Origin of the sequence: Streptomyces sp. NPDC048484 (assembly GCF_040651415.1) — a bacterium.
Lineage (GTDB): Bacteria > Actinomycetota > Actinomycetes > Streptomycetales > Streptomycetaceae > Streptomyces.
On record NZ_JBEZJY010000021.1, the window covers coordinates 57,672 to 114,432 of the forward strand.

At 70.8% G+C, this 56,761-nt stretch carries 51 protein-coding genes and 1 pseudogene (1 of these 52 running past the window's edge); 30 read left to right on the plus strand and 22 right to left on the minus strand.

Annotated features, from left to right (window positions below; genetic code table 11):
- Nucleotides 1-206 precede the first annotated feature (206 nt).
- Nucleotides 207-389, plus strand: a complete 183-nt coding sequence (locus AB0D14_RS21935; protein WP_362781446.1) for a hypothetical protein — start codon at nt 207-209, stop codon at nt 387-389.
- A gap of 149 nt (nt 390-538) precedes the next feature.
- Here AB0D14_RS21935 and AB0D14_RS21940 read toward each other — a convergent pair whose 3' ends face one another.
- On the minus strand, nt 539-970 hold the full coding sequence (locus AB0D14_RS21940; RefSeq protein WP_362781448.1) for a LysR family transcriptional regulator: 432 nt from the start codon (nt 968-970) through the stop codon (nt 539-541).
- A gap of 143 nt (nt 971-1,113) precedes the next feature.
- On the opposite strand from AB0D14_RS21940, the gene AB0D14_RS21945 reads away from it, so the two are divergent.
- The 9 genes from AB0D14_RS21945 to AB0D14_RS21985 all read left to right on the plus strand — a co-directional run bounded on the left by AB0D14_RS21945 (nt 1,114) and on the right by AB0D14_RS21985 (nt 10,160).
- On the plus strand, nt 1,114-1,191 hold the full coding sequence (locus AB0D14_RS21945; RefSeq protein ID WP_362781617.1) for a putative leader peptide: 78 nt from the start codon (nt 1,114-1,116) through the stop codon (nt 1,189-1,191).
- Between the two features lie 189 nt (nt 1,192-1,380).
- On the plus strand, nt 1,381-2,517 hold the full coding sequence (gene sfnG / locus AB0D14_RS21950; protein ID WP_362781450.1) for a dimethylsulfone monooxygenase SfnG: 1,137 nt from the start codon (nt 1,381-1,383) through the stop codon (nt 2,515-2,517).
- Nucleotides 2,518-2,563: 46 nt separating this feature from the next.
- Nucleotides 2,564-3,781, plus strand: a complete 1,218-nt coding sequence (locus AB0D14_RS21955; protein WP_362781451.1) for an acyl-CoA dehydrogenase family protein — start codon at nt 2,564-2,566, stop codon at nt 3,779-3,781.
- A gap of 56 nt (nt 3,782-3,837) precedes the next feature.
- The gene (gene ssuE, locus AB0D14_RS21960) at nt 3,838-4,392 is read left to right on the plus strand and encodes an NADPH-dependent FMN reductase (protein WP_362781453.1); all 555 of its coding nucleotides are present in this window, start codon (nt 3,838-3,840) and stop codon (nt 4,390-4,392) included.
- A 2-nt stretch (nt 4,393-4,394) separates the two neighbouring features.
- Nucleotides 4,395-5,615, plus strand: coding sequence for an SfnB family sulfur acquisition oxidoreductase (locus tag AB0D14_RS21965; protein ID WP_362781455.1), 1,221 nt, complete (start codon nt 4,395-4,397; stop codon nt 5,613-5,615).
- A gap of 73 nt (nt 5,616-5,688) precedes the next feature.
- Nucleotides 5,689-6,831: an LLM class flavin-dependent oxidoreductase gene (locus tag AB0D14_RS21970; protein ID WP_362781456.1), complete on the plus strand. Its 1,143-nt coding sequence runs from the start codon at nt 5,689-5,691 to the stop codon at nt 6,829-6,831.
- Nucleotides 6,832-6,973: 142 nt separating this feature from the next.
- A complete protein-coding gene (locus AB0D14_RS21975) occupies nt 6,974-7,678 on the plus strand; it encodes a nucleotidyltransferase domain-containing protein (RefSeq protein ID WP_362781458.1) in 705 nt (234 codons plus the stop codon).
- A gap of 56 nt (nt 7,679-7,734) precedes the next feature.
- A complete protein-coding gene (locus AB0D14_RS21980; protein WP_362781460.1) occupies nt 7,735-9,057 on the plus strand; it encodes an aldehyde dehydrogenase family protein in 1,323 nt (440 codons plus the stop codon).
- Nucleotides 9,058-9,275: 218 nt separating this feature from the next.
- Complete coding sequence (locus AB0D14_RS21985; RefSeq protein ID WP_362781461.1) at nt 9,276-10,160, plus strand: glycoside hydrolase family 19 protein; 885 nt, start codon at nt 9,276-9,278, stop codon at nt 10,158-10,160.
- 90 nt (nt 10,161-10,250) lie between these two features.
- Here AB0D14_RS21985 and AB0D14_RS21990 read toward each other — a convergent pair whose 3' ends face one another.
- Nucleotides 10,251-11,906: a catalase gene (locus tag AB0D14_RS21990; RefSeq protein ID WP_362781463.1), complete on the minus strand. Its 1,656-nt coding sequence runs from the start codon at nt 11,904-11,906 to the stop codon at nt 10,251-10,253.
- A 288-nt stretch (nt 11,907-12,194) separates the two neighbouring features.
- Here AB0D14_RS21990 and AB0D14_RS21995 point away from each other — a divergent pair, with 288 nt between their 5' ends.
- From AB0D14_RS21995 to AB0D14_RS22005, 3 genes are all read left to right on the plus strand, one after another.
- A complete protein-coding gene (locus AB0D14_RS21995) occupies nt 12,195-13,499 on the plus strand; it encodes an ATP-grasp domain-containing protein (RefSeq protein WP_362781465.1) in 1,305 nt (434 codons plus the stop codon).
- Between the two features lie 38 nt (nt 13,500-13,537).
- Complete coding sequence (locus tag AB0D14_RS22000; RefSeq protein ID WP_362781466.1) at nt 13,538-15,625, plus strand: CocE/NonD family hydrolase; 2,088 nt, start codon at nt 13,538-13,540, stop codon at nt 15,623-15,625.
- A gap of 323 nt (nt 15,626-15,948) precedes the next feature.
- Complete coding sequence (locus tag AB0D14_RS22005) at nt 15,949-16,341, plus strand: DUF3662 domain-containing protein (RefSeq protein WP_362781468.1); 393 nt, start codon at nt 15,949-15,951, stop codon at nt 16,339-16,341.
- Nucleotides 16,342-16,401: 60 nt separating this feature from the next.
- Here AB0D14_RS22005 and AB0D14_RS22010 read toward each other — a convergent pair whose 3' ends face one another.
- A complete protein-coding gene (locus AB0D14_RS22010; protein ID WP_362781470.1) occupies nt 16,402-17,112 on the minus strand; it encodes a hypothetical protein in 711 nt (236 codons plus the stop codon).
- A gap of 154 nt (nt 17,113-17,266) precedes the next feature.
- Nucleotides 17,267-17,743 (minus strand): DUF5709 domain-containing protein, encoded by a 477-nt coding sequence (locus AB0D14_RS22015; protein WP_362781472.1) that lies wholly within the window; start codon nt 17,741-17,743, stop codon nt 17,267-17,269.
- A gap of 279 nt (nt 17,744-18,022) precedes the next feature.
- Between AB0D14_RS22015 and AB0D14_RS22020 the strand changes: the two genes are divergently transcribed.
- Nucleotides 18,023-19,387: a phospholipase gene (locus tag AB0D14_RS22020; protein ID WP_362781474.1), complete on the plus strand. Its 1,365-nt coding sequence runs from the start codon at nt 18,023-18,025 to the stop codon at nt 19,385-19,387.
- Nucleotides 19,388-19,476: 89 nt separating this feature from the next.
- Here the strand turns inward: AB0D14_RS22020 and AB0D14_RS22025 are convergent, their stop codons facing one another.
- A complete protein-coding gene (locus AB0D14_RS22025; protein ID WP_362781476.1) occupies nt 19,477-20,388 on the minus strand; it encodes a LysR family transcriptional regulator in 912 nt (303 codons plus the stop codon).
- A 113-nt stretch (nt 20,389-20,501) separates the two neighbouring features.
- Between AB0D14_RS22025 and mgrA the strand changes: the two genes are divergently transcribed.
- From mgrA to AB0D14_RS22050, 5 genes are all read left to right on the plus strand, one after another.
- On the plus strand, nt 20,502-21,506 hold the full coding sequence (gene mgrA / locus AB0D14_RS22030) for an L-glyceraldehyde 3-phosphate reductase (protein WP_362781477.1): 1,005 nt from the start codon (nt 20,502-20,504) through the stop codon (nt 21,504-21,506).
- Nucleotides 21,507-21,825: 319 nt separating this feature from the next.
- Entirely contained in the window at nt 21,826-22,236 is a 411-nt protein-coding gene (locus AB0D14_RS22035) for a hypothetical protein (protein WP_362781478.1), read from the plus strand.
- An 88-nt stretch (nt 22,237-22,324) separates the two neighbouring features.
- A complete protein-coding gene (locus AB0D14_RS22040) occupies nt 22,325-24,670 on the plus strand; it encodes an FHA domain-containing protein (RefSeq protein ID WP_362781479.1) in 2,346 nt (781 codons plus the stop codon).
- A gap of 18 nt (nt 24,671-24,688) precedes the next feature.
- The gene (locus tag AB0D14_RS22045; protein WP_362781480.1) at nt 24,689-25,456 is read left to right on the plus strand and encodes a hypothetical protein; all 768 of its coding nucleotides are present in this window, start codon (nt 24,689-24,691) and stop codon (nt 25,454-25,456) included.
- Nucleotides 25,456-26,457, plus strand: coding sequence for a serine/threonine-protein kinase (locus tag AB0D14_RS22050; RefSeq protein WP_362781481.1), 1,002 nt, complete (start codon nt 25,456-25,458; stop codon nt 26,455-26,457). Before AB0D14_RS22045 ends, AB0D14_RS22050 begins: the two co-directional genes overlap by 1 nt.
- Nucleotides 26,458-26,475: 18 nt before the next feature.
- Here AB0D14_RS22050 and AB0D14_RS22055 read toward each other — a convergent pair whose 3' ends face one another.
- Both AB0D14_RS22055 and AB0D14_RS22060 read right to left on the minus strand, forming a co-directional pair.
- On the minus strand, nt 26,476-27,129 hold the full coding sequence (locus AB0D14_RS22055; RefSeq protein ID WP_362781482.1) for a class I SAM-dependent methyltransferase: 654 nt from the start codon (nt 27,127-27,129) through the stop codon (nt 26,476-26,478).
- A gap of 44 nt (nt 27,130-27,173) precedes the next feature.
- Complete coding sequence (locus AB0D14_RS22060) at nt 27,174-28,451, minus strand: streptophobe family protein (protein WP_362781483.1); 1,278 nt, start codon at nt 28,449-28,451, stop codon at nt 27,174-27,176.
- Between the two features lie 172 nt (nt 28,452-28,623).
- On the opposite strand from AB0D14_RS22060, the gene AB0D14_RS22065 reads away from it, so the two are divergent.
- Entirely contained in the window at nt 28,624-29,808 is a 1,185-nt protein-coding gene (locus tag AB0D14_RS22065; RefSeq protein WP_362781484.1) for a DUF6777 domain-containing protein, read from the plus strand.
- A 33-nt stretch (nt 29,809-29,841) separates the two neighbouring features.
- Here AB0D14_RS22065 and AB0D14_RS22070 read toward each other — a convergent pair whose 3' ends face one another.
- The 4 genes from AB0D14_RS22070 to AB0D14_RS22085 all read right to left on the minus strand — a co-directional run bounded on the left by AB0D14_RS22070 (nt 29,842) and on the right by AB0D14_RS22085 (nt 34,998).
- Nucleotides 29,842-31,308 carry an esterase gene (locus AB0D14_RS22070; RefSeq protein WP_362781485.1) on the minus strand — a complete coding sequence of 489 codons (1,467 nt, stop codon included), beginning with the start codon at nt 31,306-31,308 and terminating at the stop codon, nt 29,842-29,844.
- Between the two features lie 194 nt (nt 31,309-31,502).
- Nucleotides 31,503-32,723 carry an epoxide hydrolase gene (locus AB0D14_RS22075; protein ID WP_362781486.1) on the minus strand — a complete coding sequence of 407 codons (1,221 nt, stop codon included), beginning with the start codon at nt 32,721-32,723 and terminating at the stop codon, nt 31,503-31,505.
- A 157-nt stretch (nt 32,724-32,880) separates the two neighbouring features.
- Nucleotides 32,881-34,023, minus strand: coding sequence for an NAD(P)/FAD-dependent oxidoreductase (locus tag AB0D14_RS22080; RefSeq protein WP_362781487.1), 1,143 nt, complete (start codon nt 34,021-34,023; stop codon nt 32,881-32,883).
- Nucleotides 34,024-34,296: 273 nt separating this feature from the next.
- The gene (locus tag AB0D14_RS22085) at nt 34,297-34,998 is read right to left on the minus strand and encodes a TetR/AcrR family transcriptional regulator (RefSeq protein ID WP_362781488.1); all 702 of its coding nucleotides are present in this window, start codon (nt 34,996-34,998) and stop codon (nt 34,297-34,299) included.
- 170 nt (nt 34,999-35,168) lie between these two features.
- On the opposite strand from AB0D14_RS22085, the gene AB0D14_RS22090 reads away from it, so the two are divergent.
- A complete protein-coding gene (locus tag AB0D14_RS22090; RefSeq protein ID WP_362781489.1) occupies nt 35,169-35,651 on the plus strand; it encodes a VOC family protein in 483 nt (160 codons plus the stop codon).
- 115 nt (nt 35,652-35,766) lie between these two features.
- Here AB0D14_RS22090 and AB0D14_RS22095 read toward each other — a convergent pair.
- Nucleotides 35,767-35,952, minus strand: a pseudogene (locus tag AB0D14_RS22095) (ABC transporter ATP-binding protein); the annotation flags it as partial.
- Nucleotides 35,953-36,204: 252 nt separating this feature from the next.
- Between AB0D14_RS22095 and AB0D14_RS22100 the strand changes: the two are divergent.
- From AB0D14_RS22100 to AB0D14_RS22125, 6 genes are read left to right on the plus strand one after another with little or no spacing between them, the layout of a single operon-like run.
- Nucleotides 36,205-37,788, plus strand: coding sequence for an ABC transporter substrate-binding protein (locus tag AB0D14_RS22100; RefSeq protein ID WP_362781490.1), 1,584 nt, complete (start codon nt 36,205-36,207; stop codon nt 37,786-37,788).
- Between the two features lie 2 nt (nt 37,789-37,790).
- The gene (locus tag AB0D14_RS22105) at nt 37,791-38,747 is read left to right on the plus strand and encodes an ABC transporter permease (RefSeq protein ID WP_362781491.1); all 957 of its coding nucleotides are present in this window, start codon (nt 37,791-37,793) and stop codon (nt 38,745-38,747) included.
- Nucleotides 38,744-39,655, plus strand: a complete 912-nt coding sequence (locus AB0D14_RS22110) for an ABC transporter permease (RefSeq protein ID WP_362781492.1) — start codon at nt 38,744-38,746, stop codon at nt 39,653-39,655. Before AB0D14_RS22105 ends, AB0D14_RS22110 begins: the two co-directional genes overlap by 4 nt.
- On the plus strand, nt 39,655-41,538 hold the full coding sequence (locus tag AB0D14_RS22115; protein ID WP_362781493.1) for an ABC transporter ATP-binding protein: 1,884 nt from the start codon (nt 39,655-39,657) through the stop codon (nt 41,536-41,538). The genes AB0D14_RS22110 and AB0D14_RS22115 overlap by 1 nt, the downstream gene beginning before the upstream one ends.
- The gene (locus AB0D14_RS22120; protein ID WP_362781494.1) at nt 41,535-43,556 is read left to right on the plus strand and encodes a CocE/NonD family hydrolase; all 2,022 of its coding nucleotides are present in this window, start codon (nt 41,535-41,537) and stop codon (nt 43,554-43,556) included. The genes AB0D14_RS22115 and AB0D14_RS22120 overlap by 4 nt, the downstream gene beginning before the upstream one ends.
- On the plus strand, nt 43,553-44,257 hold the full coding sequence (locus AB0D14_RS22125) for a TetR family transcriptional regulator C-terminal domain-containing protein (RefSeq protein WP_362781495.1): 705 nt from the start codon (nt 43,553-43,555) through the stop codon (nt 44,255-44,257). Before AB0D14_RS22120 ends, AB0D14_RS22125 begins: the two co-directional genes overlap by 4 nt.
- Before the next feature lie 35 nt (nt 44,258-44,292).
- Here the strand turns inward: AB0D14_RS22125 and AB0D14_RS22130 are convergent, their stop codons facing one another.
- Nucleotides 44,293-45,063, minus strand: coding sequence for an IclR family transcriptional regulator (locus tag AB0D14_RS22130; protein WP_362781496.1), 771 nt, complete (start codon nt 45,061-45,063; stop codon nt 44,293-44,295).
- Nucleotides 45,064-45,075: 12 nt separating this feature from the next.
- Nucleotides 45,076-46,176, minus strand: coding sequence for an Lrp/AsnC family transcriptional regulator (locus tag AB0D14_RS22135; protein WP_362781497.1), 1,101 nt, complete (start codon nt 46,174-46,176; stop codon nt 45,076-45,078).
- Nucleotides 46,177-46,362: 186 nt separating this feature from the next.
- On the opposite strand from AB0D14_RS22135, the gene AB0D14_RS22140 reads away from it, so the two are divergent.
- Entirely contained in the window at nt 46,363-47,664 is a 1,302-nt protein-coding gene (locus AB0D14_RS22140) for an amidohydrolase family protein (protein WP_362781498.1), read from the plus strand.
- A complete protein-coding gene (locus AB0D14_RS22145) occupies nt 47,664-49,238 on the plus strand; it encodes an AbgT family transporter (protein WP_362781499.1) in 1,575 nt (524 codons plus the stop codon). Before AB0D14_RS22140 ends, AB0D14_RS22145 begins: the two co-directional genes overlap by 1 nt.
- A 100-nt stretch (nt 49,239-49,338) precedes the next feature.
- Here AB0D14_RS22145 and AB0D14_RS22150 read toward each other — a convergent pair whose 3' ends face one another.
- From AB0D14_RS22150 to AB0D14_RS22180, 7 genes are all read right to left on the minus strand, one after another.
- Nucleotides 49,339-50,163, minus strand: coding sequence for an alpha/beta hydrolase (locus AB0D14_RS22150; RefSeq protein ID WP_362781500.1), 825 nt, complete (start codon nt 50,161-50,163; stop codon nt 49,339-49,341).
- Complete coding sequence (locus AB0D14_RS22155; protein WP_362781618.1) at nt 50,160-51,203, minus strand: LLM class flavin-dependent oxidoreductase; 1,044 nt, start codon at nt 51,201-51,203, stop codon at nt 50,160-50,162. Before AB0D14_RS22155 ends, AB0D14_RS22150 begins: the two co-directional genes overlap by 4 nt.
- Nucleotides 51,204-51,370: 167 nt before the next feature.
- Nucleotides 51,371-52,432 (minus strand): 4-hydroxy-2-oxovalerate aldolase, encoded by a 1,062-nt coding sequence (dmpG, locus tag AB0D14_RS22160; RefSeq protein ID WP_362781501.1) that lies wholly within the window; start codon nt 52,430-52,432, stop codon nt 51,371-51,373.
- The gene (locus AB0D14_RS22165) at nt 52,429-53,394 is read right to left on the minus strand and encodes an acetaldehyde dehydrogenase (acetylating) (RefSeq protein ID WP_362781503.1); all 966 of its coding nucleotides are present in this window, start codon (nt 53,392-53,394) and stop codon (nt 52,429-52,431) included. The genes dmpG and AB0D14_RS22165 overlap by 4 nt, the downstream gene beginning before the upstream one ends.
- Entirely contained in the window at nt 53,391-54,218 is an 828-nt protein-coding gene (locus AB0D14_RS22170; protein WP_362781504.1) for a fumarylacetoacetate hydrolase family protein, read from the minus strand. The genes AB0D14_RS22165 and AB0D14_RS22170 overlap by 4 nt, the downstream gene beginning before the upstream one ends.
- A complete protein-coding gene (fdxA, locus tag AB0D14_RS22175; RefSeq protein ID WP_362781505.1) occupies nt 54,215-54,550 on the minus strand; it encodes a ferredoxin in 336 nt (111 codons plus the stop codon). Before fdxA ends, AB0D14_RS22170 begins: the two co-directional genes overlap by 4 nt.
- A gap of 1 nt (nt 54,551) precedes the next feature.
- Nucleotides 54,552-55,574 carry an NAD(P)/FAD-dependent oxidoreductase gene (locus AB0D14_RS22180; protein ID WP_362781507.1) on the minus strand — a complete coding sequence of 341 codons (1,023 nt, stop codon included), beginning with the start codon at nt 55,572-55,574 and terminating at the stop codon, nt 54,552-54,554.
- Nucleotides 55,575-55,714: 140 nt separating this feature from the next.
- Between AB0D14_RS22180 and AB0D14_RS22185 the strand changes: the two genes are divergently transcribed.
- Nucleotides 55,715-56,713 carry an ABC transporter substrate-binding protein gene (locus AB0D14_RS22185; protein ID WP_362781509.1) on the plus strand — a complete coding sequence of 333 codons (999 nt, stop codon included), beginning with the start codon at nt 55,715-55,717 and terminating at the stop codon, nt 56,711-56,713.
- Here the strand turns inward: AB0D14_RS22185 and AB0D14_RS22190 are convergent.
- Nucleotides 56,649-56,761, minus strand: the 3' end of a protein-coding gene (locus AB0D14_RS22190) for an acyl dehydratase (RefSeq protein ID WP_362781510.1). The gene runs 343 nt beyond the window's last position; only the last 113 of its 456 coding nucleotides appear in the window; its start codon lies off the right edge, out of view; the stop codon is at nt 56,649-56,651. The genes AB0D14_RS22185 and AB0D14_RS22190 overlap by 65 nt on opposite strands.

Genomic DNA, 56,761 nt, shown 5'->3' on the forward strand with positions numbered 1-56,761 from the left:
TCCTTCGGTCCTGTTCGGCGTTCTCCTCTTGATTCCTCTTGATTCCTCGCCCGGAGTGGCTCTCGGTGGACGCGCCGCGTGGGCCACATGGGTCGTCCGGGACCAGACCGCAGCGACGGAAGCACGGGACACCCGTACATGCGCCCGCCGATCGGGGGCAGACGGATTTCTGGGGAGCCGTTGGTCGACACGGAAGGTCAGCCGTCATGGGCGCGAAGGTGCTGGAGCAGTTTCCCGCGGGAGCCCCGCGTGGATCGTGGCCCGCGGAGGAGTACGCGGCACAACGCCGCGCCGAGGGTGAGCCGGCGGCGGTCGTGATGGACCTGGAGTCCGATGCCTTCCTCGTGGTGGTACCGGCGCGAGAGGACGACAGGTCCTCCGAGCGCTGAGCCGACGGCGAAGAGCCCGTACCGGACGAGTGCTGCGCCGAAGTTGAGCGCCGTGCCGGGGTTGAGTGCCGTGACGGACGAGTGCCGTGCCGGACACAGCGCACGATCTGGCACCGCCGGCCAGGCCGGGCGGAGCGGGCCGGGGCGCGTCAGGGCGCCACGGTCATCGTCCCCCCGAGTGCCGCCGCCCGGCCGAGTGCCGCCGCCCGGCGCACGAACGCCTCGTACAGATCGTGCGCGGCCCGCGGCACCGAGTCCGCCCTGCGTCGCTGGAGCATCAGCAGCACCCGGATCGAGTTGTCGGCCAGCGGGCGGCAGGTGATCGCACCCTGCGGCGTCAGCGGATCGTCGATCACACTGAAGTCGGGCAGTACCGTGGCGCCCAGCCCCTCCGCGACCATCAGCTTGCCCATCTCCGCTCCCGAGCGCTTGCGCTCCAGGAGATCGACCCCGAGTGCACGCTCCAGATTGCGTACGGTCTCGCTCAACGCGGGCTGGGAGAGGTGGAGTTCCTCGGCGGCCCGGCGCAGTGAGCCGAGCCGGGTGACCGCCGTGATGTATTCCAGCTGTTCTATTCGCACCCCATCAGAATGCTGGGCCCGCGCTGCCCGGTTCAAGGGATGCCCTGTCACGCCTTCGTGAAATTCGCCGGTCCGGGATGCGAGACCGATCGGATATTCCTTGACGGTCAGGACAGTCGGCCGCCACAATCGAGAACATGATGATGCGACTGGACCTCACGCGGCGACGCCATGTCGACCTCGCGCGTGTCTCCAGTGCCGCCTGTTGCGCCATGGCCTGATCCGCCGCACCCGCAGCTTCTGCCTGATTCGCTGCGCCCCGTCGGATCCGCTGTGCCCCACCACCTTTCTTCCGCGGCTGTCGACAGCCGTGAGACGCATTCGGCTGCCCGAATGCGGAAATTCATCGGCCCTCGCTGAATCGACCCCCTGAATTCGGTCTGCCCGAATTCCCGCAACAGGAGTTCCGCATGCCTGCAGAGAGCCTTTCCGTAGACCCCCTCCGCTTCGCCTACTGGGTGCCCAATGTCAGCGGCGGCCTGGTCACCAGCACGATCGAACAGCGCACCGACTGGGGTTACGACTACAACCGCGAACTCGCCGTCCTCGCCGAGAACAACGGCTTCGACTACGCCCTCAGCCAGGTCCGTTACATGGCCGGCTACGGCGCCGAGTACCAGCACGAGTCGACCAGCTTCAGCCTCGCCCTGCTGCTTGCCACCGAGCGTCTGAAGGTCATCGCCGCGGTCCACCCCGGCCTGTGGCACCCGGGCGTCCTCGCCAAGTTCGGCGCCACCGCCGACCACCTGTCGAACGGCCGCTTCGCCGTCAACGTCGTCAGCGGCTGGTTCAAGGGCGAGTTCACCGCGCTCGGCGAACCCTGGCTCGAACACGACGAGCGCTACCGCCGCTCCGAGGAGTTCATCCGTGCCCTGCGGCAGATCTGGACCGAGGACCACACCGAACTGGCCGGTGACTTCTACCGGTTGCGTGACTTCTCCCTGAAGCCCAAGCCCCTCAATTCACCCGACCGCCCGCACCCGGAGATCTTCCAGGGCGGCAACTCCACCGCCGCCCGCGCCATGGCCGGCCGGGTCTCCGACTGGTACTTCTCCAACGGCAAGGACTTCGACGGGGTCATCGAACAGATCGCGGACGTACGGGCGTCGGCGGCCGAAGCCGGCCGCAGCGCACCGAAGTTCGGGCTCAACGGGTTCCTGATCGCCCGCGACACCGAGGCCGAGGCCCGCGAGACCCTCCGCGAGATCGTGGCGCACGCCAACCGCGAGGCCGTCGAGGGATTCGGCGCCGCGGTGAAGCAGGCCGGACAGTCCACCGGCGACGGCAAGGGCATGTGGCAGGACTCGTCCTTCGAGGATCTCGTCCAGTACAACGACGGCTTCCGTACGGGACTGATCGGCACCCCGGAGCAGATAGCCGAGCGGATCGTCGCCTACAAGCGCCTCGGCGTCGACCTGCTCCTCCTCGGCTTCCTGCACTACCACGAGGAGGTCGAGTACTTCGGCCGCCGCGTGCTGCCCCTCGTACGCGAGCTGGAAGCCCAACTCCCGGACACCGAAACCCGATCCGTGGCGGCCCACGCCTGAGTCCCCTTCCTTCCGCACCCCACTGCGAGAGAGGTTCACATTCACCATGAGCACCGCCACGCCCGCCGACTGGCAGACCCGCCCCGCCCCGGCCACCGCCCAGGACTGGATCAGCCGCGCCACCGAGGTGGCCGCCGTCCTCGCCACCGACGCCGCCGCACGCGACCGGGCCGCCGCCACTCCCCATGCCGAGGTCCGGCTGCTGAAGGACTCCGGCCTCGTCACCCTGCTCGGCCCCACCGAACACGGCGGCGGAGGCCAGGACTGGTCCACCGCCTACCGTGTCGTCCGCGAGGTCGCCAAGGCCGACGGCTCCATCGGCCAGCTCCTCGGCTACCACTACCTGTGGAACTGGGCCGCCCGGTTGGTCGGCACCCGTGAACAGTGGGAGCACGTCGAGGCCGAGGCCGCCCGTGGCCAGTGGTTCTTCGGCGGGGCCGTCAACCCGCGTGACAAGGACGTCGTGGTCACCGAGGACGGCGACGACCTCGTCTTCACCGGGCACAAGTCGTTCTCCACCGGCAGCAGGGTCTCCGACGTCACGGTCCTGGAGGGCGTCCTCGAAGGCACCGGCCAGCATGTCTTCGCCATCGTGCCGTCCGACAGCGCCGGGCTGACGTTCCACGACGACTGGGACAACATCGGCCAGCGGCTCACCGAGAGCGGCAGCGTCACCCTCGACGGCGTCCGCACCCCATGGGCCTCCGCCGCCGGTTACGTGGACAAGGAGTTCCGGCCGAGGATCTACAACACGCTCAACGTCCCCACCATCCAGCTGGTCTTCGTCAACTTCTATCTCGGCATCGCCGCCGGAGCCCTGGAGACCGCGGCGGCGTACACGCGGGCGAAGGCACGGCCCTGGCTGCACGGCGGCCATGAGCGGGCGGTCGACGAGCCGTACGTCATCGACCTCTACGGTGACCTGATCGCGAAACTCTGGGCGGCCGAAGCCCTCGCGGACAGCGTCGCCGCCGAGGGCCAGCACCTGCACGACGATCCGGACGCGGTGACCGAGAAGTCCCGCGGCGACTTCGAGGTGCGGGTGGCCGCCGTGAAGGCGCGCGCCACCGACGTCGCCCTGGAGATCAGCAACCGCATCTTCGAGGTGACCGGGGCCCGCTCCACCGCCACCGCCGAGGGCCTCGACCGCTTCTGGCGCAACGTCCGCACCCACACCCTCCACGACCCGGTCGCCTACAAGCGGCGCGAGGTCGGTCGCTGGGTCCTCGAAGGCGATCTGCCCGAACCCACCTGGTACTCCTGACCGCTCACCTCGGGGCGCCTCCCGGGTGGAGGCGCCCCCGTCCCGAAAGAGGGCCCATGGCCACCGTCCTGTCCGTCTCCGGCAGTCCCTCCGCCTCGTCCCGCACCAACCGTCTGCTGCGCCACCTCGACAACCGGCTGGCCGCACAGGGCCACGAGGTGATCCCGCTCGACGTCCGTACGATCCCCGCCGAGGCCCTGCTCGGCGCCGACTTCCGGCATCCGGCGATCGTCGAGGCCACCGCCCTCTTCGCGCGTGCCGACGGCGTCGTCGTCGGCACCCCCGTCTACAAGGCCGCCTACTCCGGAGTCCTCAAGGCACTGCTCGACCTGCTCCCGCAGTACGCCCTCACCGGCAAGACCGTGCTGCCCCTGGCCACCGGTGGTACGACCGCACATGTGCTGGCCATCGACTACGCTCTGCGCCCGGTCCTCAGCTCCATGGGCGCCCGGCACATAGTCCAGGGCTGGTTCACCCTGGACAAGGACATCGCGGTCGGCGAGGACGGCGGACTCACCGTGGCACCCGCGGCCGTCGAGGCGCTGGCCCAGGTGCTCGACCAGTTCTCCGAGGCGCTGGACCGCAGGCCGATCCTCGCCGCGACGGGATGACCGTGTCCGCGAAACTTCCCGCCGCGGCCTTCGCCAGGGGCACCGCCAAGGTCATCGCCGACGACGCCGAGGCTCTGGCCGCAGCCGCCGCCCTGGCCGACGGGTTCCGGGCCGGGGCGGCCGGCCGGGACGCCGAACGCAGGCTCCCGCGCGAGGAGCTGGACCGGCTCTCCGACTCCGGCCTGCTTGCCGTCACCGTGCCCGCCGAGCACGGCGGCGCCGACGTACGCCAGGAGACACTCGCCGAGATCTTCCGGCTCCTCGCGTCCGCCGACGCCAGCCTCGCCCAGATCCCGCAGAGCCACTTCGTCTACGTCAACGTGATCCGCCGGCAGGGGACCGCGCGACAGCGCACGTTCTTCTTCGGCGAGGTGCTGGCCGGGCGCCGGTTCGGCAACGCCCAGTCGGAGGCCGGCACGAAACACGTCCAGGACATCCGCACCCGCCTGGAGCGGCGCCCGGACGGTTCGTACGTCCTCACCGGCGTCAAGCACTACTCCACGGGTGCCCTCTTCGCCGACTGGATCCCGGTCCTCGCCCGCACCGAGGACGGCAGCCTGCACGTCGCGTATGTGCCCCGGGACGCCGAGGGTGTCACGGTCGTCGACGACTGGGACGGCATGGGCCAGCGCACCACCGCCAGCGGTACGGTTCGGCTGGACGCCGTGCCGGTACCCGCCGACCGGGTCCTCCCGCACCACCTCACCTTCCGGGGGCCTCAACTCCACGGCGCGGTGGCCCAGTTGCTGCACGCCGCCATCGACGCCGGGATCGCGGCGGGTGCGCTCGCCGAGGCCGTGGACTTCGTACGGACGAAGAGCCGTCCGTGGTTCGAGAGCGGTGTCGACACCGCGGCCGAGGATCCGCTGCTCATCCAGCGCTTCGGAGAACTCGCGGTCCAGGTGCGGGCGACCGAGGCGCTGCTCGGCGCGGCGGCCCGCGCGGTCGACGCGGGCAGCGCCGGTCTCACGGAGGAGTCGGCGGCCGAGGCGTCCATCGCGGTGGCCGCAGCGAAGGTGCACGCCGCCGCCACCGCCGTCGAGGTGTCCAGCGCGCTCTTCGAGGTGTCCGGCACCCGGTCCGCCGCCAACTCCGCCAATCTGCACCGGCACTGGCGCGACGCGCGCACCCACACGCTGCACGACCCACCCCGCTGGAAGATCCAGCACATCGGCCGGTACGTGCTGAACGGCACCCTGCCTCCGCGCCACGGACTCCTCTGACCCCTGACCCCGGAAAGCCGCCCCCTGCGTTTCATACGCCCCATGCCCCGCGCCCCGATCGGAGAACGCCCCCGTGTCCCTCACCTTCCACTGGTTCCTGCCCACCAACGGCGACAGCCGCGATGTCGTCGGGGGCGGCCACGGCACCCCGGCCACGCTGTCCGGCCGGGACCGGCCGCCGACGGTCGCGTATCTGAGCCAGATCGCCGGCGCGGCCGAGGACCTCGGCTTCGTCGGCGCGCTGACACCCACCGGCGCATGGTGCGAGGACGCCTGGCTGACCACCGCGATGGTCAGCCAGAACACCGAGCGGCTGAAGTTCCTGGTCGCCTTCCGGCCGGGGTCCGTCTCGCCGACGCTCGCCGCGCAGATGGCGTCGACCTTCCAGCGGCAGTCCGGCGGACGGCTCCTACTCAACGTCGTCACCGGCGGCGAGAGTCATGAACAGCGCGCGTACGGCGACTTCCTCGACAAGGACGCCCGCTACCGCCGTACCGGCGAGTTCCTGCGGATCGTCCGGGAACTGTGGGAGGGCGGAACCGTCGACCTGGACGGCGAGTTCCTCAAGGTCGAGGACGCCCGGCTGGCCCGGGTGCCCGACCCGGTCCCCGAGGTGTACTTCGGCGGCTCGTCGCCCATCGCCGGAGAGATCGCCGCCAAGCACGTGGACGTCTACCTCACCTGGGGCGAGCCGCCCGCCCAGGTCTCCGAGAAGATCGCGTGGGTCCGCGGGCTCGCGGAGAAGGAAGGCCGGACCGTCAGGTTCGGCATCCGGCTGCACGTCATCACCCGCGACACCTCCGAGCAGGCCTGGGCGGAGGCGGAGCGGCTGCTGGCCGGCTTCGACCCACAGACCGTGAAGTCCGTGCAGGCCGGACTCGCCCGCAGCGAGTCCCAGGGACAGCAGCGCATGCTCGCCCTGCACGGCGGCAGCGGCGACGGGCTGGAGATCCACCCGAACCTGTGGGCCGGCATCGGCCTCGTGCGCGGCGGCGCGGGCACCGCCCTGGTCGGCAGCCACGACGAGGTCGCCGACCGCATCGCCGAGTACCACCGCCTCGGCATCGACGAGTTCGTCCTCTCCGGGTATCCGCACCTGGAGGAGGCGTACTGGTTCGGCGAGGGTGTCCTGCCCCGGCTGGCCGCGCGCGGCCTGTGGCAGCACCCGTTCGCCACCCGGCCCGCCCTCTCGGCGCAGGTGCCGTTCGCGAGCTGAGCCACCGGCTGAGCCGCCAGGGGCGCCGCCGTTCGGCCCCCTCCCGGAAAATCGCTGTACGCGGCCACACCCCGGGTGGTGACCTTGTGCGAGCCGCCCGGCTCGCACAGGGCAGCAGGGCGGCGGGGGAGCGGGGGCGGCTGTGACCACCAAGAACATCCTGTTGTCCGGCATCGTCGGCTCGACCGCGTACGGCCTGGCCCGCGAAGGCTCGGACGTGGACCGGCTCGGCGTGTTCGCCGCCCCCACCGAAGATCTGCACGGCCTGCACGGTCCGAAGGAGTCCCACGTCACGACCACGCCGGACAGCACACTGCACGAAGCGGCCAAGTGGTGCAGACTCGCCCTGGGCGGCAACCCGACCGTGACGGAACTGGTGTGGCTGCCCGACGAGTTGTACGAGGTCCGCACCCCGCTCGGCGACGAACTCATCGGCCTGCGCACGACCCTGCTCTCCGCGAAGCGGGTCCGCGACGCCTATCTCGGTTACGCCGGCCAGCAGTTCAAGCGCCTCTACGACCGCAGGCACGGCTCCTTCTCCGCGGACACCCGCAAACGGACCGCGAAGCACGCCCGGCATCTGCGACGCCTGTGCCACCAGGGTTTCGAGCTGTACGCCACCGGCCGCCTGAGTATCCGCGTCGAGGACCCGGACGACTACCACCGGTTCGGCGAACAGGTGGCAGCCGACGCCATGATCGCGCTGCCCCTGCTCAAGCACTACGAGACGGCCTTCGACGAGACCCGCAGCGCCCTGCCGGAACAGGCCGACGAGGCGCCTGCAGAGGCATGGCTGCGCAGGGTCCGCGCCCACCACTACACACAGCCGGGGCCGTCCCCGGCGTGACGCGACGAGCACGGACGGTGTTTCGACGTGTGCGGAACGCGCGATACGGTTTCACCGTGAATCAGCCCATCCCCGAGCAGCCCGCCGACGTCGTGGCCCGGCTGCGCGCCACCTTCCGCTCCGGCCGCACCAAGCCCGTCGAGTGGCGCACCGGCCAGCTGGGCCGCCTGCGCGAGATGCTCACCTCGGGCGGTGCGGAACTCGCCGCCGCCCTCCACGCCGACCTGGGCAAGAGCTCCACCGAGGCCTTCCGTACGGAGATCGACTTCGTCGTGCGGGAGATCGACCACACCCTTGAGCACCTCGAACAGTGGCTGTGCCCCGAGCCGGCCCCCGTCCCCGCGCACCTCGGCGCCGACGCGACCGGGTGGACGCGGTACGACCCGCTCGGTGTCGTCCTGGTCATCGCCCCCTGGAACTACCCGGCGCAGCTCCTGCTCGCCCCGATGCTCGGTGCGCTCGCCGCGGGCAACGCGGTGGTCGTCAAGCCCAGCGAGCTGGCCCCGGCCACCTCCGCCGAGCTGGCCCGGCTGCTGCCCCGCTACCTCGACACCGAGGCGGTCGCCGTCGTCGAGGGTGGCATCCCCGAGACGACGGCCCTGCTCGCCGAGCGCTTCGACCACATCTTCTACACCGGCAACGGCACGGTCGGCCGCATCGTGATGACCGCCGCCGCGAAGCACCTCACCCCGGTCACCCTCGAACTCGGCGGAAAGTCCCCGGCCTTCGTCGACCGGGGCGCCGACCTCACCGTCGTCGCCGACCGCCTGGCGCGCGGCAAGTTCCTCAACGCCGGGCAGACCTGTGTGGCGCCCGACTACGTCCTGACCGACCCGGAGACCGCCCGCGCCCTGGAGCCCGCGCTGACCGAGGCCGTCGAGGCGCTGTACGGGTCCGACGCGTCGACCTCCGGCGAGTACGGCCGGATCATCAACGAGCGGCACTTCGACCGGCTCAGCGGGCTGCTCGACTCCGGCCGGGTCGTCGTCGGCGGCGGCACCGACCGGGGCGCGTTGTACATCGCGCCGACCGTCCTGGCCGACGTCGATCCCGAGGCGCCCGTCATGCGCGAGGAGATCTTCGGCCCCCTCCTGCCGATCGTGACCGTCCCCGGTCTTGACGAGGCCATCGACTTCATCAACGACCGTGACAAGCCCCTCGCCCTGTACGCCTTCACCGAGTCGGACACCACCCGGGAGCGGCTCGCCGCCGAGACCTCGTCCGGCGGCCTGGGCCTCGGTCTGCCGCTCGCCCATCTCACCGTCTCCGACCTGCCGTTCGGCGGGGTGGGGGAGAGCGGCATGGGCAACTACCACGGCCGCTATTCGATCGAGACGTTCAGCCACCGCAAGGCGGTGCTGGAGAAGCCGCTGGGCTGAAGCCGGGCCGACGTGGCGATGAAGCGCCGCGGCACCGGGGCGGGTTGACTGGTCTACACCCTTGACTGGTCCAGACCAAGGTGGTGGAGTGTGGCTCCACACCCCCCACCACGGTCGCCCCGTACGCCGCGGCCGGTATCACCGGCACGTGCGTACAAGGTGTGCTCCGCGCTGCCCCGGTACGGGTCGCGGCCGTGCTCCGCCAAGGAGTTGGTCCTGTGTCGAGGCGCCGTATCTCTGCGTTCGTGGCCGCGATCGTCCTCGGAACCGCCGCGCCGGTGCTCCTGCCGGCGTCGGGCGCGTCCGCCGCGGCCTGTTCGAGCTACCCGAGCTGGGTGGCCGGCAAGTCCTATGCGACCGGCAACATCGTCCGGTACACCGACGGCAAGGCCTACATAGCCGAGCATGACAACCCGGGCTACGACCCCACCATCAGCACCTGGTACTGGGAGCCGTACGCCTGCGACGGAGCGACCAACCCCTCCGGGTTCGTCGTCAGTGAGGCGCAGTTCAACCAGATGTTCCCCGGCCGGAACTCGTTCTACAGCTACAGCGGGCTGAAGGCCGCGATGAGCGCGTACCCGGCCTTCGCGAACACCGGCAGCGACACGGTGAAGAAGCAGGAGGCCGCGGCCTTCCTCGCCAACGTCAACCACGAGACCGGCGGGCTGGTCCACATCGTCGAGCAGAACACCGCCAACTACCCGCACTACTGCGACTGGGGCCGGCCCTACGGCTGCCCGGCCGGTCAGGCCGCGTACTACGGCCGCGGGCCGATCCAGCTCAGCTGGAACTTCAACTACAAGGCCGCGGGCGACGCGCTGGGCATCGACCTCCTGAACAACCCCTGGCTCGTGCAGAACGACTCCGCCGTGGCCTGGAAGACGGGCCTCTGGTATTGGAACACCCAGTCCGGACCCGGCTCCATGACCGGCCACAACGCGATGGTCAACGGCGCGGGCTTCGGCCAGACGATCCGCTCCATCAACGGTTCGCTGGAGTGCGACGGCAAGAACCCCGCCCAGGTGCAGAGCCGGGTGGACAGCTACCAGCGGTTCGTGCAGATCCTCGGCACGACGGCGGGCAACAACTTGTACTGCTGACGCTCCGCCGGACACGGCTCCGCGGCCGGCGGTAGGCCGGCCGCGGAGCCGTGACGCCGCTGGTCCGTATCGCCACTCGTCCTCGGGCGCTCAGCGCGTGACCGTGTGCCGCGTGTTGGGGACGCAGTGGGTCATGGTCAGCCCTGTGACGTCCCGGGGTGGATTCTTGCCCAGGTTGGCGAGCCGCTCGCGCTCCTCGTCGGTCAGGTCCTGGCTTGCCAGCGGCTCCAGAGCGGCGACGTCCTGGGGTCCGATGCCGAGCCCGTCACCGACCTTCAGGCCGAGCTCGTTCTCCACCAGCAGGAAGTGCCACACCATCCGTTCCCGCACCGGCCGGTCGCACTGGGACAGCAGGTCGACGAAGTTCTTCACCAGGTCGTCCCGCTCCCACTGCTCCATCAGCAGGTAGCGCTGGCCCGCCTGGGTGTAGTCGTCGGTGCGGGGGATCCGCTTGCGGGTGAGCCGGCCGCTGATCTCCGGGCCCTGCTCGTCATGGCTGGGGCGCTGCCCCTCCTGCAGGCCACCGGTGATCGACGGCTCGTAGTTGACGATGGGGTTCCCGCCCCCACCGTCCACGTGGTACGTCATCTGGCCGTCCCGCTGGTTCGTACGGACCTCGGCGTTCTTGGCCTGGTTCACCGGGAGCTGCAGGTAGTTCGGACCGACCCGGTAGCGCTGCGTGTCGCTGTAGGAGAAGGTCCGGCCCACCAGCATCTTGTCGTCGGAGAAGTCCAGGCCGTCCACCAGGACGCCGGTGCCGAACGAGATCTGCTCGTTCTCCGCGAAGTAGCTGTCCGGCATCCGGTCGAGCACCATCCTGCCGACCGGCCTCGGCGGGAAGTCCTGCTCGGGCCAGGTCTTCGTGTCGTCCAGCGGATCGAAGTCCAGCTCGGGGTGGTCGTGGTCGTCCATGACCTGGACCAGCAGCTCCCACTCCGGGTACTCGCCGCGTTCCACCGCCTCGTAGAGGTCCTTGGTGGCGTGGCCGAGGCCCTCGGCCTGGACGTTCGCCGCGTCCTCCTCCGTCATGCTGCGTACACCCTGCTTGGGCATCCAGTGGAACTTGACCAGGACCGTGTCGCCCTCCTGGTTGACCCATTTGTACGTGTTGACGCCGAAGCCCTGCATATGGCGGTAGTCGGCCGGGATCCCCCGCGGGCTGAAGAGGTTCACCAGCATGTGCATGGACTCCGGGGTCTGCGACATGAAGTCGAAGATGCGGCGCGGCTGCTGTTCGAAGGTGACCGGATCGGGCTTGAGCGAGTGGATCACGTCCGGGAACTTGATCGCGTCCCGGATGAAGAACACGCCCAGGTTGTTGCCGACCAGGTCCCAGTTGCCGTCCTCGGTGTAGAACTTCACCGCGAAGCCGCGCGGGTCGCGCGCCGCCTCGGAGGAGTCCCGGCCGCCGATCACCGTGGAGAAGCGGACGGCCAGGTCCGTGCGCTTGCCGCGCTCGGCGAAGAGCTTGGCGCGGGTGTAGCGGCCGATCGGCTCGTCGCCCCAGGCTCCGTACGCCTCGAAGTAGCCGTACGCGGTCACCCCGCGGGCGTGGACGACGCGCTCCGGGATGCGCTCGCGGTCGAAGTGGCTGATCTTCTCGAGGAACTGGTAGTTCTCCAGCGTCGCGGGGCCGCGGGCCCCCACGGTGCGCTGGTTCTGGTTGTCGTGGACCGGGTGCCCCTGCCGGTTGGTGAGCACCTCCCGGTCGTCGGGGGCGGGGCCGCTGCTCGGTACATCCGTCACGATCGTCCACTCCTCTGGGGTCGTACGAGAATTTCTAGCAAGGTATGCCCGTATTTCAGCGCATATGCCCTTGATTGTGGAATGGTGGCCTGTACGGCCCCTCGTAGGGCCGCACAGGTCGTGGCGTCCCGGGTGTCCCGGGGGGCCGGCATCACACCCGTGAACGCTCTGACCGGCGGTGGGAGATTTACCGAGCCGCTCAGGGGTACCCCACGGTCTTCCGCAGGGATCCATGGAAGAGCTGGAAGGTGGCCTGTGCCCGAGAAGAACGTGACCGATGTTGAGAACGTGACCGATGTTGAGAATGCGACTGATGTGAAGAACGTCTTCGTGATAGGTCTGGACGACGCCAACCTGCCCACGCTGAACGCGGCGGCGGGAGCCAGGCCGCTGCACTACCACCCCTTGCTGACGACCGGGGAACTGCAGGACGGAGAGGTGTCGGTCCCGGAACTCATCGACAAGGCCCAGGCCGCACTCGACGCCTTCGACGGAAGCATCGACGCGATCGTGGGCTACTGGGACTTCCCCGTGAGCACCCTCGTGCCGATCCTCGCCGAGCGCTACGGAACCCGTAGCACCAGCCTGGAGTCGGTGGTCAAGTGCGAGCACAAGTACTGGAGCCGGCTGGAGCAGCAGAAGGTCACCGACAGGCATCCGCGGTTCGGCCGGGTCGACCTGGACACCGACGATCCGCAGCCCCCTGAGAACGTACGGTTCCCGATGTGGGTCAAGCCGGCCCTCTCGTATTCCTCCGAACTCGCCTTCGGCGTCAAGGACATGGACGAGTTCCGTGACGCCGTCCGCCAGATACGCGAGGGCATCGCCCGGGTCGGCCGTCCCTTCGAGTACATCCTCGACCGGCTTGAGCTGCCGCCCGAGATGGACGGGGTCGGTGGCCAGGTCTGCCTCGCCGAAGAGGCGATGACAGGCCTCCAGGTCGCCGTCGAGGGGTACGTCCATGAGGGCGAGGTGACCGTCTACGGCGTGCTGGACTCCATCAACTACCCCGGAACTTCGAGCTTCCAGCGCCACCAGTACCCCTCGACGCTGCCGCCGCCGGTGATCGAGCAACTGCACGACGTCACCGAGCGCACCATGCGCCAGATCGGCTTCGAGTCGGCCACCTTCAGCGTGGAGTACTTCTACGACCCGAAGACCCAGGAGATCAACCTGCTGGAGATCAACCCCCGGCACTCCCAGTCACACGCCGAACTGTTCGAGTACGTCGACGGCGTACCCAACCACCACTCCATGCTCGGCCTCGCCCTCGGTGAGGACCCGCGCATGCCGCAGCGGGCGGGCTCGTACGCGATGGCCGCGAAGTGGTACTACCGCTGGTTCACCGACGGAGTGGTGCGCAGTGTGCCCTCGCCCGACGACCTCCTCGGCATCGAGTACGAGGCCGACGGCGTGCGGGTGGACGTCACCACCGAGGAGGGGCAGGCCCTTTCCGCCCTGTCCCAACAGGACAGCTACAGCTACGAGCTGGCGCACATCTTCACCGGCGGAAACAGCGAGGAGGACCTGCGGAAGAAGTACGACCAGTGCGTGGCCGCACTGGGGCTCGCCTTCGACGACAGCCCCCGGTGACGACCGCGCGACCGCACGACCAAGGAGCAAGTCCGCCCATGCGTCACGTGAGCAACCTGCCGTACGCGACAAAGGAAGAGGAGGACGTCCGTATCCCGATGCCCGACGGCATCCAGCTGTCGGCCCGCGTCTGGCGCCCCACCTCCTCGGACAACGAGCCCGTGCCCGCGGTGCTGGAGTACATCCCCTACCGCAAACGCGACCTCACCTCGGTACGCGACTCCATGCACCACCCCTACATCGCCGGCCACGGCTATGCCTGTGTGCGCGTCGACCTGCGCGGCACCGGCGACTCGGAGGGGGTGCTGAGGGACGAGTACCTGGAACAGGAACAGGCCGACGCGGAAGCGGTCCTCGCCTGGCTGGCCGACCAGCCCTGGTGCGACGGCAGCACCGGGATGATGGGTCTCTCATGGGGAGCCTTCGCCGCTCTCCAGGTGGCCGCCCGGCAGCCGCCGAGCCTGCGCGCCATCGTCATCGCGTCCTTCACCGACGACCGGCACGCCGACGACATGCACTACATGGGCGGCGCCATGCTGTCGGACAACCTCGCCGAGGCGGGCACCATGTTCGCCTACGCCACCCTGCCGCCCGACCCCGCCGTGGTCGGCGACCGCTGGCGCGAGATGTGGCACGAACGCCTGGAGAACTCCGGGCCCTGGGCCCTTCCCTGGCTGCGCCACCAGCGCCGTGACGACTACTGGCGGCACGCCTCGGTCTCCGAGGACTACCAGGCCGTACGGTGCCCCGTCCTCGCCTCCAGTGGCTGGGCGGACGGCTACTCCAACGCCGTGACCCGGCTGCTCGGCCACCTGGACGTGCCCCGCAAGGGACTGATCGGCCCCTGGTCGCACAAGTTCCCCCACCTCGGAGAACCCGGGCCCGCCATCGGCTACCTCCAGGAAGTGGTGCGGTGGTGGGACCACTGGCTCAAGGGGGCCGACAACGGCGTCATGGACGGTCCCATGCTGCACACCTGGATGCAGGACAGCGTGCCCCCGTCCACGTCGTACGAGGAGCGCCCGGGCCGCTGGGTCGCGGAACCCACCTGGCCGTCCCCGTACGTCCATCCCGTCACCCACCCGCTGACCCGGCACCGGATCGGCACTCCGGTCGAAGCCAATGCCGATGCCGATGCCGGGGCCGGCGTCGGTGCTGGGGCCGGTGTCGAGGACGGGACGGCCGGCGAGGGCGCCGCGATGACGGTGCGTTCCCCGTTGTCCGTCGGCCAGTTCGCGGGCAAGTGGGCCTCCTACAACGCGCCTCCGGACCTGCCGTACGACCAGCGTGAAGAAGACGGCGGCTCGCTCGTCTTCGAGACCGAGCCGCTGACCGAACGGCTGGAGATCCTCGGCTCGCCGACCGTGGAACTGGACCTCTCGGCCGACCGGCCGGTCGCCATGGTCGCTGCGCGTCTGTCGGACGTGAGCCCGGACGGCGCCGCCACCCGCGTCACCTACGGCCTGCTCAACATCACGCGCAGGGAGAGCACCGAGAACCCCGAACCACTGGAGCCGGGCACGCGCTACCGCGCGACCGTCCAGCTCAACGGAGTGGGGCAGGCGTTCCCCCCGGGGCACCGGGTCCGCCTCTCCCTGTCCACGTCGTACTGGCCGCTCGCCTGGCCACCCCCCGAGCCGGCACTGCTGAGCGTGTACGAAGGCTCCAGCACTCTCACGCTCCCCGTCCGCCCGACGGACGAACCGGACGAGATCGCGGTGAACCCGTTCGAGGAGCCCGAGGGCACACCCCCGGTGAGCACGACCCGGCTGACCGCCCCCGAGGGGCGGTGGGAGGTGAAGCGCGACATGGTCGGCTACCGCGCCGAACTGGAGATCGTGAAGGACCAGGGACTCGTCCACTTCGACGAGATCGACCTCGACGTCGGCCGCCGCGCCTACGAGCGGTACACCGCCGTCGCCGACGACTTCACCTCGGTCACCGGCGAGTCGGCCTGGACCATGCGCTTCAGTCGCGACGACTGGGATGTCCGCGTGGAGACACGCACCCGGCTGAGCTGCGACGAACGGGACTTCTTCGTGGACGCCACCCTGGACGGCTACGAGGGCGAGCGCCGGGTCTTCTCCCGCACCTGGAACGAGACGGTGCCACGGGACCTCCTGTAGGGACCACAGAAGTCCCCTGTACCGCTCCCGGGCCCTGCCGTCTCATGTGGCGGCAGGGCCCGGGAGCACTCCGTTCCGGCACGCGTCGATTCCCGTTGCCCGGGAACCCGCCGCACAGAGCGGAACATGAGCGGAACACCACGACAGGCAGAACGACAGACAGAACGACAGACACCACGACATGAACGTGCGAGTGAGGAGCTGCCCGTAATGACCGTTTCCGAGGACAATCGTCGCAGGTCCGAGGCCGGCGACCAGGTGCTGCCGGAGCAACCGGAGGCCCGGGTCCGGCCGGGCGACTTCGAGGAGCGGGAGGAGCGGTCGTGAGCGCACTCACCGGCCTGGAACGAGCGCTGGAGCGGTTCGGAGGGTCACTGTTCGCACAGATCCGGCACAGGGAACCGGTCGAACTGATCGAGGCCCTGCGCAAGGAGTGCGACGACAACATCGTCGTGTGCAGCGAGAGCCGGACCGTCGTCCCCAATGCCTATGACGTCGAATTGGCCGAGTTCGCACACGAGGAACTCGAACGCAACGGCAGCCGGATCGACCAGGTTCTCACCGACAGCCTCCTTCGCCATGGGGAGAGCCGGGGCTATGAATGGGCCGGCCCGCTCGCCGTGCACGTCGCCAAGTCCCGCGACGTACCCAACGGCCGCTACCGGGTGGCGAGCCATGTCATGAAGCACGTGCGGGCCGGCGCGTTCCAGCACTGACCGGCTGACCGCCAGTACTGACCACTGCCAGTACTGACCACTGACCGAATGACGAACCGCTCACGCGAGGGGCGGAGGCCTGAGTACGGCCGCGGTGATCTCCGCGAGTGTCTGCCCTGTGCGGAAGGCCTCCGCCCGCATCGTGGCGAGAGCGCTGTCGATGCTCATACCGGAGCGGGCGGCGACGACCCCGGTGGCTTGATGGGTCGAGGACCAGTGGGCCCGTACGACGTCCCTGGGCTGCCACTTGGGGAACGCGAAGTCGTCGAAGAGTTTGGTGCGCGCCGGCAGGAGAGCCCTCACCACGGCGTCGGCGACCTGGGCGCCCACACGCATCGACGGCGCGTCGAGGCCGCCGTCGGCACGCGTGAAGAGTTCCATCGAGCCGAGCGTCTGCTCGGCGGCCCGCATGGGGAACGCGCAGACGGCGCCCACCTCGGGAAGGTCCTCGACGACGGTCGCGCCGAAGAAGGGCCAAGGGGTGACGTGCCGCCGCAGGCCGCTTCCCACGGCCGGCACGCCTTCCGAGGCGGCGGAGATACAGGGGCCTTCCGCCACGGTGAACTGGATCTCCTCAAGTCGAAGAGCCGTGTCGTTGGACGCGCACAGCAGCTGCCGGGCCGGCGTGTCGGTGAACAGGGACAATGTCACCCCGTCGGCGGCCAGGACTTCGCACACCGTTTGGCAGAGAGTGCGTGGCAGGTCGCCGGCCTTCGCGTGACGGGCAGCCTCCGAAACTGTCCGTGCCGCCGAGGATCGCGGTGCAGTCATCGAAATCTCCGCCCTGTCCCGTCAGTGCCGTCTTTCTTGGCGAGTACCCAAGTACCCGGGTGAACCGAGTACCCAGGTACCTCCTCGCAGGCGTAGGGATCGGCAGGCGCAGGGAACGGCGGGCATCGGGAAGGCACGCGTCCCGAACGGTTGCCTACGGTGCCGAGGGCGGCTCCTCCTCGGGTACGACATGGACCGCGGCCTCCTCGGCGCCCGCCGCTCCACCGTCGATGCCCAGGTCGGAGGCGACGGCTTCCTTCGTCGTGTCCGAGTGCGCGCCCTCGTCCGGCGCCACCAGGCGGCCCGCGCGCTCCGCGCCTGCCTCGGGGTCGAGCGGTTCGCCCTCGCCGTCGGGCAGGTCGCCGATGCCGTCGCCGGCCGGGGCGTCCTCGTCGGGGACCTCCTGGCCCAGCCGTTCGTCGAGGCTCTCGCCCTCATGCTGCTCGGCCGCCGTGACACCACTCTTGTTGACACCCAGCGGCTTCTCGGGCGGGGAATAGCCTTCGTCGAGCATGTCGTCGTACGTGCGTTCGTCCACCGCGTCCTGGAGGTCCAGCGGAGAGGCGTCTTCCTGCTCCTCGTTGGTCCCCGTGGGCTGGTAGGCGTCGTCCGCCATGCTGTCGTCGTTCATGTTCAGCCTCCTGACCCGGTGATCGTTTCGTGCTCCCCGTAGGAGTATCGCGGTGCCCGGCATGCGGCCCGTGAAACACCGGAGCACCCGGTGAGCGGTGCCCGCGGCGGTCGGAACCGCCGGTGGTCTCCGGCGCTCAGCTGTCACCGCCGCGACAGCGCCCGGCCGGCTCGCGCTATTGACCGGTACATACCAAGCCGATTGAGTGTCCCGCGCAGACCCCCCACTTTTTCCGGCCGTCGAACCGGCGCGCCGCGCTGCCGAAGGGACCCGACCGCCATGCGGAGATATCGCCCCCTGCTCGCCCTCACCGCCGCCGGAGCCGCACTGACCACCGTCCTGGCCGCTCCCGCCCATGCCGCGGACGTGCCGACGGCGGGCGTCTTCTACGTACAGAGCGCTGTCACCGGTCTGAACGCCGCCGACAGCGGGGGAGCGGTCGTCCAGCGCAACCCCAAGGGCAACGAGGACCGCCAGCAGTGGACGCTCCGGGCCGGCGGCACCTCGTACGTGCTGGAAAGCACCGACACGGCGGGCAGTTGCCTCGGCCGGTCGGGCGGCCAGGCGAGAACCGTGGCCTGCGCGGGCGCCGACGCCTCGTGGGAGATCACCCCGACGGGCACCGACCGGTACCGGCTCAAAGTGCCCGGCGCCGACCAGTACCTGACCGTCGGAGCGAAGACCTCCGGTGCCAACTACCCCGCGCAGTTGGTGGTGGGCGCGGCGGGCGATCCCGCGGCCTGGTACCTGACGCCGGTGACGTCCCCGACCTCCCCGATGCCGTCCGCGGACCGACGCACCCTCGACCAGGTCACGTTCCTCACCTCGCACAACGCCTACGCGAACGGTGTCGACGGCGGATTCGCACCGCCCTTCGTGAATCTCGTCCCGAACCAGAGCCGGGGCATCAACCAGCAACTCACCGACGGCGTACGCGGATTCATGCTGGACATCCACCAGACCTCGGACGGCGCGATCCTGTGCCACAACAGCTGCACCCTCGTCAGCAGGCCGGTGGCGCTGAACGTGGACATCCAGCGCATGGTCGACTTCCTCCGGCAGAACCCGAACGAGTTCATCAGCGTGTTCCTGGAGGACTACGTCGACCCGGGCGTCCTGCGCAGTGAACTGGCCAAGGTGAACGGCCTGTCCGACGTCCTCTACCGCCCGGACCAGACGGGTGTGCGCGCCAACGGCTGGCCGAAGATGGCGGACCTGACCGCCGCCAACGACCGTCTGCTCCTGTTCACCGACCACAGTCGCTCCGCCGACGAGTCGGCCGGGCTCACCCGTGACAGCTTCGGCGTCATGTACCAGCGCGAGTGGACCGTGGAGAACTACTGGTCCATGGGCTCGGGCCTCGGGAGCTCGGACTGGTCCTGCTACAGCCGCTGGTACGACGCCGGCACCAACATCCCCCTCACCGCCACGGCACCGCCCTTCCGCCCGCTCTTCGTGATGAACCACTTCCGTGACGCGGCGATCGCCTCGGCCGCCACCACCGACAACACCAAGCTCGCCGACCGGGCCCGGCGCTTCTGTCAGCCCGCAGCCCGCAAGAAGCCCAACTTCCTCGCGGTGGACCACTACGACCTCGGCAACCCGGCCTCGGCGGTGACGGCACTGAACACGTACACGTACTGACGCCGGTCACATACGTGCCGCTTCCCCCCGGGTGCCACCCGATGCGGCCGCCCCCGTAGCCCGGCGCTCCAGGAGCGGGCGGAGCCCGGTCAGGAGTGCTGGACACCGTCCGGGGGCGGTGTCAGGCTCCCTGTTTCGAGCAGGGACATGAAGGCCCTTGCCGCCGGACTGGTCGCCTCCGGCGGTGGGAGCATCGCGACGGTCTCGTACGGGGTCTCGGTGTCGGCCTTGAGCGGGAAGGCCGGAAGGTCCGGCCGTTTCTGGGCGAAGTGACGCGGTACGACGGCGATGCCGAGGCCTTCCTCGACGAGGTCGAGGAGACTGTGCACGTCGTTGACCTCCAGGGCGACCGTCCGGTGCACGCCCGCCGCCGCGAAGGCCGCGTCCGTGGTGCGGCGAGGCCCCCAGTCCGGGTGGAAGTCGACGAAGGCCTCACCGCCCAGCTCGTACGGGGTGACCGGCCCGCCGCCCGCCAGACGGTGCGAGGGATGACAGAGGACGGTCATCGGCTCACGGGTCAGTGGCAGACAGCGCAGCTGTTCCGTGTCGGCGCGGGTCGTCACCGCGAACGCCAGATCCAGACGGCCCGCCGCGACATCCTCCGCGAGCGCGCCCGAGCCGGCCTGCCGCAGCCGGATCTCCACGTCCGGATGCTGCCTTCGGAACCCGGCCAGCAGCGGGGCCACGTGTACGCCGGCGATGCACTGCTCGGTGCCCAGCGAGAGCGTGCCGCGCAGCACGCCCTGCACGGCGGCCACCGCGTCGTGGGCCGCGCGGACCTGGGCCAGGATCCGCTCCGCCTCGGTCAGCAGGGCCCGCCCGGCCTCGGTGAGCGTCACACGGCGGGTGGTGCGGACGAAGAGCGGGGCGCGCAGTTCGCGTTCCAGCGTGCGGATGGAGGCGGACAGGCCGGACTGCGACACCATCAGGCGTTCCGCTGCCCGGGTGAAGTGCTGGTCCTCGGCGACCGCGACGAAGTGCTGGAGATGGCGCAGTTCCATGATTGAGAAGCGTATCCGCTGAATCTCATCCGATTCTCCTGTTGGACCGCTGGCGGCCGGGCAGGCGAGAGTGGACACCGGTCCACTCCGTACCGACCCCTCTGGAGAACGCGTTGTACACCGCACACACCGACCGCTACGCGGACATGCCCTACCGACGCACCGGACGCAGCGGCCTGAAGCTGCCCGCCTTCTCCCTGGGCCTGTGGCACAACTTCGGCCCCGACCGGCCGGTGGACGTCCAGCGGGCGATCCTGCGGCGCGCCTTCGACCTGGGCGTCACCCACTTCGACCTGGCCAACAACTACGGGCCCCCGCCCGGCGCCGCCGAGTCGGCCCTCGGTGAGGCGCTGAAGGCGGACTTCGCGCCGTACCGCGACGAGCTGGTCATCTCCACCAAGGCCGGCTACCTGATGTGGCCGGGCCCGTACGGGGAATGGGGCTCCCGCAAATACCTGCTGTCCTCGCTCGACCAGAGCCTGAACCGTATGGGCCTCGACCACGTCGACATCTTCTACTCGCACCGCCCCGACCCGGAGACTCCCCTGGAGGAGACGATGGGCGCCCTGCACTCCGCGGTCCAGCAGGGCAAGGCGCTGTACGTCGGTGTCTCGAACTATTCGCCGGAGCAGACCCGTGAGGCCGCCCGGATCCTGGGTGAACTGGGAACTCCGCTCCTCATCCACCAGCCGCGCTACTCGATGCTCGACCGGCGCCCCGAGGAGGAAGGCCTCCTGGACGCGCTCGACGAACTGCAGATCGGATCCATCGCCTACTCGCCGCTGGAGCAGGGCCTGCTCACGGGCCGCTACCTGGACGGGATCCCGGAGGGGTCGCGGGCCGCGAGCGACAGCCCCTTCCTCAGCGCGGACAAGCTGACCGAGGAACTCGTCGCCGACCTGCGCGCCCTGCACGACATCGCCAAGTCCCGCGGCCAGTCCCTGGCCCAGATGGCGCTGGCCTGGGTGCTGCGCGGCGGCCGGATCACCTCCGCGCTGATCGGCGCCAGCAGCCCGCAGCAGCTGGAGGACAGCGTGGCGGCCAAGGACAATCTGGAGTTCTCGCCGGACGAGCTCGCCCAGATCGACGAGATCGTCCGGCGGTCGACGACCTCCTAGCCTTCACGGTCCCACCACCTTCGTACTGCGTACGAACGCACGTCGGCCCGCCGGTGTCACACCGGCGGGCCGACGTGCGTGCCGGCGACACGGTGTGCCCTGCCCCCTTGCCGCGATTCGGCCGGTCGGCGCCGTGAATATGCCAAGAGACTGGCTGGAAAGGCATGGTGACAGCGTGTCAGGAGTGGCGATACTCGAACACTAGGGTCATTCACAGTCAGTCGAAGGCATTCACACAGGAACAGCGCCATGTGCACGGCAGAACGAGCCGCGGGAGAGAGGCCGACAGGCAGCGAGCACATGTAGTGGGGGAGTGATCGTGCACGACGAATTCCTGTGCCACGTCACCGCGTACGGAGTCTGTGGCGGAATGTGGATCGGCGTACCGCTCGGCACGTACCGAGCGCCCACCCTGGCCCTCGCCATGTGGTGGTTACGGGACCGGGCGTCCTGGATCGCCGAGCGGCTGGATCCGAACCCCGACGCCCCCTACTTCCCGCCGAACTCGATGGCGCCCGTCGCCGGCGCATCCCCCGATGTGCCCGTCGTGCTGCGTACATGGTGCGGCGACGACACGCAACAGGAGCTGGCCGCCGACGAGTTGGCCGCCGGACACCTGGTGCGCATCGCCGTCAGTGACGAGACCACTGAGTACGAACTGCTCGCGGAGTCGGTCGACGCCCTGCGGATGCAGCGGACACTGCCCTTCCTGTCCGTCCCGGCCGCCTGATCCGGCGCAGCTCCTCGCGTCCCCCGGGGCGCTGCTGTCACCGCACGCACGGCAGGCGATCATGTGGACGAATAGCTAGAATTCAGGCATGGCAGAGCGGTCTGCGGCGCCCGAACTCGTCCTTGAAACCGAGACGGGCTCCACGGTGTTGATGCCTGACCACGCCTACCACGTCGGCCGGGACCCGGTCTGCGACATCGTCATCGAGGACGTCCGGGTCTCCTGGCACCACGCGGTCCTGCGGGCGGGTACCGGACACTGGACGCTGCGGGACGAGAACAGCACGAACGGCACCTACGCCGACGGCCGCCGCGTCCATGAGTGGGACGTCGGACCCGGCACGGTCATCCGCTTCGGCAACCCCGCCGACGGCCCGTACGCCGTGCTTGCCGACCGGCCCCCGCCCGCCCCCGAGCGGCCCTCGGTCGTCTCCGTGCCCGCCGCGACCGGCACCTTCCGGCAGCCCGCCACCGTACGATCGCTGCCCGCCCGCACCGTCCGTATCGGCCGCGGCGGTGACAACGACCTCGTCGTCGACGATCTGAGCGTCTCCCGGCGGCACGCGGAGCTGCGGGCGCTGCCGGACGGGACGTACGAGATCGCCGACCTGGACAGCCACAACGGCACCTACCTGAACGGCCAGCCCGTCACCCGCGCGCGCATCGACGGGGGCGACATCGTCGGGATCGGCCACTCGGCGTTCTGCCTGGTCGGCGACCAGCTCCAGGAGTACGTCGACACCGGCGAGGTCTCGCTCGACGTGCAGGACCTGATCGTCGCCGTGGACCGGGGCCGTAAGACGCTCCTCGACCGGGTCTCCTTCCCTGTCGGGGAGAAGTGCCTGCTGGCCGTCGTCGGACCCAGCGGCGCGGGAAAGTCCACGCTGCTCAACGCCCTGACCGGGCAGCGCCCCGCCGACCGCGGCACGGTCCTGTACGACGGCCGCGACCTCTACCACGACTACGCCGAGCTGCGGCATCGCATCGGCCTCGTGCCGCAGGACGACATCCTGCACGCCCAGCTGACCGTGCGACGCGCCCTCACCTACGCGGCCGAACTGCGCTTCCCGCAGGACACGGCGAAGGCCGAGCGCAGGGCCCGCGTCGACGAGGTCATCCGTGAACTGGGCCTCGGACAACGCGCCGGGCAGGCCATCCACAGCCTCTCCGGCGGCCAGCGCAAACGTGTCAGTGTGGCACTCGAACTGCTCACCAAACCCTCGCTGCTCTTCCTCGACGAGCCGACCTCCGGCCTCGACCCCGGCATGGACCGCTCCGTGATGCACATGCTGCGCGGGCTGGCCGACGACGGGCGGACTGTCGTCGTCGTCACGCACAGCGTGCTCAGCCTCGACGTCTGCGACCGGCTGCTCGTGCTGGCGCCCGGCGGCAAGGTCGCCTACTACGGGCCGCCCGACGAGACCCTCGCCTTCTTCGGCTACGAGCAGTGGCCGGAGGCCTTCGAGGCTTTCGAACGGGACCAGGGCCGGGACTGGGCAGGCGACTACCGCGAGTCGCCCCAGCACCGGCAGTACATAGTCAACGCCACCGCCCAGCCGCGCCTGCCCCGCGCCGACGACGGCTCCGTCCCCGAAGGCATGGTCGTCGGGCCCCCGAAACCACAGAGCTGGGGTTCGCAACTGGGCACGCTCGTGCGCCGGTACGCGGCGGCGCTCAGCGCGGACCGGACGTTCCTAGCCATCATGATCGCCCTGCCCTTCGTGATGGGCGCGATGGCCCGGGCGCTGGCGGGGAGCAGACTGACGCAGGAGACGGCGATGAACGCGCTGCTCATCCTCTGTGTCGGCGGGGTCCTGACGGGCGCGGCCAACGCCGTACGCGAACTCGTCAAAGAGCGCGTCATCTACCAGCGCGAACGGGCCGTCGGCCTGTCCAGATCGGCGTACCTGATGTCCAAGGTCGTCGTCCTCGGCGCGGTCACCGTGCTCCAGGCCGTCGTGCTGACCCTGGTGGCGCTGCTCGGTGTCGACCTGAACGCGCCCGGCGGCGAGGGAGTCGTCCTGCCGCCCCTCGCGGAGATCACGGTCGCCGTCGCGCTCCTCGCCTTCACCGCGATGATGCTCGGACTCCTCGTCTCCGGGCTGGTACGCAAGGAGGAGGTCACGATGCCGCTGCTCGTGCTCCTCGCCATCGTCCAGGTGGTGTTCTGCGGCGCGCTGCTGAAGCTCGACGGGGTGCCCGGCATCGCGCAGTTGTCGTGGCTGGTGCCGTCGCGTTGGGCGCTCGGCGCGATGGCGGGCACCGTCGAACTGGCCCGGCTCGTTCCGGGCAAGCTGACGGCCGACCCGCTGTTCCGGCACTCGCCGGGCGTGTGGCTGCTCAACATGGGCATGCTCGTCGTCCTCTCGGCCGTCTTCGGCTACGCCGTGGCCAAGCTGCTCAGGCGGCATGAACCCGAAGTCATGCGGAAGTAGGAGGGGGAAGCAGACGCGATGACGACGACTTCCGGCTTCCGCCCCACGCACGTGGTCCCGCAGGACGGCATGCCGGCCTGGGACGCCCCCGACCCGGTCCGGCCCACCGTGTCCCTCGACGCCCTCCTCCCGGTCCGGCTCGTCGAGCGGCGCGGCGACTGGGGGCACGTCGTATGCGCCAACGGCTGGTCCGCGTGGGTCGACGGCCGTCTGCTGGTCGCCGTACCGCAGGAGCCGCCCGCCGCCGGGCAGCCGCTCGCCCGTACGGCCGACCCGCGCCCGCTGCTCGCCCGCGTCGAGGAGACGCTGGCCCGGTACCGGCAGGCCGTCGAGGACCTCGCGGCCGGACGCCTCGACGGGGAGGCGTTCCACGCCCGGACACAGGGCATGCGGGTCGGGATCGTCGCCGAGGAGGAGGCCGTCTGGCTGTACGAGGCCGAGCACGAGCGATGGGTGTACTGCGACGGCACCCGGCTCAGCGCGTACGCGACGCAGCAGCCGCCTGCCGCCTCCGGCCTCCACCCGTCTGCCGCCACCCCTCCCGGACCGGCCGGTCCCGAGCCGCTTGCGCCGTCCGCGCCGCCCGGGTCATCCGGGCCGCACGAGCCGCATGAGCCGCCCGGGCCGCCTGCTGCGGCCGGGCATGCGCCCACGCAGGTCGTGCCGGGTGTAGGGCCGGGACCGGCCAGGCGTGGCGAGGACCCCCGACACGCCCCCACCCGCCTCGTCACGGGGGACGGGAACGGGAAAGGGAACGGGGACCGTACGGAGGACGGTGACGGGTGATGCCGCACGACACGGGCCCGCCGCACTCGGGGCGGTCGTCCGACCTGGTCGGCACAGAGATCGCGGGCTACCGGATCGAGCGCGAGGTCGGCCGCGGAGGCATGGCCGTTGTCTACCGCGCCAAGGACCTGCGCCTCGACCGGACCGTCGCCCTGAAACTGCTGGCCCCGGAACTCGCCCGCAACGACACGTTCCGCAAACGCTTCACCCACGAGTCACGCGTGGCCGCCGCGATCGACCATCCGCACATCGTGCCGGTCTTCGAGGCGGGTGAGACGGACGGTGTCCTCTACATCGCCATGCGGTACGTCGCAGGCCGAGACCTGCGTCATCTGCTCGACCGGGAAGGGCCGTTGGCCATCGCGGTGGCCGGCCGCATAGCCGTTCAGGTGGCGTCGGCGCTCGACGCCGCCCACGACCACGGCCTGGTCCACCGGGACGTCAAACCCGGCAACATCCTGGTCGCGGCGGGCACGGACAGCGACCATCCCGAGCACGTCTACCTCACCGACTTCGGGCTCACGAAGAAGTCGCTGTCCCTGACCGGGTTCACGACCGTCGGTCAGTTCGTCGGCACGCTCGACTACGTGGCGCCCGAGCAGATCTCCGGGCGTCCGGTCGACGGCCGTTGCGATGTCTACAGCCTGGCCTGTGTCGTTCACGAGACCCTGACGGGCGGGCCGCCCTTCCAGCGGGACGACGACATGGCGTTGTTGTGGGCGCACCAGTACGACCGGCCGCCGACGGTGACCGAGCAGCGGCCCGATCTTGCCGCCGCCGTCGACGGTGTTCTGGCGAAAGCCCTCGCGAAGAGCCCCGACGACCGGTACGAGTCGTGTCTTGCCTTTGTGGCGGCGCTGCGTACCGCGTCGGGGGGTGTGACGGCCGGCCACGCCCCCACCGTTGTGGGCCCCGGTGCCGAGGGTGGCTCCGGACGGCTCGGGGTGCCGCCCGCGCCGCCGAGGTGGGCTCGGCCTGTGTTTCCCGGGTCGGTGACGTGAGGACCTGTCCGCGTGGCTCTACGGTGTGGAGGCCTTGCTGAGCAGCAAGTGGGCATGGGGGAACTGGCGTTCGTCCTCCAGCGGGGCTCGTCGGAGGCGGGCCGTTTCGGTGAAGCCCGTTTCGGTCAGCAGGTCGGACACCCGGTCGGGGGACCAGCGGTAGGCCAGAGCCACCTTGTGGTCGAAGGGCTCCGCCAGCTCCGCTGGATCGTCGTGGGCCTGGAACGAGAGCAGCAGATGGCCACCGGGCTTCAGCACGCGGTGGAACTCCGCACACACCTGCGGCAGCCGCTCCGGGGGAGTGTGAATGATCGAGTAGCGGGCCACCACTCCAGCGAGCCTGCCGTCGTCGAGATCCAGCGCGGTCATCGAGCCCACCTCGAACCGCAGGTCCGGGTGGGCCGTACGGGCGATGGCGATCATCTCCGCCGACAGGTCGACGCCGGACGCGTCCAGGCCGAGCGAGTGGAGTAGGGACGTCACATGACCCGGACCGCAGCCCAGGTCGGCGACGGGCCCGCCGCCGTCCGTTCGTACGAGGTCGGCGAACGCGCTGAGCATCGCCCGGTCCAGGGGAAAGTCCGCCAAGCCGTTGGCGAAGAGCTCGGCATAGCGGGCGGCCATGGAGTCGTAGGCCGTTCGGGTGGTGTGCAGGAAGTCAGGTTCGATCATGAGTGCGTACCGTAGTACGACCCGCGACCCGCGACCCGCGGACCTCAGGTTCTCGGATTCCCCAGCTCGCCGTGGTGACGCACCCGGGACGCGAGCAGCGCGCCCACGAAGCCGGTGACCAGGCCCCAGAGCAGGGCGAGACCGAGCGCGCCCCACAGCGCGGGACGCAGGAACAGCTCGCCGGACAACCCGCCGCCGATGTCCCCGACACCGAACAGCGACAGGCCGTAGTGCGCGTCGATCCGGCCGAGGAGACAGATCGTGAGCACCGTGAGCGCGAGCGCGACCGCCATGTGCACGGCGTGCTGCCAGGCACGCATCCGAGCCGGTGAGCGCGAGGCCATCAGGAACGCGACAGCCGACAGGAGCACCGAGCCGACGACCACGAGCCACCACACCCTGCCGTCCTGCTCGGAGAGCGTGCGCAGATCGAGGGTCGAGATGTCGGGAGTACGCAGCACACTGTCCAGCACCTGGGGCATCGGCAGCCCGAACGGCCCCTCGACCCGGCCCTCCCAGGTGGCGCCCAGACCGATCGTGAAGAGGGGCCAGACGAGGTTCGGCAGCCCGAGGAGGACCACGGCGAGCGTCTGCGCGGCATGCCCCCGGGTCACCGCCACCACCAGGGCGATGACCCCACCCAGAACCACGTACGCGAGCAGCAGTACGACCATGGCGTACGCGGCCGGCCGCACCGACTCCTGGAAACGCAGAAGGCGGGGCGGGAGCGGAGCCCCGGGCGAGACGAGCAGCGCGAGGACGAGAACGCCGGCCAGCCACAGGTGACCGAGGCCGAGCGTCACCGGCACATCGGCCTGGAAACCGACTCGCGTTGACGCGGCGCCCAACACGTCGCCGAGGTCGGAGAGAGCCCCCTCACCCGGGGAGAGCGCGAAGGTCCGGCGGGCCGACAGCGCGAGGGCGGTCAGGGCGAGCAGCCACACGACGGCGATCCGGCCGGCCCAGCCCGCCAGCTCGGGCGCGCCCGCCACAGCCCGGTGGCGCAGCGGGCGCAGGAAACCGGCGGCGACGACCAGAGCTCCGGTCAGCGTCACCGAAAGGGGGATCACGGTGAGGGCCGCCCGGGTCTCGGCGATCGCTCCCGCGTTCCCCGCGAACTTGACGGAACCGCCGACCGCCATCACCGACGTCGCCGCGACGACACGAGGGAACGCGCCGCCGGGCAGGTCGGCGGCCCCGGCCGCCCACAGTCCGAGCGCGGAGACCACGATCATGGCGATCAGCCCGGCGAGGACCGTTGTCAGGGCCTGGACCCAGCCGTGTCGCGCCACTACCTGGTCAGGGGCTGTCCGGAGGCTCACCCTGCCACGCTAGGCAGGCCCTCGGCGGCGCGCCTGCCGAGAGGGCCGACCGCGTCGGCTTGCGGGCGGTACAGGACCGGAGCACACAATGGCCTCGTTGTGGAATAAAGCGGCGCGAAGTGCGTGAAGTATGCGAAGTGCCGCGGTGTCCGTACACCGGGAAGAGAAGCTCGTGAGTGTCGAACCGCCGTCGTCCGGCCGCCCCACAGGACCGCCCTCCGGCCCCTTGTCGGGCCCGACCGGCCCCTCGGGTTCCTCCGCCGGTGGCCCTGGTGACCCCGGTGGGCCCGCCGGACCCGGGGATGCGGGTTCGGGCGCGGGCAAAGGGCCCGGGCCCGGGCGGCCCTGGTGGAAGTCGGCGCCGCGCGTCGCCGTCATCGCCGCCGCGGTCGTCGTCGCCGTGATCCTGGCCGTCGTCCTCACCCGGCCCGACGACTCGTCCACCACCGCCACGGGCGGCGAGGTCTTCCTCCAGGCGGCGGGCAAACCGGGCCCCGACCCCTTCACGGAGTCGACGGCGCGGGACGGCTCCGCCACGCCCGTGACGCCCTCGCCGACGGACACCGGCTCCGAGTCGGCCAACGCGACGCGGGGCGTGGACGGCGCGGCGCCCGGCCTCTACGGCGGAACACGGGACGTGGCCGGCTGCGACGTCGAAAAACAGATCTCGGCGCTTGGGCAGGCTCCGGACAAGAACCGGGCGTTCGCCTCGGTGCTGGACCTTCAGCCCTCCTCGGTGCCCGCGTATCTGCGCGCACTCACCCCCGTACAGCTGCGGATGGACACCCGCGTCACCAACCACGGCTACCGCGACGGCGAGCCCACCGGTTACCAGGCCGTCCTGCAGGCCGGCACCGCCGTGCTCGTCGACGACCGCGGTGTTCCCCGGGTGCGCTGTGCCTGCGGCAACCCCTTGCTGCCGCCCGTCGCTCTGAAGACCACGCCCAAGAGGACCGGTGACTCCTGGCCCTCGTACCGGCCGTCGAACGTCGTGGTCGTCTCGCCCGCGACCCAGGTCATCAACATCTTCGTGATCTACGACCCGGACAACGGCGACTGGTTCACCCGGCACAAGGGCGACACCGGCGGCAAGGACCGGAAGACGGACCCTCCGGCGAACCGGCCGTCCCCGTCCATGAGTTCCCTGCCGCCGTCGTCGGACTCCCCGTCCCCCTGTGTGTCCGCGCCGGACGGGACGACCGCGACGCCGGACGGCTCGTCGAGCCCCTGCCCCTCGACCTCGTCGGCCACCCCGTCGTCGCCGTCCGCGGAGTCCGAGTCACCCTCGTCCGAAGGACCGCCGCCGGAGACCTCCGAACCGGCGTCCGGCGACGCGTCCGACACGGCGACGGAGTAGACCGCGAGCCGCGGCATTCCCCAGCCGGGAGGGTTACTCGTCGATCGCGGCGCCGAAAGCGGCACCCAGGTAGGACGCGCCGAGGGTCTCGGCGCCGTACGTCCACGAACCCGAGGCCGTGATGCCGCCCGTGCCGGCCGACAGGACCCAGATGAACCCGTCACCGGCGTTCTCGCCCGGTGCCGAGGCCAGCAGGCCGAAGCGGCCGTCCTTGTTGGGGTCGGTGAGACGGACCTGACCGCCCCACTTGTCGCCCTTCTCGGGGACGCCGGGCACGTCGGCGGAGTCCTGGTCCCAGGACTTGGCGCCCGTCGAGCTCAGCCCGGCGGTGGCGCCGCGCAGCACCCAGACCGCGCCCGCGTCGGCGACCGTACCGATGTCCTCGCCTGCGGCGCCGATCGCCACGTCCGCGTATCCGTCCCCGTCCGTGTCCGCCACGGACAGGTCCGTGCCCCAGCCGTCGCCCCGCTCGGCGGTGCCCGGAACGCCGGGAGAGTCCTGCGTCCACCACTGGGCCTCGTCCGCGGGCCCGTTCTCGCCGCCGTAGCGCACGCCGACCAGACCGCCGGTCATCGTCTCGCCGCTGTCGCCCGGGGAGTTCGGCTCGCCGGTCACCAGGTCGTCGTAGCCGTCGTTGTTGATGTCGCCGGACGCGGCGACCGGGCCGCCGCGCACATCCCGCTGGTACGTCAGCCCGTCCGCCTGCCCGGACAGGTACGTGGACCAGCCGTGTCCGGGCTCGTCCCCGACCGTCACGCCCGAGACGACGAGGTCCGCGTACCCGTTGTCGTCGTAGTCGCCCGTGGTCAGTGACTTGGGCAGAATGTCGCGCTCTTCCGCCCGGGCGGAGAGCCGCGCGGACGAGCGCCGCTCCAGCGAACCGGGCGCGGCCGCGTCGTACGCGAACAGCTCCAGGTCGTCGCTGTCGAGGACGGCCAGCAGGTCGCCCGGCGTTTCGTTCGTGAAGTGCGCCGCGGCGAGCCCCTCGCCGAACCGCTCACCCGCGGTCGGCTCCTGCGTCTCCAGCCAGTCGCTGGCCGCGCCGGCCAGACCCGACTTCGAGCCCCACAGGATCGCGACGCCGCCCGCGTCCGCGACCGTGCCGATGTCCTCACCGGGGATGCCGACGATCGCGTCGTCGTAACCGTCCCCGTCCAGGTCCCCGGTCGCGACCGCCTTGCCGAAGCCGTCTCCCGTCTCCGCGGCTCCCGCGACGTCCGCCGTGGACTGGCTGAAGAGGGCCGCGCCGGTCGTCACGAGGCCCCTCGACGAGCCGTACTGCACGGTCACGAGTCCCGCGCCCTTCTTGCCGCTGACGGTCGCTCCCGGGGCGCCCACCAGCACGTCCTCGTATCCGTCGCCGTTGAAGTCGCTGTTGCGGTCGTTGGCGTGGGTACCGCCCGGAGTGCCGGCGTACGCGGAAGGGGCGGTGGCGATACCCAATCCCGCGAGAAGGAGAAATGAGGCCGCGGCCAGTGCTGCGGAACGATTTTTGCGCATGAGTCGGCTCCTGTCGAGAAGAACGGCTGGGCAGCGCGGGGGTGTCCGGAAAGGGCCCGTTCCTTATCCGGCGCCCTGTTTGACACCGCATGGGGCCCAAGGGTTGTACGGGAGTTTCGAGACCGTTCACCCAGGAGGAGAATCAGGAGGAGGCCCAGGAGGGGAATCAGGAGGAAAGCGCAGGAGGAGAACCGTCAGGCGCCGCCGTCCCCCTGGCCGCTGTCGTCTCCCCGCAGCTGCCGGAAGAACGCCCGTACGTCCCCGACGAGCAGCTCCGGCTCCTCCATCGCAGCGAAGTGCCCGCCCCGGTCGAACTCCGTCCACCGCACGATGACATTCGTGCGGTCCGCGTTGTGCCGCAGCGGAATGAAGTTGTCCCGGGGGAAGACGGCGAGCGCGGTCGGTGCGGTCGACGGCTGTGTGGCCGAGCCCCCGCCGACCGCGTGCGCGCGCTCGTAGTAGACCCGCGCGGACGAACCGGCCGTGCCCGTGAGCCAGTACAGCATCACGTTGGTGAGGAGCTGATCCCGGTCGACCGCGTCCTCGGGGCGCTCGTGCGAGTCGGTCCACTCCATGAACTTCTCGGCGATCCAAGCGAGTTGACCGACGGGCGAGTCCGTCAGCGCGTAGGCGAGTGTCTGCGGCCGGGTCGACTGGAGGTCGGCGTACCCCTGCCGTTCGCGGGTCCACTCCTGGTGGCGGCGCCACGAGGCGAGCGTGCGCTCGCGTTCCCGGGGGTTCAGCGCCGCCAGCTCGTCAGGAGTCGGCTCGGTGGTGGCGTGGGCGCCGGGCAGCAGGTTCAGGTGGACGCCGATCACGCGGTCGGGGTGGGTACGGCCCAGCTCGCGGGAGATCGCCGCGCCCCAGTCGCCGCCCTGCGCGGCGAACCGCCGGTAGCCGAGCCGGTCCATCAGCACGGCGAACGCGGCGGCGATGCGGTGGAACTCCCAGCCGGTGTCCCGCGTGGGCCCCGACAGGCCGAACCCGGGGATGCTCGGAACCACCAGGTGGAAGGCGTCGGCGGGATCACCGCCGTGGGCACGCGGATCGGTCAACGGCCCTGCCACATCGAGGAATTCGACGATCGAGCCGGGCCAGCCGTGCGTGATGACCAGCGGGGTGGCGTCCGGTTCCGGCGAGCGGATGTGCGCGAAGTGGATGGTCGCCCCGTCCACGACCGTCGTGAACTGGGGCCACTCGTTGAGCCGGGCCTCCGCCGCGCGCCAGTCGTAGGAGTGCCGCCAGTACTCCACGAGGTCTTCGAGGTAGGCGCGCGGGACGCCGTAGGCCCAGCCCACGCCCGGCAGTTCGTCCGGCCACCGGGTGCGGTCCAGGCGTGCGTGCAGATCGTCGAGGTCGGCCTGGGGGGTGTCGATACGGAAGGGCCGGACGCTGTCGCCGTGCGGGGAAGTCATGGCGGGTCATGCTAGTGGTGAGGTGGGAGCGGGTCATGTGAATAAAAGCCGTGGTCACAGCCCTCGCCGGGCACCGCGCAGCCGTCATGGATTCCTCCTGCGGGCTGCGGGCTGCGGGCTGCGGGCGGGGAAGGCCGGGCGGCTGTCGGCTCCGGTCTCACTGGGCTGCCGGGCCGGTGGCGAAGAACTCGACCATCTGCTCCAGGCCTCGTTTGCCGAACATCATGTCCAGGTTGGCGGCGGACTCGGCGGCGGACGCCTCGCTGCGCGGGAAGAGCGCCTTCTCGTAGGCGGCCAGGGCGGCCTCGCTGTCGCCGGGGTGGGCGGCGACGGCCAGGGCGAGTTCCGCGCCGTCGAACATGGCCAGGTTGGCTCCCTCCCCCGCGAACGGGGACATCAGATGGGCCGCGTCACCGAGCAGCGTCACACCCGGGACACGGTCCCAGCGATGCCCGACCGGCAGGGCGTGGACGTGGCGCGGGGTGATCGTCTCCGCGTCGGAGACCAGGCCGCGCAGGCTCTCGTCCCAGCCCTCGAAGCGTGCGAGGACCGCGGCCTTGGCGGCGGCGTGGTCGGTGAAGTCGATCGTGTCCAGCCAGTCCTCGTCGGCCTTGAGCGCGGTGTAGACGTGGAGCGAGCCGTCGGTCTCCCGGTGCGCGAGGAAACCGCGCTCGTGTCCCAGGGCGATGAAGAACCCGCCGCCGACGACCGCGGTGCTGCGCGGGTGGCGGGTTTCGGCCTCGAACAGGTCGGTCTCGACGAAGGAGACGCCGGTGTAGACGGGCTTGGCGTCGGAGACCAGCGGCCGTACGCGCGACCAGGCGCCGTCGGCGCCGATGAGGAGGTCGGTGGTGATGACCGAGCCGTCGGTGAACGTCACCTCGTGGCGCCCGTCGCCCAGCGGCCGGGCACCGGTGACCTTCCGGCCCCAGTGGATCGTGTCGGCGGGCAGGGAGTTCAGGAGCAGATCGCGCAGGTCGCCGCGGTCCACCTCCGGCCGGCCGCCGGTGCCGTCGTCCTCCTGGGACATGTGCACCGTGCCGTCGGGGCCCAGCAGGCGCATGGCCTGACCGCCCTCGTGGACGAGTTTGAGGAAGTCGTCGTGCAGGCCGGCGGCGTGCAGGGCCTTCTGCCCGTTCTCCTCGTGGATGTCGAGCATCCCGCCCTGCGTACGGGCCGCCGCCGATGCCTCCAGGTCGAAGATCGCCGACTCGATGCCGTGGACGTGCAGGACGCGGGCGGCGGTCAGACCGCCGAGACCGCCGCCGATGATCGCGACGGGGAAGTGACGGGTGTTCATGGCGAACCTCTTCCAGGAAGTGAGGGATGCGTGTGTGCACCGGGGAAACGGCTGCCGACACCGGCGCCGGCCCATGGGCGGGACGGCACTGCACGACTGTTCGAGAAGCGATCCCGCCGGTCACTCCCCACGGTAGCGAACATGTTCGTTACGAACAAGTTCGCAAGACGTCGCGTGTGTCGAAAGGTGCCGCGTGTGTCGACACGACGGGCCGGGGCGGGCGGTCCCGGGTCCGGCGGGCGCCCACCGGTGTGGCGGCCGGACCCGCGGGGCTCAGTCGGTCGGGACGGGTACGGGAGTGCGCGTGATTCCGTTGACGAGGACGTCGAAACTCCAGCGCATCCGGTCCCGGGCCGCGCCACCGATCAGGTCCGGCATGTGCGCGGTGATCGCCGGATGCGTGGTCCCGTCCACGGCGTGCAGCGCGCGGACGGTGGCGTTCCAGGCGTCCTCGGAGGTGGGGTCGTGTTCATGCGTCGCGTGCTCGGCGGCGGTGGCTGTCGCGTCCTGGAGAAGCTTGTCCACCCCCCAGGCGACCTGCTCGCGGCCGGCACCGCTGCGCGAGAGGAGGTCGAGGATGCACTCCAGCAGCCGCAGGTAGTTCTCACCGCTCGGCCGGGCCACGAGCGCGGACCGGGCGAGCTGCGGGTGCTCGAACAACACCAGGGTGTACGACGTCATGACGGCGCGGAGCCGGCCGTGCCAGTCGTCGTCGCTGCCGCCGTCCCGGCCGGTCAGATCGACCTCGCCGAGAAGTGCGTCCAGGACGGCCGCGTGCAGCTCGGCGGTGTTGGCGACGTAGACGTACAGCGAAGCCGGGCCGGTGTCCAGTTCCTGCGCCAGGCGGCGCATCGTGACCTTCTCCAGCCCATCGGCCCGCATGATCCGCACGGCCGCGTCCACGATCAGCCGCCGGGACAGGGCGGGCTTCGCCGGGCGCTCCCGGCGGCTGATCGGCTCTCTTCTCGCACTCATGGCACTGATCGTAACGAACATGTTCGCAAAGCGGGCATGTCCGGTGCGGCCTCCGCCATGTTGGCCATGCAGGCGAAACGCCACCGATTTCCCGGGCCACCGATGAGTTTCCCGTCGAGGATCAGTCGACACAGAAGACAGCGTTTCCGCGCCAGCTCCAGGAGGTACTCATGAGCACCGACGGCTTCACCACGTGTCTCTGGTTCGACGGGCAGGCCGAGGAGGCCGCGAACTTCTACGTCTCGGTCTTCAAGAACTCCGAGCTCGGGAAGACCGTCCGGGCCACCGAGGCCGGCCCCGGACCCGCCGGTTCCGTCATCACCGTCGACTTCGTGGCCAACGGCCAGAAGTTCGTCGGACTGAACGGCGGACCGCAGTTCAAGTTCACCGAAGCCATCTCCTTCCAGATCGCCTGCGGGGATCAGGCCGAGGTGGACTTCTACTCGAACGCGCTCATCGAGAGTGGTGGGGAGCAGGGCCCCTGCGGCTGGGTGAAGGACAGGTTCGGACTTTCCTGGCAGGTCGTGCCGACCAGGCTGACCGAGATGATCAGCGACCCGGACCAGAAGAAGGCGGGCCGCGCCATGACCGCGATGCTCAAGATGCACAAGCTCGACATCGCCGCCCTGGAGAAGGCCTACGCCGGAGAGTGAGGCGACGGCCGCGACAGTACGGCCGCCGGTGAGCCAGGGCAGCACATGGCGGCCGGCTCCCTGAGCAGGACGGCGGCAGTACGGCCGCCTCCCCGAGCTTCAGGCGAGCCGGCCGCCGTGCCGTGCGGAGTGCCGTGCAGGCACCCGCGCGCAGCATCAGCTCCTCGTGCGCCCCGGTCTCCCGTACGGCGCCGTCCCCCATCACCACGATCCGGCCCGCGCCCCGGATCGTCGACAGGCGGTGCGCCACCACGAAGGTCGTGCGCCCGCGGACCAGCCGGGCCAGTGCCTGCTGGACCAGAGTCGCGAACAACGGGCAAGCGCTTTCTCCCCTTGCGTCGATCCCCTGCACCCGCCTGCCTCGATCCCCCATGCCCGCATGCACCGAGCACCCGCACCTGTCGCGACCAGGCTTCCTCCGGCCACGTAACGGCTCGGTTTCCGACGTAAATTTCCGCGTCCCGAGGGTTGGCGTGGAACGGTCGGCTGGTTATCGTTCACGCACTTCACTCAATCGTTCCGTTGAACGAATAGCGAGAGGGGCGGTCGGTCCATGCCCGACATCCACCACCCGGGACGGCGCTCCGTGCTCTCCGCGGCAGCGGCGGGGAGCGCGTCGCTGGGTGCGTCCTGGCTGCTCACCGGCTGTACGGGCGCCTCGGCCGCCCCCGCCCTGCCCAAGGGTGCCAAGCAGGGCACGCCCGACCGCGGCGGAACCCTCCGCATCGCCCGGCCACCCGCCTCCGAGGCCGAGACCCTGGACCCGGCGAGCGCCCTGTCCGCGTACGAATACCTCGGTGCCCTCTACAACCGGCTGGTCCGCATCGCCGCGAACGGCGATCTCGCCCCCGACCTCGCCGAGTCCTGGGAACCGGACGCCAAGGCGCGCACCTGGACCTTCCGCATCCGCAAGGGCGTCGTCTTCCACGACGGCCGGGAGCTCACCTCCGCCGACGCCGCGTACACCCTGCGCCACATCCTCGACAAGGCGACGGCGTCCCCGCAGGCCGCCGTCCTCGCCCCGCTCCTCGACCCGGCGAAACTGCGGACCCCCGACGCCCACACGCTCGTCGTGCCGCTGAAGACCCCCAACGCCGAGTTCCCGAGCCTCCTCACGCACTACAACTGTTATGTCATCCCCGAGGGCAGCGCCCGCGGTATCGGCCGCACCGGTATCGGTACAGGACCGTTCAAGCTGGAGTCGTTCTCGCCCGCGGGACCGGGCCGTATCACCGCCTTCAAGGACCACTGGGCGGGCCGCCCGGTCCTGGACGCCATCGACTTCTACTCCGTCGCCGACATGTCGGCCCGCTCCAACGCCCTGCTCGCAGGACAGGTCGACCTCCTCTCGCAGACCAACCTGGACTTCGCGACCGCCCGGGTCGTCGCCGCCTCCGACCGCGCGACGATCACCCGCGTCGAGAACGCCCAGTGGTACGTGCTGCCGATGCTCACCACGGAGAAGCCCTTCACCGACGTACGAGTCCGCCAGGCGATGAAGCTCGCCTACGACCCCGAGCACGTCGTGAAGGTCGCGCTTCAGGGCGCGGGCACGGCCGGCTGGGACAACCCGGTGCCGCCGAGCGATCCCGCCCACCTCGCCGCCCACCCCGAGCACGACCCGGAACAGGCCCGGCACCTGCTGAAGAAGGCCGGCCACGAGGGCCTGACGGTCGACCTCTACACCTCCTCGTACGACCCGGTCTTCACACCCATGGCCCTCGCCTACCAGGACTCGGCCAAGCGGGCCGGGATCCGTGTCCGGGTGAAGACGGCCTCGGCGGACTCGTACTACACGCAGATCTGGATGAAGAAGCCGCTCATGGCCACCTACTGGTACACCGGCAGACCTGTCGACCAGCTCTTCACCCAGGTCTTCCGCAGCGGCTCCTCCTACAACGAGACCGCCTGGTCGGACAAGGCGTTCGACGCGCTGCTCGACCGGGCCCGGCAGGAGACCGACGACGAGCGGCGGCGCGAACTGTACGGCGAGGCGCAGACCTTCGTCATCGAGAAGGGCGGCGCGATGACCCCGATGTTCGCCGACCGGCTCGTCGGCATCTCGCGGAAGGTACGCGGATACGCCGAGCACGGCTTCGAGTTCGACTACCTCGGCATCGGCCTGAAGGGAGCCTGACCATGCTCTCCTTCATCGTCCGCCGCGTCCTCGCCGCCGTCGGCACACTCATCCTCTCCTCCGTCCTCGTCTTCCTCGCCGTCCAGGCCCTGCCCGGCGACGTCGCCACCCAGGTCCTCGGCAAGGACGCCACCCCGGACGCGGTCGCCGCCCTCCGGGAAAAACTCAAGCTCGACCAGCCGGCCTGGGAGCGGTACGCCGACTGGATCGGCGGCGCCCTGCACGGCGACTTCGGAGCCTCCCTCGTGTCCGGCAAGGCGGTCGGCGGCGAAGTCGGCCTGTACCTCGGGAACTCCGCCCTCATCGCCCTGGTGACCGTCCTGTTCGCCGTCACCGGCTCGATCGTCCTCGGCATCCTCGCCGGCCTGTACCGCGACCGCTGGCCGGACCACCTCATCTCCACGGTCAGCCTGGTCGGGATGAGCGTCCCGGAGTTCGTCGTCGCCACCGTCCTGGTGCTCTGCTTCTCGGTGGCCCTGCCGTGGTTCCCCGCGGTCGTCCTGTACGGCCCCGAGGCGAGCGTCGGCCAGCTCATGCCCGCCGTATGGCTGCCCGCCCTCGCACTCGCCGTCGTCATGGCCGCGTACATCGTCCGGATGGCCCGCACGTCCGTCATCGACGTCATGGCGAGCGAGTACGTCACCACGGCCCGCCTCAAGGGCCTGTCGACGTGGCGGGTCGTCACCCGGCACGCGCTGCCGAGCGCCCTGCTGCCGACCCTGCACGTCATCGCCCTGAACGTCGCCTGGCTCGCGGGCGGAGTCGCCGTCGTCGAGAACGTCTTCAACTACCCCGGCATCGGCAAGCTGATGCTCGCCTCCGTCCAGAACCGGGACCTGCCCGTCATCCAGGCCATCGCCCTGATCAGCGCGGTCGTGTACGTCGTCTGCAACCTGGCCGCCGACCTCGGCGCCATGGCCCTCAACCCCAAGCTCCGTACGCGCGGGAGGACCCGATGACCACCCTCGACACCCCGCCGGGCAGCCCGGGGGACGCCCCCGCGGTCCCCGCTCCACCGCCGTCCGCCGCGACCCGCGTCTGGCGCACCGTGCGCTCCTCACGGGCCGCCGCCATCGGCCTCGCGATCGTCGCCGTCCATGTCCTGATCGCCCTGCTCGCACCGGTCCTCACCTCGTACGACCCGATCGCCAACAACGCCGACCAGGCGCTCCTCGGACCGAGTGGGCAGCACTGGGCCGGGACCGACCAGTACGGCCGCGACGTCCTGGCCCGAGTCCTGTACGGCGGCCGGTACGCCCTCGGCGTCTCCGTCGCCGCGACTCTGGTGACCCTGCTGATCGGCACGGTCGTCGGGTGCGCCGCCGCCCTGCGGGGCGGCTGGTTCGACGACGTGCTGGGACGCGTGCTCGACGCGGTGCTCTCCATCCCGTCGGTGCTCGCGCTGCTGGTCGTCGTCACCGCGCTGGGCACGGGCCCGTCGGTCATCGTCCTCGCGATCGCGGTCGTGTACGTGCCCCAGGTCGTACGGGTCGTCCGGGGCGCCGCGCTGGCGGTCGCGCCGGCCGACTACGTGACCGCGGCGCGGGCCCGGGGCGAGGGCACCTGGGCGATCCTGCGGCGCGAGATCCTGCCGAACATCACCGACGTGGTGTGTGTCGAGTTCGCGATGCGGGCCTCGTGGGTCGTGCTGCTGATCTCGTCGCTGTCCTTCCTCGGCTTCGGCGCCGATCCGCCGACCCCCGACTGGGGCCTGATGGTCGCCGAGAACCGCACCGCCATCACCGTCGTACCGATGGCGAGCCTCGCACCGATCATCGCCTTGGCCACGCTGGTGGTGGGGCTCAACCTCGCGGCCGACGGCCTGTCCAAGGCATGGGGCGTCGACCGCATCAGGGAGGGGTCGTGATGACCGCCGCCGTATCCGTGGACTCGCTCGTGTCCGTGAACCCGCTCGTATCCGTGCACTCGTTGTCCGTGGCCTACCGTTCGGGCGGCGCCGACGTGCCCGTGGTGCGTGAGGTGTCCCTGGAGGTGCTGCCGGGGCAGACCCTGGCACTGGTCGGCGAGTCGGGAAGCGGTAAGTCGACCGTCGCGGCGACGCTGCTGGGACATCTGCGGCACGGGTCGCGAGTGACGGGCGGTTCGGTACAGGTCGCCGGGTCCGACGTGTTCGCCCTGCCCGCACGGGAGTTGAGGCGGCTGCGGGGCGGCACGGTCGCCATGGTCGCGCAGAACGCCGGGCAGGCCCTGACCCCCTCCATGCGGATCGGACGCCAGATCGCGGAGGCGGGCGGTGACGTACCCGTCGTGGACCTCCTCGAACAGGTCCGGCTGCCCCGCCCCGCCGAACTCGCCCGCCGCTACCCGCACGAACTCTCCGGCGGCCAGCAGCAGCGCGTCGCGATCGCCATGGCCGTCGCGGCCCGCCCCAAGGTCCTCGTCCTCGACGAACCGACGACCGGACTCGACGTCGTCACCCAGCGCGGCGTCCTCGACCTGATCAGTGCGCTGCGTGACGAACTCGGCCTGTCCGCCGTGCTGGTGAGCCACGACCTCGGCGTCGTCGCGCACATGGCCGACGAGGTGACCGTGCTGCGGTCCGGACGGGTCGTGGAGGCGGCCCCGACCGGCCGGCTCTTCGCCGCGCCCCAGGACCCGTACACCAGACGCCTGCTGGCGAGCGTGCCGCGCCTCGACGACGAAGGACTCGCGCGGGTGGGCGAGGCGGGGGAGCGGGAGGTGCGGCCGAAGGCCGTGATCCCCGAGGGGGCTCCCGTCGCCGTCGCCGCGCGGGACGTCACCATCGACTACGGGTCCAGCCGGGCCGTGGACGGTGTCTCCTTCGACGTGCGGCGCGGCGAAGTCCTTGCGCTGGTGGGGGAGTCGGGCAGCGGCAAGTCCACGCTCGCCTGGACGCTGGCGGGACTGCGCACGCCGTCCGGCGGCACCATGACCCACGACCCGGCCCACGGCCTGGCCCACGACTCGGCCCACGATCCGGCTCACGCGTCCTCTCACGGGTCGGCCCGCGGGTCGGATCCGAGGGCGGGTGACCTCGCCCGTCCCGCCGGTAAGCGGCCGTTGGCGCTGCGGCGCCGGGTGCAGCTCGTCTTCCAGAACGCCGACACCTCCCTCAACCCGCGCCGGTCCGTCGGTGACGCCGTGCGGCGGCCGCTGCGGTTCTTCGGCACCGCCGACTCGCGCGCCGAGACCGCCGCGCGGGCCCGGCAGCTCATCTCCGACGTACGCCTCGACCCCGCTCTCGCCGAGCGGCTGCCCGCGCAGCTCTCCGGCGGCCAGCGGCAGCGGATCGGGATCGCGCGGGCGCTCGCCGGTGAACCGGACGTACTCATCGCGGACGAGATCACGACGGCGCTGGACGTGTCGGTGCAGGCCGACGTCCTGCGCCTGCTCGACGATCTGCGGCGGGAGCGGGAACTGGCCTGTCTGTTCATCAGCCACGACCTGGCCGTGGTGCGGGGGATCGCCGACCGGGTGGTCGTGCTGTGGCGGGGCGTGGTGGTCGAGGAGGGGCCGACGGACGCGGTCTTCACGGCGCCCGGGCATCCGTACACGCGGCAGTTGATGGCCGCCGCGCTGGAACCCGACCCGCAGGCACGGTTCGTCGTCGAGCCGGCCCCGGAGTGGGCCGACGCCGCGGAGGCAGGGGACCTGTGGGTCGCACACGAGGGTGCCGCCCCTGCCGGGGGGCATCGCGTGCGGCGGTGGCGGGCGGCGACGGGGGCGAAGACACCACACCTCAGTCCGACCACCAAGGAGCCAAGTTGAAATACCGCGAGCACTTCGACCGGCAGGTCACGCGGGACGACGTCTGGATTCCCACCCGGGACGGGCGGACCCGTCTGCACGCCCGCATCTGGCGACCGACAGACGCCGGGACGGCCCCCGTCCCCGCCCTGCTGGAATACCTCCCCTACCGCAAGACGGACTGGACAGCCCCCCGCGACGCCCAACGCCACCCCTGGTACGCAGGCCACGGCTACGCCTCCGTCCGCGTGGACATCCGCGGCCACGGCGACAGCGAGGGAACCCCCGGCGACGAGTACGACGCACAGGAACTCGCGGACGGCGTCGACGTCGTCAACTGGCTGGCGAGGCAACCCTGGTGCACCGGCAAGGTGGGCATGTTCGGCATCTCCTGGGGCGGCTTCAACTCCCTCCAGATCGCCGCCCTCGCCCCCGAACCGCTCAAGGCGATCGTCACCGTCTGCTCGACGGACGACCGCTACGACAACGACGTGCACTACACGGGCGGAGCCGTCCTCGGCGTCGACATGCTCGCCTGGGCGGGCACGATGCTCGCGTTCGCCTCCCGCCCGCCGGACCCGACGAGTGTGGGCCGAAGCCGCTGGCTGCCGATGTGGCGCGAGCGCCTCGAAGCCCTCGACCCCTTCCTGCACACCTGGCTGGCACACCAGCAGCGCGACGACTACTGGCGGCACGGCAGCGTCTGTGAGGACTACGCGGCGATCGACGCGGCGGTCCTCGCCGTCGGCGGCTGGAACGACCCCTACCGCGACACCGTGCTGAGGCTCGTGGAACACCTGCCGGAGGACCGCGTACGGGGTCTCGTCGGCCCCTGGTCGCACCAGTACCCCGACCGCGGTCTGCCGCCCGGCCCGGCGATCGGCTTCCTCCAGGAGACCCTGCGCTGGTGGGACCAGCACCTGAAGGACGAGGACACCGGCATCATGCGCGAGCCGCTGCTGCGCGCCTGGATCAACGACCCGGTCCCGCCCGCCACTTCGTACGACGTGATGCCGGGACGGTGGGTCGGCGAGACGAACTGGCCGTCCGACGCGGTCGGTTGGGAGACGCGGCCGCTCGGGCAGGGCGACACCCCCGGCGCCGTCGTCGTACGGTCGCCGCAGCACACCGGCCTCGACGCCGGCCGGTTCTTCCCGTTCGGCAACGCCAGCGATCTGCCGCCCGACCAGCGCGAGGAGGACGGGCGCTCGGTCTGCTTCGACTCGCAGCCCCTGGACGAGCGCGTGGAGATCCTCGGCCGGCCGCGCGTCCGGCTCCGCCTCGACAGCGCGACACCCCGCGCCCATGTCATCGCCCGGATCTGCGACGTCGCCCCCGACGGCTCGTCCACACTTGTCACCCGCGGTGTCCTCAACCTGCTCAGCCGGCACGGGCGCGACCGGGCCGTGGAGTGGAACCCGGGCACGTACGAGACGGTGGAGTTCGAACTCAACAGCATCGGGTACGCCCTCCCGCCGGGACACCGTGTCAGGGTCGCCGTCTCCGACACGTACTGGCCCTGGGTGTGGCCCCACGGCGAACGCGGCGGGCTGACCGTGCTGCCCGCGCAGAGCGCCGTACTGCTGCCCGTGCGCGACCCCGCGTCGGACGAGGGCAGGGCGCCCATCCGCTTCGAGGAGCCCGAGCAGGCCCCGCCGCTGCCCGTCGAGCACGAGCGGGCCGCCGAACCGACACCGGAGCGACTGGTCACGCACGATGTAGCCAAGGGCGAGTGGACGCTGGAGGTCGACCCCAACTACGGCGGATCACGGGTCTATCCCGACGGGCTGCGCTACGAGGAGAGCGCTCGCGAGACGTACCGGATCCGCTCCGACGACCCCCTGTCCGCGCGGGCGGTCTCCGAGTGGACGATCCGGCTGCGGCGCGGCGACGACTGGGACGCCGAGATCATCACCCGTACGGAACTCCGGGCCACGGCCGCGGAGTTCATCATGGACAGCCGGATGGAAGCACGGGCGGACGGAGAGACAGTGGTCAAGCGCACATGGCACCGCACCACCCCGAGGACGTCCGCGTGAAACCGGTGGAACCCGTGACCCCGGCGGAACCCGCGGAGCCCGTGAAGCCGGTGAAGTCCGCGAGGACACCCCGCCGTGCCGTCGCCGCGGCCGACCGCACGCGCCAGCCCACCGAGGTCCGCCGCCGGCTCATCGTGGAGGCGGCCGTCCCGCTCATCGCCGAGCGCGGATACGCGTCCGTGGGCGTACGGGACGTCGCCGCCGCGGCCGGAGTGTCGGTGGGCACGGTCACCTACCACTTCGGCAGCGTCCAGGAGATCCTCTCCGAGGCCATGGTGCTGAACATCGAGCGGTACTACGCGGCACTGAACGAGGCCGCCGAGGACGCGGACGGCGGCGCCGAGGCCCTGCGGTTGCTGATCGACGCGCTGTTCACCGAGGACACCGACCGGCACTGGCGGATGTGGTTCGACTACTGGAGCGCCGGCGACCGTGACCAGGACCCCGAGCGGGCCTTCGCCGGGGGCCAGTCCAAGCGGTACGAGGACTGGCACAGCCAGATTCGCGCCCTGGTCGAACGGGGCGTCGCCGACGGCGAGTTCGTCTGCGCCGACCCGACCGGGTTCACCGTCCGCTTCGCCGCCCTCTCCGACGGCCTGGCCCTCCAACGGCTGCGGCAGGCACCTGAGCTGAGCACGGAGGACGCGCGTCGGCACATGTACCGGCTTGTCGAGGCGGAGCTGCGGACCGGCGCCCGGTAGGCGTTCGGTAGGCGCCCGCCGCGGCTCCGAGGGCGTCACACCGGGGCGCGGTAGGCCTCGAACACGGTGAGCCGGGAGGTGATCGTGTGCGACGCCGTGGTCAGCGCCACCAGTATCCGGGCGATGGTCCGGGCGATGTCGCTGCCCGCTGTGGGAGCGACCACCGACAGCGCACCCGCGTACGGCTGAACGGTCCCCCGCACCGGCACCGCGACGGCGAGATAGCCCGGACGGTGCTCCTCGACCTCCGTCGCGTATCCCTGCTCCCTGATGCGGGCCAGCTCGCCGGGGAGCTGGGCGGCGGTCAGGGTGCGGGGCGCACGGTGGCGGCGCGTCGGCGGCACGCCCGCGGGCAGCGGGTACTGCTCCGGGAGCATGGCCAGGGTCAGCTTTCCGGCGGCGGTGCTGTGCAGCTGGAGGTGCCGCCCGCCCGGGGTGGCCCGCGCCCGGTTGCGGTGCCCGCCGACGTTCTCGATGCACAGCAGCTCCGACGCGTTCGGCACGGACAGCGTGACGGCGTTGTCGAGGCTCTGCGCCAGGTTCTCGATGACGGGCCGTGCCGCCTCGCGCAGGGTCCGCTGACGGGGTGCGCGCAGGCCGATCTCGTACAGCTGCAGCCCGAGCCGGTAGTGGGAGCCCTCCCGCTCCAGGAGTTCGCAGGCGACCAGCTCCTGGCAGAGGCGGTGGACGGTGGCCTTCGCGACCCCGGTGCGGGCCGTCAGCTCGGTGAGGCTGAGCGAGAAGTCGTTGTCCCGGAAGGCACTCAGAATGAGCCCGACCTTGCCGAGAACCGTCTTGGGGGACACCTCGTACGCTCCTCAGTTTCCCGGCGATGTACTCGCTGGGACGTTCTCGGTGCTGGGAGGAGCGGAGGGGGGAGGGGAGGAGGGGGGAGCGGAGGAGTGAGGGGCCTGGGGGTGCCGAAGCGGGACGACGCCCACACAGCGGCCGTCCCGGTCCAGGAGCCGGCCCATGTGTTTGACCGTGCGCAGCACCACCGAGCGGTCACTGATGGTGAGGCGCGGCAACCGCTTCGAGAGGTGGGCCTCGAAGGCGTGCACGTCCCGCAGATCGCGCAGCCAGACATCGATCACCAGGTTGTGCGGGCCGGTCGTGATCGCGCACGAGCGGACCTCCCGCACCCCGGACAGCACCCCGCTGGTCTCCTCCACGTACTGGCCGGGGACCGACGCGAAGTACACGGCGGACAGCGGCCATCCCGACAGGGGCCGGGCCAGGTCGCAGCGCAGGCTCAGCCGTGCGGCGAGCAGCGACTGCAGCTTGCGGCGCACCGTGGTGAGGCTCGTGTCCGTCGCCGCCGACAGGTCGCGCAGCGACATGCGCCCGTCCGTGCCCAACAGTTCCAGCAGACGCGTGTCCAGGTCGTCCCAACGGCCCTCGGTGGCGTGCGCGGGCGCGCAGGACCGCGCGACCGCCGCCTCGACCCGCGCGCTCTGGGCCTCGTCCAGGCTGCGCAGCCGCCAGCGGCTGCCCTCGGTGGGGACACCCGTCGACACGTGCGTACGGGTCGCCCGTACCCCCGGTGTCCGCTGGAACAGCTGTGCGGACAGGCGCCCCAGCTCTTCCAGGCTGCGGGCCTGCACGGCGGTCACCAGATCCCGGCCGCCCGCCGTGAGCTTGATGTTCGCCACCGACGGGTCGCCGGCGAAGGCCATCGCCACATCCTCGGCGACGCCCGGCTCGGTGTCCACCTCCACCACACCGGTCACCACGATCCGCGAGTTGGACAGCCGCGGATAGGCGGTCACCCAGGCCAGACCCGCCTCCTCCAGCCGGTGCCAGCGCCGTGCGGCCGTGACCGGGTTGACCCCCAGCACCTCGCCGACGAGCGTCCACGGGGCCCTCGGATGGATCTGCAGGACGTGTACGACGGCCCGGTCCAGTTCGTCGAGCTCCACGGAGGGCGCCGTCGCCTCTGTGGCCGCCGTGGGCTCCGGCGCGGCACAATCCTGCACCCCCGGGAGCGGCACTTCTCTGCGCACGCCGAGGGAATCCGGCGAGAAATCTGCACCGTGACACCAGGTTTTTCTGTGCATTCCACACTCCCTTCGCCTGTATCCACCACGGAGGAGAGACCGCACCCAATGATCCCTGCCACGACCCCGGACACCACGCGGACCGCCCTGCGGATCCACCACGCCCGGCTGATCGACGGCACCGGCTCGTCCCCGGTGGACGACGCCGTCGTCATCATCGATGCCGGCATCATCACCTACGCCGGAGCGGCCGGGACAGCGCCGCCGGCCGCCGCCGGCTCATCGGTCCGTGTCGTCGACGCCGGTGGCCGAACCGTACTCCCCGGCTTCTTCGACTGCCACGTCCACCTCGCCTACGCGCAGGGCTCACCGCCGAGCCGCCGGGCGGAACTCGATCCGGTCCTGCTCACCCTGGACACGGCCGCGCGACTGCGGCAGACCCTCGACGCCGGTGTCACCTCCGCCCGCGATCTGGGTGGTCTGTCGGCGGGCTACCGCACGGCCGTCGAGACCGGACGGACGGTGGGCCCCCGCCTGCACACCGCCGTCCGCATCATCAGCCACACCGGCGGTCACGCCGATGTGCGCCTGCCCGACGGCACCGACCTGAGCGCCGGGATGTCCGAGATCGCCGACAGCACCGACGCGGCCCGGCTCGCGGTGCGCCGGGTCCTGCGCGACGGTGCCGACCTGGTGAAGGTCTGCGCCACCGGAGGCATGGGCAGCCCCTACGACGACCCCGACGACGAAGGCCTGCTGGAGGAGGAGATCCGCGCCGTCGTGGACGAGGCACGCCGCCACGGGGACAAGCCGGTCGCCGCCCACGCGCAGGGCAACGCGGGCATCCTCAACGCCATCCGCGGCGGAGTGACCAGCATCGAGCACGGCTACGGCCTGGACGATCGGGCGCTGGACCTCGCGGGCGAACGCGGAGTCTTCGTCGTACCGACGCTGTCCACCGTGTACGCGGGCATCAACAAGGACACGATGCCGGACTACCACTACCAGAAGAAGGTCCGCTGGTCCGGCACCACCAAGGAGAACATCGCGCGGGCCATCGAGTACGGTGCGCGGATCGCGCTCGGCACCGACGCCGCGGTCGGTCCGCACGGTGTGAACCTGATGGAGCTCAGCTACCTGGTGGACCTCGGCATGGACCCCATGGCCGCCATCGTCGCCGGCACCCGCACCTCCGCCGAGCTCCTCGGCGTCGCCGACCGGCTGGGCACCCTCACCGCCGGCCGCACCGCTGACCTGATCGTCTGCGACGGCGATCCGCTCCAGGACATCGGCGTCCTCGGCGACCCCGCCAACATCGTCTGCGTCGTCCAGGGCGGCGCCGTCCGCAAGGACCTCCTGGACCTCCCGGCCCCGGCCGCAGACACCCTCCCCACCGGAAGGCGGCCCTGATGTCCTCACAGACCGGCCTCCCCGCGCCGCCACCCACCAAGTCCCCGGACCCCGGGAGAGCCACGGGCCTCGACCGGGTGCTCTCGTTCATCGAGCGGGCCGGGAACGCCCTGCCCAACCCGGTCGCGCTGTTCTCCGTGCTGTTCCTGCTCCTCGCCTGCGTGTCCACCGCGCTCGACCTGGGCGGCGTGTCCGTCCGGGTCCCCGGCGGCGGCGACACCGAGCACATCACCGGCCTCCTCACCGGTGACGGCGTGAAGTGGCTGGTGGAGAACCTCGTCGTCAACTTCGCCACCTTCCCCCCGATCGGCGCCGTAGTGGTGCTGATCATGGTGGTGGGGCTCTGCGAGAAGACCGGCCTGCTGGAGACCCTGATGCGGGGCACCCTGGCCAGGGTGCCCCGCGCGCTGCTGCCGTACGCGGTGGCGCTCATCGCGAGCCAGGCACACATGATGAGCGACGTCGCCGCCATCGTGCTGCCCCCGCTGGCCGCCCTGGTCTTCAAGAGCGCCGGACGCCACCCCGCCGCGGGCCTCATCGGCGGCTTCGCCTGTGTCACCGCCGGCTACGCGGCCGGGTTCACCATCGGCTCCCTCGACGCCCTGTACGTCGGCATCACCCAGCAGGCGGCCTCGGTGCTCCCGGCCGCCGACGGCCTCGACATCCATCTGCTCATCAACTACTTCTTCACGGCCGCGAGCAGCCTCGTACTGGCCGCGGTGGGCGGATTCCTCATCAGCCGGGTTCTCGAACCCCGGCTCGGCGTCTACGAGGCCGCCGGCGAGGAGCCCGAGGACCACGACCTCACCCTCACGCCGGTCCAGCGGCGGGCGCTGCTGCGCACCGCGCTGGTCGTCCTCGTCTACCTGGCCGGGGTGCTCGCCCTGTGGCTGCCGGAAGGCGCGCCGCTGCGCGGCGAGGGAGGGGCCCTCGTGCCCTCGCCGCTGCTCTCCGGCATCGTCCCCGTCCTGTTCGGCGCCTTCCTGCTGGCCGGACTGACGTACGGCTTCAGCGTGAAGCAGCTGACCAGTGCCGAGGATGTGACCACGGCCGTCACCGAGTCGGTGAAGACCATGTCCGGCTACCTCGTGATGATGTTCGTCGCCGCCCAGGTCATCGCCCTGTTCACCTGGTCGAACGTCGGTGTGCTGTTGGCGGTGAAGAGCGCCGCGTTGTTCGACTCGCTGGGCGTGACCGGCTTCTGGGCGATCCTGGTGTTCGTTCTGCTGGTCTCCTGCCTCAACCTGTTCATCCTCTCCGGCTCGGCCCTGTGGTCCCTGGTCGGCCCGGTCTTCGTCCCCGCGTTCATGCTGATGGGGACGAGCCCGGCGCTCACCCAGGCGGCCTTCCGGATCGGTGACTCGGCGACCGGGGTGATCACACCGATGAACCCCTACGTGTTCCTGATCCTGGCGATGCTCCGCCAGTACGAGCCCGACGCCCGGCTCGGCACACTCATCTCCCGGCTCGCCATCTTCGTGGTGCCGTTCATGACGGTGTGGCTGGCGATCCTGGGCATCTTCTACGGCTTCGACCTGCCACTCGGACCCGGCGCCCACATCGGTCTGAAGTGACCGCCTTACGCAACAGGCCGACCCCACCGGTGAGACCCGGTGGAGTCGGCCTGTTGTTCGTGCACGGGGGCACGATGCCGTGGGCCCGCGCAGCCTCGTCTCAGCCGCGAGCCGTCCACTCCAGCACGACCTTCGCGAACTCCTCCGGCAGTTGCTCGGGGACGGGGACATGGCCGCCGGACAGGACGCGGGTCTCGCAGCCGAGCGCCGCGGCGAACTTCTCCAGCGCGGGCAGCGAGTAGTGGTCCCCCGGGGCGCAGACCGCGAGCGTGCGGGCCGTGACGTGGGGCAGCCGCTGGTCCATGACGTATCGCCGGACGGCCTCGTGGCCCTCCTCCACCCGGTCGAGGACGGTCAGCGCGTCGATCATGAACCGGTTGAGGGCGGCCTCCTGGCCCTCCTGGTAGAAGTCGCGGCGCCGGTTCCACAGCTCCAGCAGGTGCGAGCCGTCCGGCCGGGGGACGACATGGTCCACGAGTTTGCGCCCGGCCGCCGTACGGCGCTTCTCGTCGTCGATGAAGGGGGCGGCGGACAGCAACAGGCTGGCGACACGGTCCTGGAGGCGGGCGGCGAGTTCGACCGCGACGACTCCACCGGTGTGGTGCCCGACAAGATGGAAGCGCTCAAGGCCCAGGGCGTCGACGAATGCGACCGCGGCGTCGGCGAACAGCTCGATGGAATGGGGTCCGGCCGGTTTCGCGGACGCGCCGAAACCCAGGGTGTCCATGGCGATGGCCCGGTGCGCGGTACCGGCCAGGGGCAGTACGTCGAGGTATTCGGTCCAGGAGCGCGGGGTCTGGTGGAGCAGCAGGACGGGCTCGCCGGTGCCGCACTCCACATAGTGCAACTGCCCGAAGGGGCTGGACACGTAGCCCCGTCGCAGGGTGTCCGCCGTGAGGCTGTCGGTGGTGGGCCTGTCCGTCATAGGGGGTTCGCCTTTCCGCGTGGGGAGGGGAGGAGAGCCGGCAGTACGGAGGCGCCCACGCTCTCGATCAGTGCGGCGGGCGGGTCGTAGGAGCCGACGTGCTGGAGCAGGACACCGGTGACTCCGGCGGCGTGCAGGGCCTGGAGGCGTTCCGCGATCCGGGCCGGGGAGCCGAAGAGGCAGAACTCCTCGGCGAAGCGGAGCACGGCCTCGTCGCTGATCCAGGCCGAGCAGACCTCGACGGCCGTGGCCCAGTCCTCGGCGTGCACCAGGTCCGGGTAGATCCCCTCCACCTCCGCAGGTACGTCGACGTCGATCCCCGCCAGGGCGAGGAAGGGCGCTCCGCCGTTCTGGGCGATCGACGCGCAGATCGGCTTGAGCAGCCGTGCCTCGGCCGCGACGTCGTCGGTCACCGCGCAGAACGCGGAAACGGTCAGCGGTATGGCGTCGGCCGCGCGGCCCGCCGTCTCGGCGCCTTCCCGGACCCGGGCGATGGCGCTCGCGAGCGTGGCCGGGGAGATGCCGCTGAGAAGGATGACGCCGTCGGCGATCTCACCGGCGAGCCGCAGGTTCCTCGGCCCACTCGCCGCCAGCTGGAGCGGCAGCCCGGGCCGCGGGTCACGCAACCGGGAGCGGATCCTGCCCTCGAACTCCCACTCGTCGCCGTCGAGCAGGGCGCGCAGCATGCCGAAGCCCTCGCGCATCGCCGCCGAGGTCGTCTGCCGAAGACCGACGGGACCGACCGAGCTGTTGCCGACGCCGAGACCGAGCGTGAACCTGCCGGGCGCGAGTTCGGCCACGCTGCGGGCGGCCGACGCGACGACGGCGGGGTGCCTCGTCGCCAGATTGGTGACCGCCGTCCCGAGGCCGATCCGCTCGGTGCCCAGGGCGGCGGCGGTCAGCGTGGTGAACACGTCGCGCCAGAGCAGTTGTGAGTCGGGGAACCAGGCGTCGTCGAAGCCGAGTTTCTCCGCGCGGCGCACGGTGTCGGCCACCCGGTCGGCCCGGTCGCACGGGGGGATGCGGACGCCTATGCGCAGCGGGGGGCGGTTGGCGCCCCCCGCTGCGTCCTGCGGCGCCGGCTGCGCCGAGCGTTCCGCTGGAAGGGTTGTTCGATGGCTGCGGGTCTGTTGTGGCTGGGCGCGCCCAGGCGGCGGAGCCGCATGTGTCACAGCCCCGCGCCCCTTGCGGGGCGCTTGCTCGGCGGTCATTTCTGCTGCCCCCCTGCCGCCAGGTCCAGGGCCACGTCCGTGATCATGTCCTCCTGGCCGCCGACCATCCGGCGTCGGCCGACCTCGACGAGGATGGCGCGGGTGTCAAGACCGTGGCGGGTGGCCGCGGCCTCGGCGTGGCGCAGGAAGCTGGAGTACACGCCCGCGTAGCCGAGGCTGAGGGTCTCGCGGTCGACACGTACCGGCCTGTCCTGGAGCGGGCGGACGAGGTCGTCGGCGGCGTCCATGAGCGGGAAGAGGTCGCAGCCGTGTTCCCAGCCCATCAGGTCGGCGACCGCGACGAACGCTTCGAGGGGGCAGTTGCCGGCCCCGGCGCCCTGCCCGGCCAGCGAGGCGTCGACGCGGGTGACGCCGTTCTCCACGGCGACCACGCTGTTGGCCACGCCCAGGCCCAGGTTGTGGTGGGCGTGGATGCCCAGTTCCGTGTCCGGGGACAGGACGTCGCGGTAGGCGCGGAAGCGATCGCGGACGCCGTCCATGGTGAGACGTCCGCCGGAGTCGGTGACGTACACGCAGTGGGCGCCGTAGGACTCCATCAGCCGTGCCTGGACGGCCAGTTCGGCCGGTTCGGCCATGTGGGACATCATCAGGAACCCGGCCACGTCCATGCCCAGTTCCCGTGCGGCGGCGATGTGCTGGGCTGAGATGTCGGCCTCGGTGCAGTGAGTGGCCACGCGCACCGAACGGATGCCCAGCGCGTGGGCCTGCTCGAGGTCGTGGACGGTTCCGATGCCGGGCAGCAGCAGGGTGGTCGGGACCGCCTGCCGTACGGCGTCGCAGACCGCCTCGATCCACTCCCAGTCGGTGTGGGCGCCGACTCCGTAGGTGATGCTGGAGCCCGCCAGACCGTCACCGTGCGAGACCTCGACCGCGCTGACTCCGGCCGCGTCGAGGGCGGCGGCGATCGTGCGGGCCTGCTCGACGGTGTAGCGGTGCCGTATGGCGTGCATCCCGTCGCGCAGCGTGACGTCCTGGATGTACAACGGGGCTGCCTGGGCCGGCGGGACCGCCCGGCCGGAGGCTTCTGGGGTGGTCATCGGGCCGCCTTCACGGTCGTTCCTGAGTGGTGTGCGGCCAGGCGTTCGGCGGTGCGCAGGGCGGCCGACGTCATGATGTCGAGGTTGCCCGCGTAGGCCGGCAGGTAGTGGGCGGCGCCCTCGACCTCCAGGAACACGGACACCTTCACGGGCGTCGAGTTCACGGGCGTCGAGCCGGCCGGCACGAGCGCGCGCAGCGGATCGTCGGCGCCGATGTGCTCGAACTGCACCTTCTGTTTGAGGCGATAGCCCGGTACGTACGCCTGGACGCGGCCGACCATGGCCTCGACCGAGGCGGTGACCGCCTCCTCGTCGCACTCCGAGACCAGACAGTGCACGGTGTCGCGCATGATCAGCGGTGGTTCGGCGGGATTGAGGACGATGACGGCCTTGCCCCGCCGCGCGCCGCCGACCCGCTCGATCGCGGAGGCCGTCGTCTCGGTGAACTCGTCGATGTTGGCCCGGGTGCCGGGTCCCGCCGAGCGGGAGGCGATCGAGGCGACGATCTCCCCGTAGTGCACGGGAGTCACCGCCGACACCGCCGCGACCACGGGGATCGTGGCCTGTCCGCCGCAGGTCACCATGTTGACGTTCGGGCTGTCCAGATGGGCGTCCAGGTTCACCGGCGGCACCACATAGGGGCCGAGTGCGGCCGGGGTGAGGTCGACCACCGTGCGCCCGAGACCGCGCAGCACCTGGTCGTGGTGGCGGTGGGCGCCCGCCGACGTGGCGTCGAAGACGATCCGCACGTCGGCGAACTCGTCCAGCGCCACCAGACCGTCCACGCCCTCATGGGTGGTGGCAACCTTCAGACGCCGGGCGCGTGCGAGGCCGTCGGAGTCCGGGTCGATTCCGGCGAGCGCGGCCATCTCCAGGCTCTCGGACAACCGCAGCACCTTGATCATGAGATCCGTGCCGATGTTGCCGGAGCCGATGACGGCCACCTTGGCGCGGGCGGTCATGATGCTTCTCCCTCTGTTGTGTCTCCCTCTGCCGTGAACTCGACGTTCACCCGGCCCAGTTGACTGATGTGTGCCTCGAACCGGTCACCCGGAGCCGCGACCGCCATCGGCCCGAGCGCCCCGGTCAGTACGAGATCGCCGGCCCTCAGCGGGTCACCCATGCGGGCCAGTGCCGAGGCGAGCCAGGCCGCGGCGTTGAGCGGGCTGCCCAGGCAGTCGGCGCCGGTCCCCTCGGACACCACCTCGCCGCCCCGGGTCATCGTCATCCGTACGCTGCGCAGGCCCAGGCCCGTCAGCGGTACGGGCGTGCCGCCGAGCACGAACAGTCCGCTGGAGGCGTTGTCGGCGACGGTGTCGACGATGCTGATGTCCCAGTCGGCGATACGGCTGTCCACGATCTCCAGGGCGGGCAGCGCGAAGTCCGTCGCGCGCAGCACATCGACCACCGTGCAGTCGCGGTGGGGAAGTGCGGCGCCGAGGACGAGGGCCACTTCGGCCTCGACCTTGGGCCGGAGCAGCCGCCCGGCCGCCACCTGGCCTCCCTCGGGGACCGCCATGTCGGCGAAGAGCGTCCCGAAGTCCGGCTGGTCCACACCGAGCTGGGTTTGCACGGCGGGTGAGGTCAGGCCGATCTTGCGGCCCACGATCCGCCGCCCGGCCGCCGTGCCGCGCTCGACGTTCGCCCGCTGCACCGCATAGGCGGCCTCCATGCCGGTGAGGAACGTGCGGACAGGAGCGCACGGTGTGTGCGTCCGCGCGGCCTCCCGCAGCTCATCGGCCGCCTTGGTCACCTCCGCCGCCCTGGTCGCCTCCGTGCCGGTCATCGGGCACCACCCGCCGTGGAGGTGACGAGAAGCGTGTCGACGCCCACGGGACCGACGGCGCTCGCTCCGCCCGGCGTGCCCAGCGCGGTCGTGCGGCCCGGCAGCGGTTCCTCGAAGAAACGGCGGTTGTCGGAGCGGAACTCCGGATCGGCGAGGCGGTCGACGGCGATGGCCTCCTCCGGGCAGGCCGTCTCACAGGCACCGCAGTCGATGCACTCCACCGGGTTGATGTAGAGCTTGCGGTCGCCCTCGTAGATGCAGTCGACCGGGCATTCCTCCATGCACGACCGGTCCATGATGTCGACACAGGCCGACCCGATGACGTACGCCATGTCAGTTCTCCTTGTCCGTGGAGTGCCCGGGGAACAGGGCTGCCTCCGGATCGATGACGGTGGCCGCGTTGTTGACCGCGGTGGCGACCTCGCCGAAACCCACGGCGATCAGGCGCACCTTGCCCGGGTGGTCGGTGATGTCGCCCGCGGCGAACACGCGGGGCAGGTTGGTGGCCATCCGCGGGTCCACGGCGATCCGCCTCGCCCGCAGTGCCAGGCCCCAGTCGCCCAGCGGGCCGAGGTCGGCGATGAATCCGAGGGCTGCGACGACGGTGTGCGCCGACAGCAGCCGGGTGGCCTTCGTGGTGCGGTGGCGGACCTCGACCCGCTCCACCCGTGACGCCCCGTGCAGGGCGCTCACCTCGGAGTCGGTGATGATCTCGATGCCCAGGGCCCGTACCTTGTCCACCGTCGCCCGATGGGCCCGGAAGCGGTTCGTGCGGTGGACGAGCCGGACCGACCGGGCGACGGGGGCCAGCGTCGCCGCCCAGTCGAAGGCACTGTCGCCGCCCCCGACGACCACGATGTCCTGGCCGGCGTGGTCGGCCGGGTCCGGCACGAAGTAGACCTGGCCGCGGCCGAGATGGCCCTCGCCCGCGGGGAGCGGCCTGGGAGTGAAGGTCCCGACCCCGCCGGTGATCACAACCGCCCCGGCCCGCACGGTCGTTCCCTTGTCACCGCGGACGACCGGCCGGCCGTCCGCCCCGTGGGAGAGATGGAGTGCCCGCTGTCCGAGGAGGTAGCGGGGACCGTACGGCTGTGCCTGGGCGACCAGGTTGTCGACCAGGTCGCGGCCGCGCACCGCCGGGAGGCCCGCGATGTCGAAGATCGGCTTCTCGGGGTACATCGCGCTGATCTGGCCGCCGCACTGCGGGAGGATGTCCATGACCGTGACGCTCAGTCCGCGGAAGCCCGCGCAGTAGGCGCCGTACAGGCCCGACGGGCCGGCGCCGATGATCAGGATGTCGGTATCGAGCACCGACGACTCGTCCGGGGCGACCGGCTCATCAGTAGAAACGCTCATGGCCAGGAGCGTATGGACGGGCGGACCACCGCCCAACGGAACCGGTCCGCCTGACGGGACACATCGCTTAAGCCGAACGGCCCCGTGGTGCGAGCGTGGCGCGAACACGACGCTTCCATCGGTCCGGGAGGACGAATCTCATGGACGCACTCACCATCAGAATGGACGCACTCAACGTCAGAAGGGGGCGCCTGCCGGCTGCCCTCATGACCCTGGTCCTCTCCTCCGCGTGCATGGCGGGCACGGTGGACTCCGCCGGCGGGGGAGCGGCGGGGCAGCCCATGGTGCGTATCGCACTGGGAGTCGACGCCTCGTACGCCCCGTTGTACCTGGCCGAGGAACGAGGGCTCTTCGAGAAGGTGGGCGTGAACGTCGAGCTGGTGAAGACCGAAGGCGGTCCGGCGGCGACCGAGGCCGTGACGGCCGGTACCGCGCAGATCGCGGCCAACGCCGACTCCACCGCCCTCTCGCTGATGGTCGGCAGCCCCGGCCTGCGGGCGCTGGGTGTCTTCCAGTCCTCCGACCGCTATCTCAAGGTCGTCCTGCGGGACGGCATCACCTCCCCGAAACAGATAAGGACCATGGCGTCGATCCCGGGCCTCGGCCTCTACGCGACCCACGCGTATCTTCGCCACCACGGCATCGACCCGAAGTCCGTGAAGATCCTGCAGAGTTCACCGCCGGAGATACCCGGACTGCTGGAGCGGGGCTCGATCGACGCGTACGTCCTGTTCGAGCCGTGGGCGGCCCGGGGCGCCGCGGCGGGTGGCCACATCGAGGGGCGCATCGGCGACTTCGGGGTGAAGTACGTGCAGTGGCTGCTCGCCGACCAGAAGTGGCTCAAGGACAACGAAGACGTCGCAGGCAAGGTCTTCAAGGCGGTCGCGGCCGCGGACAAGCTCGTCACCGACGACCCGGGCGCCGCGGCCGAGGCAGCCAGGAAGCAGGTCAAACTCCCCGTCGCGGAGACGAGGAAGGTGCTGCCGGAGATCACCTTCGCCGCTCGCGGCCTCGGTGACGCCGATGTCACCGAGTCGCGCAGAATCGTCGACTTCTTCGTGGACCAGAAGCTGATCAAGAAGTCGCCGGATCTCGGGACGGTGCTGCTGAAGGGCTGGTACGAGCAGCACGGCAGGTGAGATCGACGTGTCCTGTGACGCAGGGACCGCCGTCGTCCTTGAGCACGC

What these genes read in the sequence shown, in the direction of transcription:
- dmpG (WP_362781501.1), bottom strand. Translation starts at nt 52,432, where the DNA reads ATGACCACCCCAGAAGCCTCCGGCCGGGCGGTCCCGCCGGCCCAGGCA.
- AB0D14_RS22010 (WP_362781470.1), bottom strand. Translation starts at nt 17,112, where the DNA reads ATGACTGCACCGCGATCCTCGGCGGCACGGACAGTTTCGGAGGCTGCC.
- AB0D14_RS22020 (WP_362781474.1), top strand. Translation starts at nt 18,023, where the DNA reads ATGCGGAGATATCGCCCCCTGCTCGCCCTCACCGCCGCCGGAGCCGCA.
- AB0D14_RS22110 (WP_362781492.1), top strand. Translation starts at nt 38,744, where the DNA reads ATGACCACCCTCGACACCCCGCCGGGCAGCCCGGGGGACGCCCCCGCG.
- AB0D14_RS22180 (WP_362781507.1), bottom strand. Translation starts at nt 55,574, where the DNA reads ATGAGCGTTTCTACTGATGAGCCGGTCGCCCCGGACGAGTCGTCGGTG.
- AB0D14_RS21945 (WP_362781617.1), top strand. Translation starts at nt 1,114, where the DNA reads ATGCGACTGGACCTCACGCGGCGACGCCATGTCGACCTCGCGCGTGTC.
- AB0D14_RS22165 (WP_362781503.1), bottom strand. Translation starts at nt 53,394, where the DNA reads ATGACCGCCCGCGCCAAGGTGGCCGTCATCGGCTCCGGCAACATCGGC.
- AB0D14_RS22000 (WP_362781466.1), top strand. Translation starts at nt 13,538, where the DNA reads ATGCGTCACGTGAGCAACCTGCCGTACGCGACAAAGGAAGAGGAGGAC.
- AB0D14_RS22075 (WP_362781486.1), bottom strand. Translation starts at nt 32,723, where the DNA reads ATGACTTCCCCGCACGGCGACAGCGTCCGGCCCTTCCGTATCGACACC.
- AB0D14_RS22050 (WP_362781481.1), top strand. Translation starts at nt 25,456, where the DNA reads ATGCCGCACGACACGGGCCCGCCGCACTCGGGGCGGTCGTCCGACCTG.
- AB0D14_RS21955 (WP_362781451.1), top strand. Translation starts at nt 2,564, where the DNA reads ATGAGCACCGCCACGCCCGCCGACTGGCAGACCCGCCCCGCCCCGGCC.
- AB0D14_RS22025 (WP_362781476.1), bottom strand. Translation starts at nt 20,388, where the DNA reads ATGGAACTGCGCCATCTCCAGCACTTCGTCGCGGTCGCCGAGGACCAG.
- AB0D14_RS22185 (WP_362781509.1), top strand. Translation starts at nt 55,715, where the DNA reads ATGGACGCACTCACCATCAGAATGGACGCACTCAACGTCAGAAGGGGG.
- ssuE (WP_362781453.1), top strand. Translation starts at nt 3,838, where the DNA reads ATGGCCACCGTCCTGTCCGTCTCCGGCAGTCCCTCCGCCTCGTCCCGC.
- AB0D14_RS22145 (WP_362781499.1), top strand. Translation starts at nt 47,664, where the DNA reads ATGTCCTCACAGACCGGCCTCCCCGCGCCGCCACCCACCAAGTCCCCG.
- AB0D14_RS22070 (WP_362781485.1), bottom strand. Translation starts at nt 31,308, where the DNA reads ATGCGCAAAAATCGTTCCGCAGCACTGGCCGCGGCCTCATTTCTCCTT.
- AB0D14_RS22015 (WP_362781472.1), bottom strand. Translation starts at nt 17,743, where the DNA reads ATGAACGACGACAGCATGGCGGACGACGCCTACCAGCCCACGGGGACC.
- AB0D14_RS22040 (WP_362781479.1), top strand. Translation starts at nt 22,325, where the DNA reads ATGGCAGAGCGGTCTGCGGCGCCCGAACTCGTCCTTGAAACCGAGACG.
- AB0D14_RS22085 (WP_362781488.1), bottom strand. Translation starts at nt 34,998, where the DNA reads ATGAGTGCGAGAAGAGAGCCGATCAGCCGCCGGGAGCGCCCGGCGAAG.
- sfnG (WP_362781450.1), top strand. Translation starts at nt 1,381, where the DNA reads ATGCCTGCAGAGAGCCTTTCCGTAGACCCCCTCCGCTTCGCCTACTGG.
- AB0D14_RS22080 (WP_362781487.1), bottom strand. Translation starts at nt 34,023, where the DNA reads ATGAACACCCGTCACTTCCCCGTCGCGATCATCGGCGGCGGTCTCGGC.
- AB0D14_RS22105 (WP_362781491.1), top strand. Translation starts at nt 37,791, where the DNA reads ATGCTCTCCTTCATCGTCCGCCGCGTCCTCGCCGCCGTCGGCACACTC.
- AB0D14_RS22115 (WP_362781493.1), top strand. Translation starts at nt 39,655, where the DNA reads ATGACCGCCGCCGTATCCGTGGACTCGCTCGTGTCCGTGAACCCGCTC.
- AB0D14_RS21935 (WP_362781446.1), top strand. Translation starts at nt 207, where the DNA reads ATGGGCGCGAAGGTGCTGGAGCAGTTTCCCGCGGGAGCCCCGCGTGGA.
- AB0D14_RS22055 (WP_362781482.1), bottom strand. Translation starts at nt 27,129, where the DNA reads ATGATCGAACCTGACTTCCTGCACACCACCCGAACGGCCTACGACTCC.
- fdxA (WP_362781505.1), bottom strand. Translation starts at nt 54,550, where the DNA reads ATGGCGTACGTCATCGGGTCGGCCTGTGTCGACATCATGGACCGGTCG.
- AB0D14_RS22140 (WP_362781498.1), top strand. Translation starts at nt 46,363, where the DNA reads ATGATCCCTGCCACGACCCCGGACACCACGCGGACCGCCCTGCGGATC.
- AB0D14_RS22045 (WP_362781480.1), top strand. Translation starts at nt 24,689, where the DNA reads ATGACGACGACTTCCGGCTTCCGCCCCACGCACGTGGTCCCGCAGGAC.
- AB0D14_RS22090 (WP_362781489.1), top strand. Translation starts at nt 35,169, where the DNA reads ATGAGCACCGACGGCTTCACCACGTGTCTCTGGTTCGACGGGCAGGCC.
- AB0D14_RS22100 (WP_362781490.1), top strand. Translation starts at nt 36,205, where the DNA reads ATGCCCGACATCCACCACCCGGGACGGCGCTCCGTGCTCTCCGCGGCA.
- AB0D14_RS22170 (WP_362781504.1), bottom strand. Translation starts at nt 54,218, where the DNA reads ATGACCGGCACGGAGGCGACCAGGGCGGCGGAGGTGACCAAGGCGGCC.
- AB0D14_RS22150 (WP_362781500.1), bottom strand. Translation starts at nt 50,163, where the DNA reads ATGACGGACAGGCCCACCACCGACAGCCTCACGGCGGACACCCTGCGA.